This is a genomic window from Streptomyces sp. NPDC034086 (genome assembly GCF_055575515.1).
In genome coordinates this window covers 1-55,751 of sequence record NZ_JBVISM010000002.1, presented here as the reverse complement: position 1 = coordinate 55,751, position 55,751 = coordinate 1, and the positions used below count along the sequence as shown (strand labels likewise).

General features: G+C 68.5%; 62 protein-coding genes and 1 tRNA gene (1 of these 63 running past the window's edge). 7 read left to right on the top strand and 56 right to left on the bottom strand.

The window, feature by feature from the left end; translation table 11 throughout:
* Positions 1-768: the 3' portion of a type I pantothenate kinase gene (gene coaA / locus ACZ514_RS05645; RefSeq protein WP_388934800.1), read on the top strand. 252 nt of this gene lie to the left of the window's left edge; 768 of the gene's 1,020 nt are visible here — the last part of the coding sequence; the start codon falls outside the window, past its left edge; the stop codon is at positions 766-768.
* 15 nt (positions 769-783) lie between these two features.
* The gene (locus tag ACZ514_RS05640; RefSeq protein WP_468175694.1) at positions 784-1,752 is read left to right on the top strand and encodes a DUF389 domain-containing protein; all 969 of its coding nucleotides are present in this window, start codon (positions 784-786) and stop codon (positions 1,750-1,752) included.
* A 187-nt stretch (positions 1,753-1,939) separates the two neighbouring features.
* Here the strand turns inward: ACZ514_RS05640 and glmM are convergent, their stop codons facing one another.
* The 41 genes from glmM to rpsL all read right to left on the bottom strand — a co-directional run bounded on the left by glmM (position 1,940) and on the right by rpsL (position 30,925).
* Positions 1,940-3,298, bottom strand: coding sequence for a phosphoglucosamine mutase (glmM, locus tag ACZ514_RS05635; protein WP_468175691.1), 1,359 nt, complete (start codon positions 3,296-3,298; stop codon positions 1,940-1,942).
* A gap of 135 nt (positions 3,299-3,433) precedes the next feature.
* Positions 3,434-3,949: a 30S ribosomal protein S9 gene (gene rpsI / locus ACZ514_RS05630; RefSeq protein ID WP_045945298.1), complete on the bottom strand. Its 516-nt coding sequence runs from the start codon at positions 3,947-3,949 to the stop codon at positions 3,434-3,436.
* Positions 3,950-3,991: 42 nt separating this feature from the next.
* Positions 3,992-4,435 carry a 50S ribosomal protein L13 gene (rplM, locus tag ACZ514_RS05625; protein ID WP_388934808.1) on the bottom strand — a complete coding sequence of 148 codons (444 nt, stop codon included), beginning with the start codon at positions 4,433-4,435 and terminating at the stop codon, positions 3,992-3,994.
* A 233-nt stretch (positions 4,436-4,668) separates the two neighbouring features.
* Positions 4,669-5,925 carry a glycosyltransferase family 87 protein gene (locus ACZ514_RS05620; protein ID WP_469124472.1) on the bottom strand — a complete coding sequence of 419 codons (1,257 nt, stop codon included), beginning with the start codon at positions 5,923-5,925 and terminating at the stop codon, positions 4,669-4,671.
* A 64-nt stretch (positions 5,926-5,989) separates the two neighbouring features.
* Positions 5,990-7,618, bottom strand: coding sequence for an ABC-F family ATP-binding cassette domain-containing protein (locus ACZ514_RS05615; RefSeq protein ID WP_468175688.1), 1,629 nt, complete (start codon positions 7,616-7,618; stop codon positions 5,990-5,992).
* A gap of 45 nt (positions 7,619-7,663) precedes the next feature.
* Complete coding sequence (truA, locus tag ACZ514_RS05610; protein ID WP_468175685.1) at positions 7,664-8,515, bottom strand: tRNA pseudouridine(38-40) synthase TruA; 852 nt, start codon at positions 8,513-8,515, stop codon at positions 7,664-7,666.
* A gap of 101 nt (positions 8,516-8,616) precedes the next feature.
* On the bottom strand, positions 8,617-9,081 hold the full coding sequence (gene rplQ / locus ACZ514_RS05605) for a 50S ribosomal protein L17 (RefSeq protein ID WP_215023458.1): 465 nt from the start codon (positions 9,079-9,081) through the stop codon (positions 8,617-8,619).
* A 105-nt stretch (positions 9,082-9,186) separates the two neighbouring features.
* Complete coding sequence (locus ACZ514_RS05600) at positions 9,187-10,209, bottom strand: DNA-directed RNA polymerase subunit alpha (RefSeq protein WP_007265920.1); 1,023 nt, start codon at positions 10,207-10,209, stop codon at positions 9,187-9,189.
* A gap of 148 nt (positions 10,210-10,357) precedes the next feature.
* The gene (gene rpsK / locus ACZ514_RS05595) at positions 10,358-10,762 is read right to left on the bottom strand and encodes a 30S ribosomal protein S11 (protein WP_003956432.1); all 405 of its coding nucleotides are present in this window, start codon (positions 10,760-10,762) and stop codon (positions 10,358-10,360) included.
* Between the two features lie 54 nt (positions 10,763-10,816).
* Positions 10,817-11,197: a 30S ribosomal protein S13 gene (gene rpsM / locus ACZ514_RS05590; protein ID WP_007265919.1), complete on the bottom strand. Its 381-nt coding sequence runs from the start codon at positions 11,195-11,197 to the stop codon at positions 10,817-10,819.
* Positions 11,198-11,395: 198 nt separating this feature from the next.
* Positions 11,396-11,509: a 50S ribosomal protein L36 gene (gene rpmJ, locus ACZ514_RS05585; protein ID WP_003956441.1), complete on the bottom strand. Its 114-nt coding sequence runs from the start codon at positions 11,507-11,509 to the stop codon at positions 11,396-11,398.
* Between the two features lie 74 nt (positions 11,510-11,583).
* Positions 11,584-11,805: a translation initiation factor IF-1 gene (gene infA, locus ACZ514_RS05580; RefSeq protein ID WP_003956442.1), complete on the bottom strand. Its 222-nt coding sequence runs from the start codon at positions 11,803-11,805 to the stop codon at positions 11,584-11,586.
* A gap of 171 nt (positions 11,806-11,976) precedes the next feature.
* Positions 11,977-12,828: a type I methionyl aminopeptidase gene (gene map, locus ACZ514_RS05575; protein WP_468172782.1), complete on the bottom strand. Its 852-nt coding sequence runs from the start codon at positions 12,826-12,828 to the stop codon at positions 11,977-11,979.
* Between the two features lie 102 nt (positions 12,829-12,930).
* The gene (locus ACZ514_RS05570; RefSeq protein ID WP_468172779.1) at positions 12,931-13,578 is read right to left on the bottom strand and encodes an adenylate kinase; all 648 of its coding nucleotides are present in this window, start codon (positions 13,576-13,578) and stop codon (positions 12,931-12,933) included.
* On the bottom strand, positions 13,578-14,891 hold the full coding sequence (gene secY, locus ACZ514_RS05565; protein WP_468172776.1) for a preprotein translocase subunit SecY: 1,314 nt from the start codon (positions 14,889-14,891) through the stop codon (positions 13,578-13,580). The genes ACZ514_RS05570 and secY overlap by 1 nt, the downstream gene beginning before the upstream one ends.
* A gap of 188 nt (positions 14,892-15,079) precedes the next feature.
* Entirely contained in the window at positions 15,080-15,535 is a 456-nt protein-coding gene (rplO, locus tag ACZ514_RS05560) for a 50S ribosomal protein L15 (protein WP_468172773.1), read from the bottom strand.
* Positions 15,535-15,717, bottom strand: coding sequence for a 50S ribosomal protein L30 (rpmD, locus tag ACZ514_RS05555; protein WP_005313525.1), 183 nt, complete (start codon positions 15,715-15,717; stop codon positions 15,535-15,537). The genes rplO and rpmD overlap by 1 nt, the downstream gene beginning before the upstream one ends.
* A complete protein-coding gene (gene rpsE, locus ACZ514_RS05550; protein ID WP_467889137.1) occupies positions 15,717-16,319 on the bottom strand; it encodes a 30S ribosomal protein S5 in 603 nt (200 codons plus the stop codon). The genes rpmD and rpsE overlap by 1 nt, the downstream gene beginning before the upstream one ends.
* 45 nt (positions 16,320-16,364) lie before the next feature.
* Positions 16,365-16,748, bottom strand: a complete 384-nt coding sequence (gene rplR, locus ACZ514_RS05545) for a 50S ribosomal protein L18 (protein ID WP_356851287.1) — start codon at positions 16,746-16,748, stop codon at positions 16,365-16,367.
* A 2-nt stretch (positions 16,749-16,750) separates the two neighbouring features.
* Positions 16,751-17,290, bottom strand: coding sequence for a 50S ribosomal protein L6 (rplF, locus tag ACZ514_RS05540; RefSeq protein ID WP_388934829.1), 540 nt, complete (start codon positions 17,288-17,290; stop codon positions 16,751-16,753).
* Between the two features lie 20 nt (positions 17,291-17,310).
* On the bottom strand, positions 17,311-17,709 hold the full coding sequence (gene rpsH, locus ACZ514_RS05535; protein ID WP_007265911.1) for a 30S ribosomal protein S8: 399 nt from the start codon (positions 17,707-17,709) through the stop codon (positions 17,311-17,313).
* 223 nt (positions 17,710-17,932) lie between these two features.
* Complete coding sequence (locus ACZ514_RS05530) at positions 17,933-18,118, bottom strand: type Z 30S ribosomal protein S14 (RefSeq protein WP_003956452.1); 186 nt, start codon at positions 18,116-18,118, stop codon at positions 17,933-17,935.
* 5 nt (positions 18,119-18,123) lie between these two features.
* The gene (gene rplE / locus ACZ514_RS05525) at positions 18,124-18,675 is read right to left on the bottom strand and encodes a 50S ribosomal protein L5 (protein WP_030298216.1); all 552 of its coding nucleotides are present in this window, start codon (positions 18,673-18,675) and stop codon (positions 18,124-18,126) included.
* Positions 18,675-18,986 carry a 50S ribosomal protein L24 gene (gene rplX, locus ACZ514_RS05520; protein ID WP_388934833.1) on the bottom strand — a complete coding sequence of 104 codons (312 nt, stop codon included), beginning with the start codon at positions 18,984-18,986 and terminating at the stop codon, positions 18,675-18,677. Before rplX ends, rplE begins: the two co-directional genes overlap by 1 nt.
* Before the next feature lie 2 nt (positions 18,987-18,988).
* The gene (gene rplN / locus ACZ514_RS05515; protein ID WP_003956455.1) at positions 18,989-19,357 is read right to left on the bottom strand and encodes a 50S ribosomal protein L14; all 369 of its coding nucleotides are present in this window, start codon (positions 19,355-19,357) and stop codon (positions 18,989-18,991) included.
* Positions 19,358-19,455: 98 nt separating this feature from the next.
* A complete protein-coding gene (rpsQ, locus tag ACZ514_RS05510) occupies positions 19,456-19,737 on the bottom strand; it encodes a 30S ribosomal protein S17 (protein WP_007265908.1) in 282 nt (93 codons plus the stop codon).
* On the bottom strand, positions 19,734-19,958 hold the full coding sequence (rpmC, locus tag ACZ514_RS05505) for a 50S ribosomal protein L29 (protein ID WP_007265907.1): 225 nt from the start codon (positions 19,956-19,958) through the stop codon (positions 19,734-19,736). Before rpmC ends, rpsQ begins: the two co-directional genes overlap by 4 nt.
* On the bottom strand, positions 19,958-20,377 hold the full coding sequence (gene rplP, locus ACZ514_RS05500; protein WP_007265906.1) for a 50S ribosomal protein L16: 420 nt from the start codon (positions 20,375-20,377) through the stop codon (positions 19,958-19,960). The genes rpmC and rplP overlap by 1 nt, the downstream gene beginning before the upstream one ends.
* A 5-nt stretch (positions 20,378-20,382) precedes the next feature.
* Positions 20,383-21,222 (bottom strand): 30S ribosomal protein S3, encoded by an 840-nt coding sequence (rpsC, locus tag ACZ514_RS05495; RefSeq protein ID WP_007265905.1) that lies wholly within the window; start codon positions 21,220-21,222, stop codon positions 20,383-20,385.
* Positions 21,222-21,569, bottom strand: a complete 348-nt coding sequence (gene rplV, locus ACZ514_RS05490) for a 50S ribosomal protein L22 (RefSeq protein ID WP_007265904.1) — start codon at positions 21,567-21,569, stop codon at positions 21,222-21,224. The genes rpsC and rplV overlap by 1 nt, the downstream gene beginning before the upstream one ends.
* A 42-nt stretch (positions 21,570-21,611) precedes the next feature.
* Positions 21,612-21,893, bottom strand: coding sequence for a 30S ribosomal protein S19 (gene rpsS / locus ACZ514_RS05485; protein WP_007265903.1), 282 nt, complete (start codon positions 21,891-21,893; stop codon positions 21,612-21,614).
* Positions 21,894-21,905: 12 nt separating this feature from the next.
* Positions 21,906-22,742 (bottom strand): 50S ribosomal protein L2, encoded by an 837-nt coding sequence (gene rplB, locus ACZ514_RS05480; RefSeq protein ID WP_125822122.1) that lies wholly within the window; start codon positions 22,740-22,742, stop codon positions 21,906-21,908.
* A gap of 39 nt (positions 22,743-22,781) precedes the next feature.
* Positions 22,782-23,105 carry a 50S ribosomal protein L23 gene (gene rplW / locus ACZ514_RS05475; protein ID WP_007265901.1) on the bottom strand — a complete coding sequence of 108 codons (324 nt, stop codon included), beginning with the start codon at positions 23,103-23,105 and terminating at the stop codon, positions 22,782-22,784.
* Complete coding sequence (gene rplD / locus ACZ514_RS05470; protein WP_467889147.1) at positions 23,105-23,755, bottom strand: 50S ribosomal protein L4; 651 nt, start codon at positions 23,753-23,755, stop codon at positions 23,105-23,107. The genes rplW and rplD overlap by 1 nt, the downstream gene beginning before the upstream one ends.
* A 4-nt stretch (positions 23,756-23,759) precedes the next feature.
* Complete coding sequence (gene rplC / locus ACZ514_RS05465; protein ID WP_125594709.1) at positions 23,760-24,404, bottom strand: 50S ribosomal protein L3; 645 nt, start codon at positions 24,402-24,404, stop codon at positions 23,760-23,762.
* Positions 24,405-24,418: 14 nt separating this feature from the next.
* Entirely contained in the window at positions 24,419-24,727 is a 309-nt protein-coding gene (gene rpsJ / locus ACZ514_RS05460; RefSeq protein WP_003948644.1) for a 30S ribosomal protein S10, read from the bottom strand.
* Positions 24,728-25,193: 466 nt separating this feature from the next.
* Entirely contained in the window at positions 25,194-26,390 is a 1,197-nt protein-coding gene (locus ACZ514_RS05455; RefSeq protein WP_469124201.1) for a hypothetical protein, read from the bottom strand.
* 174 nt (positions 26,391-26,564) lie between these two features.
* Positions 26,565-27,758, bottom strand: coding sequence for an elongation factor Tu (gene tuf / locus ACZ514_RS05450; RefSeq protein ID WP_125603751.1), 1,194 nt, complete (start codon positions 27,756-27,758; stop codon positions 26,565-26,567).
* Between the two features lie 150 nt (positions 27,759-27,908).
* A complete protein-coding gene (gene fusA, locus ACZ514_RS05445) occupies positions 27,909-30,041 on the bottom strand; it encodes an elongation factor G (RefSeq protein WP_388934856.1) in 2,133 nt (710 codons plus the stop codon).
* Positions 30,042-30,080: 39 nt separating this feature from the next.
* On the bottom strand, positions 30,081-30,551 hold the full coding sequence (gene rpsG / locus ACZ514_RS05440; protein ID WP_007265894.1) for a 30S ribosomal protein S7: 471 nt from the start codon (positions 30,549-30,551) through the stop codon (positions 30,081-30,083).
* A gap of 2 nt (positions 30,552-30,553) precedes the next feature.
* Positions 30,554-30,925: a 30S ribosomal protein S12 gene (rpsL, locus tag ACZ514_RS05435; protein ID WP_007265893.1), complete on the bottom strand. Its 372-nt coding sequence runs from the start codon at positions 30,923-30,925 to the stop codon at positions 30,554-30,556.
* A 400-nt stretch (positions 30,926-31,325) separates the two neighbouring features.
* On the opposite strand from rpsL, the gene ACZ514_RS05430 reads away from it, so the two are divergent.
* The 3 genes from ACZ514_RS05430 to ACZ514_RS05420 all read left to right on the top strand — a co-directional run bounded on the left by ACZ514_RS05430 (position 31,326) and on the right by ACZ514_RS05420 (position 35,420).
* Positions 31,326-33,809 (top strand): YfhO family protein, encoded by a 2,484-nt coding sequence (locus ACZ514_RS05430; RefSeq protein WP_469124200.1) that lies wholly within the window; start codon positions 31,326-31,328, stop codon positions 33,807-33,809.
* A gap of 103 nt (positions 33,810-33,912) precedes the next feature.
* The gene (locus ACZ514_RS05425) at positions 33,913-34,365 is read left to right on the top strand and encodes a hypothetical protein (protein ID WP_469124199.1); all 453 of its coding nucleotides are present in this window, start codon (positions 33,913-33,915) and stop codon (positions 34,363-34,365) included.
* On the top strand, positions 34,362-35,420 hold the full coding sequence (locus ACZ514_RS05420; protein ID WP_469124198.1) for a tetrahydrofolate dehydrogenase/cyclohydrolase catalytic domain-containing protein: 1,059 nt from the start codon (positions 34,362-34,364) through the stop codon (positions 35,418-35,420). The genes ACZ514_RS05425 and ACZ514_RS05420 overlap by 4 nt, the downstream gene beginning before the upstream one ends.
* A gap of 72 nt (positions 35,421-35,492) precedes the next feature.
* Here the strand turns inward: ACZ514_RS05420 and ACZ514_RS05415 are convergent, their stop codons facing one another.
* The 10 genes from ACZ514_RS05415 to ACZ514_RS05370 all read right to left on the bottom strand — a co-directional run bounded on the left by ACZ514_RS05415 (position 35,493) and on the right by ACZ514_RS05370 (position 48,795).
* A complete protein-coding gene (locus ACZ514_RS05415) occupies positions 35,493-39,392 on the bottom strand; it encodes a DNA-directed RNA polymerase subunit beta' (RefSeq protein ID WP_468172764.1) in 3,900 nt (1,299 codons plus the stop codon).
* Between the two features lie 98 nt (positions 39,393-39,490).
* Positions 39,491-42,973 (bottom strand): DNA-directed RNA polymerase subunit beta, encoded by a 3,483-nt coding sequence (gene rpoB, locus ACZ514_RS05410; protein WP_388934864.1) that lies wholly within the window; start codon positions 42,971-42,973, stop codon positions 39,491-39,493.
* A gap of 562 nt (positions 42,974-43,535) precedes the next feature.
* Positions 43,536-43,919, bottom strand: a complete 384-nt coding sequence (gene rplL / locus ACZ514_RS05405; RefSeq protein ID WP_468698773.1) for a 50S ribosomal protein L7/L12 — start codon at positions 43,917-43,919, stop codon at positions 43,536-43,538.
* A gap of 110 nt (positions 43,920-44,029) precedes the next feature.
* Positions 44,030-44,560, bottom strand: a complete 531-nt coding sequence (gene rplJ, locus ACZ514_RS05400; protein WP_468172761.1) for a 50S ribosomal protein L10 — start codon at positions 44,558-44,560, stop codon at positions 44,030-44,032.
* Positions 44,561-44,840: 280 nt separating this feature from the next.
* Entirely contained in the window at positions 44,841-45,746 is a 906-nt protein-coding gene (locus ACZ514_RS05395) for an SCO4651 family lipoprotein (RefSeq protein WP_468172758.1), read from the bottom strand.
* Between the two features lie 176 nt (positions 45,747-45,922).
* Positions 45,923-46,651, bottom strand: coding sequence for a 50S ribosomal protein L1 (gene rplA, locus ACZ514_RS05390; protein WP_468172755.1), 729 nt, complete (start codon positions 46,649-46,651; stop codon positions 45,923-45,925).
* 87 nt (positions 46,652-46,738) lie between these two features.
* On the bottom strand, positions 46,739-47,173 hold the full coding sequence (gene rplK, locus ACZ514_RS05385; protein WP_125597062.1) for a 50S ribosomal protein L11: 435 nt from the start codon (positions 47,171-47,173) through the stop codon (positions 46,739-46,741).
* Positions 47,174-47,339: 166 nt separating this feature from the next.
* A complete protein-coding gene (gene nusG / locus ACZ514_RS05380; RefSeq protein ID WP_468172752.1) occupies positions 47,340-48,251 on the bottom strand; it encodes a transcription termination/antitermination protein NusG in 912 nt (303 codons plus the stop codon).
* A gap of 84 nt (positions 48,252-48,335) precedes the next feature.
* Positions 48,336-48,617: a preprotein translocase subunit SecE gene (gene secE, locus ACZ514_RS05375; RefSeq protein WP_468172749.1), complete on the bottom strand. Its 282-nt coding sequence runs from the start codon at positions 48,615-48,617 to the stop codon at positions 48,336-48,338.
* Between the two features lie 105 nt (positions 48,618-48,722).
* Positions 48,723-48,795, bottom strand: a tRNA-Trp gene (locus ACZ514_RS05370).
* Positions 48,796-48,990: 195 nt separating this feature from the next.
* Between ACZ514_RS05370 and ACZ514_RS05365 the strand changes: the two genes are divergently transcribed.
* Both ACZ514_RS05365 and ACZ514_RS05360 read left to right on the top strand, forming a co-directional pair.
* Positions 48,991-50,217 carry a pyridoxal phosphate-dependent aminotransferase gene (locus tag ACZ514_RS05365; protein WP_468698767.1) on the top strand — a complete coding sequence of 409 codons (1,227 nt, stop codon included), beginning with the start codon at positions 48,991-48,993 and terminating at the stop codon, positions 50,215-50,217.
* A gap of 164 nt (positions 50,218-50,381) precedes the next feature.
* Positions 50,382-51,401, top strand: a complete 1,020-nt coding sequence (locus ACZ514_RS05360) for an adenosine deaminase (protein ID WP_388934886.1) — start codon at positions 50,382-50,384, stop codon at positions 51,399-51,401.
* On the opposite strand, the gene ACZ514_RS05355 is transcribed toward ACZ514_RS05360, so the two are convergent.
* The 5 genes from ACZ514_RS05355 to ACZ514_RS05335 all read right to left on the bottom strand — a co-directional run bounded on the left by ACZ514_RS05355 (position 51,391) and on the right by ACZ514_RS05335 (position 55,487).
* Positions 51,391-51,807 carry a hypothetical protein gene (locus tag ACZ514_RS05355; RefSeq protein WP_468172742.1) on the bottom strand — a complete coding sequence of 139 codons (417 nt, stop codon included), beginning with the start codon at positions 51,805-51,807 and terminating at the stop codon, positions 51,391-51,393. The genes ACZ514_RS05360 and ACZ514_RS05355 overlap by 11 nt on opposite strands.
* A gap of 1 nt (position 51,808) precedes the next feature.
* Positions 51,809-52,909 carry a UDP-N-acetylmuramate dehydrogenase gene (locus ACZ514_RS05350; RefSeq protein ID WP_388934892.1) on the bottom strand — a complete coding sequence of 367 codons (1,101 nt, stop codon included), beginning with the start codon at positions 52,907-52,909 and terminating at the stop codon, positions 51,809-51,811.
* Positions 52,910-53,308 (bottom strand): DUF3291 domain-containing protein, encoded by a 399-nt coding sequence (locus ACZ514_RS05345; protein ID WP_468172739.1) that lies wholly within the window; start codon positions 53,306-53,308, stop codon positions 52,910-52,912. It abuts the gene before it with no gap.
* Between the two features lie 22 nt (positions 53,309-53,330).
* Positions 53,331-54,788 carry a DHA2 family efflux MFS transporter permease subunit gene (locus ACZ514_RS05340; protein ID WP_468172736.1) on the bottom strand — a complete coding sequence of 486 codons (1,458 nt, stop codon included), beginning with the start codon at positions 54,786-54,788 and terminating at the stop codon, positions 53,331-53,333.
* A gap of 81 nt (positions 54,789-54,869) precedes the next feature.
* A complete protein-coding gene (locus ACZ514_RS05335) occupies positions 54,870-55,487 on the bottom strand; it encodes a TetR/AcrR family transcriptional regulator (protein ID WP_469124197.1) in 618 nt (205 codons plus the stop codon).
* Between the last annotated feature and the right edge of the window lie 264 nt (positions 55,488-55,751).

Here is a 55,751-nt window from a genome sequence, read left to right as displayed (position 1 = left end):
ACCAGCAACCTCCGCGGCACCCTGAACACCTTCCTCGGTGACGCCGGCAACGGCCACGGCGCCCAGCAGGGCACCCCCTTCGTCATAGGCGTCGCCGGTTCCGTCGCCGTCGGCAAGTCCACCGTGGCGCGCCTGCTCCAGGCCCTCCTGGCCCGCTGGCCCGAGCACCCCCGGGTCGAGCTGGTCACCACGGACGGCTTCCTGTACCCGATGAAGGAGCTCCAGCGCCGCGGCCTGACCTCCCGCAAGGGCTTCCCCGAGTCCTACGACCGCCGGGCGCTGACCCGTTTCGTCGCCGACATCAAGGCGGGCAAGGACGAGGTCAGGGCGCCGGTCTACTCGCACCTGATCTACGACATCGTGCCGGGCGAGCAGCTCGTGGTGCGCCGGCCGGACATCCTCATCGTCGAGGGGCTCAACGTCCTGCAGCCCGCCCTGCCCGGCAAGGACGGCCGCACCCGCGTCGGCCTCGCCGACTACTTCGACTTCAGCGTGTACGTGGACGCGCGCCCCGAGGACATCGAGCGCTGGTACCTCAACCGGTTCCGCAAGCTGCGCGAGACGGCGTTCCAGAACCCGTTCTCCTACTTCCGCAAGTACACGCAGGTCTCCGAGGAGGAGGCCCTGGAGTACGCGCAGACGATGTGGCGGACCATCAACAAGCCCAACCTGCTGGAGAACGTGGCCCCCACGCGCGGCCGCGCCACCCTCGTCGTGCGCAAGGGCCCCGACCACAAGGTGCAGAAACTGAGCCTGCGCAAGCTCTAGCACTAGGGTGCGGCCATGCTGCATCTGAGGATGATCACCCCGCACCACCTCACCGAGCAGGTGGTGGAACTGGTCGGGCAGACGGTCGGGACCACCCATCTGGTCGTGCTGAAGGACGCCGCCCGCGATCCCGAGGGCGACCTGGTGCTCTGCGACGTGGCGCGCGAGTCGGCCGACGGGCTGCTCCGGGACATGCGCTCCCTCGGCGTCGACCGGACCGGGTCCATCGCCGTCGAGAACGTCGACCTCTCCCTGTCCCGGCGCGCCGACCAGGCGGAGGAGGAGGCCCCGGGCGAGGGCGCGGACGCGGTGATCTGGGAGCAGCTCTCCGAGTCCACCCACGAGGAGTCGACCCTCACGATCACCTACGTCGCCTTCCTGGTCGTCGCCACGATGATCGCCGCCTGCGGCGTGGTCCTGGACAACGCGATCCTGATCGTCGGCGCGATGGCCGTCGGCCCCGAGTTCGGGCCGCTCGCGGGCATCTGCACGGGCCTCGTGCGGCGCGACCCGAAGGCCGCCTCGCGCTCGCTGGTGGCCCTGCTGGTCGGCTTCGCCTCCGCGATCGTGGCGACGACCCTGTTCAGCCTGGCCATGAACGCGCTCGGACTGTTCCACCCGGGGATACTCGACAGGCCGCGGCCCAACACCAGCTTCATCTGGCAGCCCGACCCGTTCTCCTTCGTCGTGGCGGTGCTCGCCGGCGTGGCCGGGATGCTGTCGCTGACGTCGGCGAAATCGGGGGCGCTGGTGGGCGTGGCCATCTCGGTGACCACGGTGCCGGCCGCCGCGAACGCGGCCGTGGCGCTCGGCTACGGGGAGTTCGCCCAGATGTGGGGCTCGGCCGAGCAGCTGCTGCTGAACCTGCTCGGCATCATCGTCGCCGGCTCCCTGACCCTGATCGGCTGGAAACTGCTGCGGCGCACCCAGCACGCGCGGATGATCCGCCGGCCGGGTGCGCCGAAGGGCGGCGCGAGGGCGTAGTCCGTCTCTTCCGGATCCTGCCCGGCCCGGGCTGCCCGGCGCGATCCGGATGAGACGACCTAGTGACCTGAGTCGGAACTTCTTCGCTAGATACGGTGTTCGAACCAAGCCGCCATGCCCATTGACAGGGAGGCTCCCCTCGACACGGGCGCCCGGAGATCTACCAGCAGATCTCCGACTCAGGTCACTAGCCCAGCGCCGACTTCACCACGTCGGCGAGGCGCCCGGCGACGGTGCGGGCCTGCTCGATGTCGGCGGCCTCCACCATCACCCGTACGAGCGGCTCCGTACCGGAGGAGCGCAGCAGCACCCGGCCGGTGGAACCCAGCTCGCGCTCGGCGTCGGCGACGGCCGCGGCCAGCTCGCCGGAGGTGGCGACCCGGGACTTGTCCACGTCCGGGACGTTGATCAGGATCTGCGGCAGCCGCCGCATGACCCCGGCCAGGTCGGCCAGCGTGCGCCCGGTGGCCGTGACGCGCGCCGCCAGCATCAGGCCGGTCAGCGTGCCGTCGCCGGTCGTCGCGTGGTCGAGGATGATCACGTGGCCGGACTGCTCGCCGCCCAGCGCGTAACCGTGCTCCTTCATGGCCTCCAGCACGTACCGGTCGCCGACGCCGGTCTGCACGACCTGGATGCCCTCGGCCTCCATGGCGAGCTTGAAGCCCAGGTTGGACATGACGGTGCCGACCACGGTGTTCCCGCGCAGCTGCCCGGCCTCGCGCATGGCCAGCGCCAGTACCGCGAGGATCTGGTCGCCGTCGACCTCGGCGCCGGTGCCGTCGACCGCGAGGCAGCGGTCCGCGTCGCCGTCGTGCGCGATGCCGAGGTCGGCGCCGTGCTCGACCACGGCCTGCTTCAGCAGGTCCAGGTGGGTGGAGCCGCAGCCGTCGTTGATGTTCAGGCCGTCGGGCTCGGCGCCGATCGTGACGACCTCCGCGCCGGCCCGGGCGAAGGCCTCGGGCGAGACGTACGCGGCCGCGCCGTGGGCCTCGTCCAGGACGACCTTGAGGCCGTCGAGGCGGTTGGGGAGGACCGCGACGAGGTGGGCGACGTACTTGTCGAAGCCCTCGTCGTAGTCGGAGACGCGGCCGACGCCGGAGCCGGTGGGGCGCTGCCAGGGCGCGCCCGTGCGGTGCTCCTCGTACACGGACTCGATGCGGTCCTCGAGCTCGTCGGCGAGCTTGTGGCCGCCGCGCGCGAAGAACTTGATGCCGTTGTCGGGCATGGCGTTGTGGCTCGCGGAGAGCATCACGCCGAGGTCGGCGCCCAGCGCACCGGTGAGATACGCCACCGCCGGGGTGGGCAGCACACCGACGCGCAGGACGTCCACGCCGGCGCTGGCGAGGCCCGCGACGACCGCGGCCTCCAGGAACTCGCCCGACGCGCGGGGGTCGCGGCCGACCACCGCCGTGGGCCGGTGCCCCTCGAAGGTTCCGGCCTCGGCCAGTACGTGCGCGGCCGCCACGGAGAGGCCGAGCGCGAGCTCAGCCGTCAGATCCGCGTTGGCGACGCCTCGTACACCGTCCGTCCCGAAGAGTCGTCCCACTGTTGTCCTCCCGAGTTCACGCTTCGCTTGTGACCGCTAGTGACAGGTGTTTGCCGCTTATGGCGGTAAACGAACCGCCCCGGCAGCACGGAGAGTGCTGCCGGGGCGGTTTCGTTGCAGAACAGCAGGCGAAGATTAACGCTTGCTGTACTGCGGAGCCTTACGGGCCTTCTTCAGACCGGCCTTCTTGCGCTCGACCGCACGGTCGTCGCGGGAGAGGAAGCCGGCCTTCTTCAGCGCCGGGCGGTTGTTGTCCACGTCCGCCTCGTTCAGCGCGCGGGCCACGCCGAGGCGCAGGGCGCCGGCCTGACCGGAGACGCCGCCACCCGAGATGCGGGCGATGACGTCGTAGCGGCCGTCAAGCTCGAGGAGCTTGAAGGGCTCGTTGACTTCCTGCTGGTGCACCTTGTTGGGGAAGTAGTCCTCAAGGGTGCGACCGTTGATCTTCCACTTGCCGGTGCCCGGAACGATCCGGACGCGGGCGATGGCGTTCTTGCGACGGCCCAGGCCGGCGGCCGGCTGGGGGTCACCGAAGCGACCGGCAAGCGACTCGGAGGTGTAGTCGCCCTCGACGACGACGTCCGACTCGGTGGTGTACTCCTCGACGCCCTCGAACTCGTCGACGGGGGTCTCGGCGGTGGTCTCGGCCACGATGCTCCTCAGAATTCTCTACGTCTTAGGGGGTGGCCGGAACTACTGCGCGACCTGGGTGATCTCGAACGGCACCGGCTGCTGGGCAGCGTGGGGGTGCTGGTCGCCCGAGTAGACCTTCAGCTTCGAGAGCATCTGACGGCCCAGGGTGTTCTTGGGGAGCATGCCCTTGACGGCCTTCTCGACGGCCTTCTCCGGGTTGTTCGCCAGGAGGTCGTCGTAACGCACCGCACGCAGACCGCCCGGGAAACCGGAGTGGCGGTACGCCATCTTCTGCGAGGCCTTGTTGCCGGACAGGTGAACCTTGTCGGCGTTGATGATGATGACGAAGTCGCCCATGTCCATGTGGGGGGCGTAAGTCGGCTTGTGCTTGCCCTTGAGGAGGGCAGCGGCCTGGGTCGCCAGACGGCCGAGGACGACGTCCTGGGCGTCAATGACGAGCCACTGGCGCGAGATGTCGCCGGGCTTGGGGCTGAACGTACGCACGCGTATGCCTTCGCTTCTTCAGTGGTGGGTCATCCCATAGGGCGCGAGCCCTGCGGGAAGGGTCCTGACAGGGTCACCACGGACGATCACGACAGCCCTCGTTCACATCAGGGACGCAACCCGTGTGAACCGCTGGTCATCGGCCCGGTGGACCGGCGTAAGGCCCTCACGTGAGAATGAGCAAGCCAATACGCATAACAAACCAGCAGAGTACCCAAGAGGACCCGTACGGGTCAAAACGCGGTCCGCGATGCCGATGCTGCTGGCGTCGCGGCGCACTCCGGTTCGGTCCTGGGTGGGGACCCCGCAGTTGTTACGGGTTCCAGAGTAACCCGACTGGAGCGCCCCGCACGACGCGCCAGCAGAATCGCGAGCCCGCACAGGGTGGCGCAGTCCTTGAACGCGCGCCTCTTGTGGGCCAGCTCCGACGGCCACGGCACCAGGACCATCTGCGGGGTCAGCGCCAGCCAGAACCAGGGCGAACGCGGCATCGAACCCTCCCGCGCGCCCGTCGCCAGCAGCAGCGGGAGCACCACCAGGAGGTAGTGGTCGAAGGACGGCCGGGACACCAGGAATGCGGCGAGCATCACCATGCACGCCGTCTCCGCGAGCCTCGGCCCGTCCCCCTCGCCCTCCGCGTCCGGCCGCCGCCACCGCGTCCGCGCCGCCCAGAGACCCGCCAGCGCGGCCGCGCCCGCCAGCGCCACCGCCGCCGGCCCGGGCACCCCCAGCCGCGGCAGCACCGCGACCGGCGAGGCGTCCCACGGCAGCGCGTACGCGTCCTGCCCCTGGAACAGGAAGGGCAGGGTCTTGGTGAAGAACAGCGTCGGGCTCGGCATCAGCAGCGCCCCCGCCAGCGACATCCCCACCGGCACCAGCACCGCCACGGCCAGCCCCCGCCACTGCCGGGCGAGGACGAACAGCAGCCCGAGCGGCACCAGCATCGGCTTGCAGGCGATCGCCAGCCCCACCACCAGCCCCGCCGCGGCCCACCGCCGCCGGTGCGCCAGCAGCAGGGCCAGCGGCAGGGCGGCCGCCGAGACCGCCGTCCAGTTGCCGAGCATCACCAGGTTCGCGTACGGCTTGTACACCAGCGCCAGCAGCGCGAGGCCGCCCACCGCCATCCGCGAGCGCAGCGGCACCGAGAGCAGCCGCAGCGAGGCCCACCACCCGGCGGCCAGCAGCCCCGTCATCCCGGCCGGCAACAGCCACCGCAGCACCGCGCGCGGCACCATCGCCTCCGGCACCGCCATGATCACGGCGCTCGGCAGGTACAGGAACCGCTTGTCCTCGTACGGCGAGACCCCGGCCAGCAGCGCGTCGGCCGCCTTGACGACGAAGGCGTTGTCCGAGCCCCACTTCGGGTGCAGCCCCGCGGACACGGCGACCACCACCAGGATCCCCGCGGAGACCGCCCACCACGGCCGCGCGGCCGGAGCGAGCAGCCAGCCGGTCACCCGGCCCGCCGCGGACGGCCGGTCCCCTCGCATGAGCCAGATGCCAGGCCGCAGCCCCACAGCAGTCCTCCTCGCCCCGCCGAGGAGGACCTCGCCCTCAGCGTTTGCGCTCGACCCTACGTTCGTCCCACACCGGCTCCTGAGTTTCGCGCACCACACCGTCGGAACCGAAGACCAGATAGCGGTCGAAGGTCCGGGCGAACCACCGGTCGTGCGTCACGCACAGCACGGTCCCCTCGTACGACTCCAGGCCGTCCTGCAGGGCCTCCGCCGACTCCAGGTCGAGGTTGTCCGTCGGCTCGTCCAGCAGCAGCGCCGTGGTCCCGGCCAGCTCCAGCAGCAGGATCTGAAAACGCGCCTGCTGGCCGCCCGAGAGCTTCTCGAACTTCTGCTCGCCCTGGCGCTCCAGCTCGTAGCGGCGCAGGACGGCCATGGCGGCCCCGAGCGGCTTGGCGGCCTCCGTCCACAGGATGTCGACGAGCGTGCGCCCGAACAGCTCCGGATGGGCGTGCGTCTGCGCGAAATGGCCGGGGAGCACCCGTGCGCCCAGCTTCCAGGTACCCGTGTGCGCGACGTCCTCGCCGGCCAGCAGCCGCAGGAAGTGCGACTTCCCGGAGCCGTTCGAGCCGAGCACCGCGACCCGCTCCCCGTAGAACACCTCCAGCGAGAAGGGCTTCATCAGGCCGGTCAGCTCCAGGTTCTCCACGGTCAGCGCGCGCACCCCCGTCCGGCCGCCCTTGAGCCGCATCCGGATCTCCTGCTCGCGCGGCGGCTCCGGCGGCGGACCGGCCTCCTCGAACTTCTGGAAGCGGGTCTGCATCGCCCGGTACCGCGAGGCCATGTCCGGGCTGCTCGCGGCCTGGTTGCGCAGCCGCAGCACCAGGGCCTTCAGCCGGGCGTGCTCCTCGTCCCAGCGGCGCTTGAGCTCCTCGAAGCGCGCGAAGCGCTCCTTGCGGGCCTGGTGGTAGGTGTCGAAGCCCGCGCCGTGCACCCAGACGTCCGTGCCCGTCGGGCTCGGCTCCAGGCTGATGATCTTCTCGGCGGCCCGCGACAGCAGCTCCCGGTCGTGCGACACGAAGAGCACCGTCTTGCGGGTGGCCTTCAGCTGCTCCTCCAGCCACCGCTTCCCGGGGACGTCGAGGTAGTTGTCCGGCTCGTCGAGCAGCAGCACCTCGTCCGGCCCGCGCAGCAGCGCCTCCAGGACCAGCCGCTTCTGCTCACCGCCCGACAGCGTGCGCACCTCGCGGTACTGGGCCCGGTCGAACGGGATGTCCAGCGCGGCCGTGGTGCAGACGTCCCACAGCGTCTCCGCCTCGTAGCCCTGCACGTCGGCCCAGTCACTGAGGGCCTGCGCGTACGCCATCTGCGCGGCCTCGTCGTCCACCGTGAGGATCAGGTGCTCGGCGCGGTCCACGGCCCTCGCGGCGTCCCGGATCCGCGGCTGCGCCACCGAGACCAGCAGGTCCCGTACGGTCGTCTCGTCCCGGACCGAGCCCACGAACTGCGACATCACCCCCAGGCCGCCGCTGATGGAGACCCCGCCGCCGTGCGGCTGGAGCTCACCGGAGACCAGCTTCAGCAGGGTGGTCTTGCCGGCGCCGTTCGCCCCCACCAGGGCCACCACCGACCCCTCCCCCACGCGGAAGGAGACGTCGGGGAGCAGGACCCGCCCGTCGGGAAGGTAGTACTCCAGATGGCTGGCTTCGAGATGTCCCATGCCGGGCATTGTCCCGGCCCGGCGGCGATCCGCCCAAACCGGTGAGCGGGCCGGTCAGCAGCAGCCCTTGCCGGGGAGGGTGCGCAGGTTCCGCGCCTCCTTGCTGCGGGCGGCCAGCAGCTCGTCGGCCGGGTAGCCGACCTCCTCCAGGGTGAGCCCGTGCGGCTTGACCACGTGCACCGAGGAATCCCGTACGGCGGCGGCCAGCACCTGCCCGGGCCACTCGACCGGCCGGTGCCCGTCGCCGACGTGCAGGAGCGCCCCGACCAGCGACCGGACCATGTTGTGGCAGAACGCGTCCGCCCGGACGGTGGCCGTGACGATCCCGTCCTCGGCCCGCTCCCAGCTGAGCTCCTGCAGGGTACGGATGGTCGTGGCGCCCTCGCGCTTCTTGCAGTACGCGGCGAAGTCGTGCTCGCCCACCAGCGCGGCGGAGGCCTCGTTCATGGCGTCCACGTCCAGCGGCCACTGGTGCCACAGCACGTGCCCGCGGCGCAGCGGGTCCACGCCGGCCGGGTGGTCGCCGACGCGGTAGGCGTAGCGGCGCCAGACGGCCGAGAACCGGGCGTTGAAGCCCTGGGGGGCCTCGGCGGCCCGCCACACCCGCACGTCGTGCGGCAGCCGGCCCGCGAGGCGGCGCAGCAGCTTGTCGTGGTGCTCGGCCCACACCTCCTCGGCCAGGTCGAACTGGGCCACCTGCCCGCGCGCGTGCACCCCGGCGTCGGTGCGCCCGGCCACGGTCAGCTCGACCGGTTCCCTGAGCCGCATCACGGTCCGCAGGGCGCTCTCCAGCTCCCCCTGCACGGTCCGCAGCGTGCGCTGCTTCGCCCAGCCGGAGAAGTCCTTCCCGTCGTACGACAGGTCCAGCCGTACCCGGACGTGCCCGGGCTCCACCTCGTCACTCACGTGACAGATCCTCTCAGACGTGCGGACATGCAGAACGGGCCCGCCCCGGAAGGGGGCGGGCCCGTTCAGAGCCGATCAAGCGGGCTCGATCCCCGGAGGGATCAGGCCTCCTTGGTCTCCTCGGCCGCGGGCGCCTCGGCGGCCTCGGCCTCCTTCACCGCACGCTTGGTGGCGGCCTCGGCCTCACCGGTGGCCTGCTGGGCCACGGTCAGGGCCTCGACCAGCTCGATGACCGCCATCGGGGCGTTGTCGCCACGACGGTTGCCGATCTTGGTGATGCGCGTGTAACCACCGGGGCGGTTCTCGTAGCGCGGGGCGATCTCGGTGAACAGCGTGTGCACGATGCTCTTGTCCGTGATCGTCTGCAGCACCAGGCGACGGTTGTGGATGTCGCCCTTCTTGGCCTTGGTGACCAGACGCTCGGCGTAGGGACGCAGGCGACGGGCCTTGGCCTCGGTGGTGGTGATGCGGCCGTGCTCGAAGAGCGCCTTCGCGAGGTTCGCGAGGAGGTGCTTCTCGTGCGCGGCGGAGCCGCCCAGGCGGGCACCCTTTGCGGGACGCGGCATTGTTACTCCTTCAAATCTGCACCGGCCGTGTCAGGTACCGGAGTCAGTTCCCTCAAGCGGTCGCGAGAGGGGGGTGTGGGGGGCGCGGGCCCCCCACAAGCTCTTCTAGTACTGCTCGGTCTCGACGAAGCCGGCGTCCGCGTCGTCGTCGGCGCCGAAGGCGTCGGCGGCGGCCGTCGGGTCGAATCCGGGCGGGCTGTCCTTGAGGGCCAGGCCCATGCCGGCCAGCTTCGCCTTGACCTCGTCGATCGACTTCGCACCGAAGTTGCGGATGTCGAGCAGGTCGGCCTCGGAGCGGGCGACGAGCTCACCCACGGAGTGGATGCCCTCGCGCTTGAGGCAGTTGTACGAGCGGACCGTGAGCTCGAGCTCCTCGATCGGCAGCGCCAGGTCGGCGGCCAGGGCGGCGTCCGTCGGGGACGGGCCCATGTCGATGCCCTCGGCGTCGATGTTGAGCTCGCGCGCCAGACCGAACAGCTCGACCAGGGTCTTTCCGGCGGACGCCATGGCGTCGCGCGGGCGCATGGCCTGCTTGGTCTCGACGTCGACGATCAGCTTGTCGAAGTCGGTGCGCTGCTCGACTCGGGTCGCCTCGACCTTGTAGGTGACCTTGAGGACCGGGCTGTAGATGGAGTCGACCGGGATGCGGCCGATCTCCTGGCCCAGCTGCTTGTTCTGGACGGCGGAGACGTAGCCGCGACCGCGCTCGACGGTCAGCTCCATCTCCAGCTTGCCCTTGCCGTTGAGCGTGGCGAGGACGAGGTCCGGGTTGTGCACCTCGACACCGGCCGGGGGCGCGATGTCGGCGGCGGTGACCAGGCCGGGACCCTGCTTGCGCAGGTACATCACGACCGGCTCGTCGTGCTCCGAGGAGACGACCAGCTGCTTGATGTTCAGGATGATGTCCGTGACGTCTTCCTTGACGCCCGGCACGGTGGTGAACTCGTGCAGGACGCCGTCCACGCGGATGCTGGTGACAGCGGCACCCGGGATGGAGGACAGGAGGGTACGGCGCAGGGAGTTGCCGAGGGTGTAACCGAAGCCCGGCTCCAGCGGCTCGATCACGAACCGCGAGCGGTACTCGTCGACGACCTCTTCGGTCAGCGAAGGACGCTGAGCGATAAGCATGTCTTTTCCTTCATTCGTGGACGCCCACTATTTGACGCCCGACGGATGCCGTACCGGAGGTACGGCTACTGCAAGGGTACGGGCGGCACGGCCCCCGAAGGGGTCGTACCGCCCGGACACTCAAGAACGCACAGGTGCGTCCGCTGCGTCAGACGCGGCGGCGCTTCGGCGGGCGGCAGCCGTTGTGCGGGGTGGGGGTGACGTCCTGGATCGAGCCGACCTCGAGGCCGGTGGCCTGGAGGGAGCGGATCGCGGTCTCGCGGCCGGAGCCCGGACCCTTCACGAAGACGTCGACCTTGCGCATGCCGTGCTCCTGCGCGCGGCGGGCGGCCGACTCGGCGGCCATCTGCGCGGCGAAGGGGGTGGACTTGCGCGAGCCCTTGAAGCCGACGTGGCCGGCGGAGGCCCAGGAGATCACGTTGCCCGAGGGGTCGGTGATCGAAACGATGGTGTTGTTGAACGTGCTCTTGATGTGGGCGTGCCCGTGAGCGACGTTCTTCTTTTCCTTGCGGCGCACCTTCTTGGCAGCGCCCTGACGACCCTTGGGGGGCATCTAAATCTCCTACGGGAGGTGGTCGGTCCTACAGCGCAAGACCGCTGAACAGGACTACTTCTTGCCCGGCTTCTTCTTACCGGCGATCGCGCGACGCGGGCCCTTGCGGGTACGCGCGTTCGTGCTGGTGCGCTGACCGTGCACCGGCAGGCCACGACGGTGGCGGATGCCCTGGTAGCACTGGATCTCGATCTTGCGGCGAATGTCGCCCTGGATCTCGCGGCGGAGGTCACCCTCGGTACGGAGGTTGGCGTCCACGTACTCGCGGATCTTGACGAGGTCCTCTTCGGCCAGGTCACGAACGCGGGTGTTCGGGTTCACGCCGGTGGAGGCGAGGATCTCCTTGGACCGGGTGCGCCCGATACCGAAGACGTAGGTGAGTGCGATCTCCACACGCTTTTCGCGCGGGATGTCAACACCGGAAACGCGTGCCATTCAATGGCTCCTGTGTGTTCGGGGGTCTTCCGCAGAACCACTCCCGACCGCCGACCACCCTGCTGGGCAGTGGTACGTCCGGGTCCCCGGCCCCCGCCGGAGGTACCGCCGGCCCTGGACCGGGCTGGGCGGGTTCTGCGTATGTACGTTTTCTTACGTCGCGCGAAGAACTGCGGAAGGCAGGTCGGTCGGCGTGCGTCAGCCCTGGCGCTGCTTGTGGCGCAGGTTGTCGCAGATGACCATGACCCGACCGTGGCGGCGGATCACCTTGCACTTGTCGCAGATCTTCTTGACGCTCGGCTTGACCTTCATGTTGGTGAGGTTCTCCGGGTCAGTGCCACCACCCGCACCGGGACAAGACGCCCAGGCAGGAGTGAGGACAAGATCTACTTGTATCGGTAGACGATCCGGCCACGCGTCAGGTCGTACGGAGACAGCTCCACGACAACCCGGTCATCAGGGAGGATGCGGATGTAGTGCATGCGCATCTTGCCGCTGATGTGCGCGAGGACCTTGTGACCGTTCTGGAGTTCCACCTTGAACATGGCGTTCGGGAGGGACTCGATCACGGTGCCCTCGATCTCGATGGCACCTTGCTTCTTGGCCACGCTTCGCCTTTCGAATCGGCTACCTTGATCGGCTCACAGGCATGGAAATGCACGCGAGCCGACGAGTCAGTCTACGTCAGGGCACCCAGAAAGACGAATCCGGAAAGTTTGCCCATGAGTCTAGATCATTAACCGGCGCCGGCCCGAGGGGGCCGGGGCCGCCGGACCGGCTCAGCCCAGCGGGTCGGGGGCCGTCGTGACCCCGTACTCCGCCAGCTTCGCCTTGCCGCAGTCCGGACTGGTCAGGACGATCGGCCCGGCCTCCGTCAGGGCGACCGAGTGCTCCCAGTGCGAGGACCAGGTGCCGTCGGTCGTGATGACCGTCCAGTCGTCCGCCAGGACCTCCGTCTGGGCCGTGCCCAGCGAGACCATCGGCTCGATCGCCAGGCACAGGCCCGGGACGAGCTTGATGCCCTTGCCGCGCTTGCGCGAGACGTAGTTCAGCAGGTGCGGGTCCATGTGCATCTCGGAGCCGATGCCGTGGCCGCCGTAGTCCTCGATGATCCCGAACTTGCCCAGGCTGTGCTCGCCGGTCGCGGGCCGCGGCTGGCGCTTGATGTAGCCCTCGATCGCCTTCGAGATGTCCACCAGGCGGTTGCCGGACCTCATGGCCGCGATGCCGGCCCACATCGACTCCTCGGTCACCCGGGACAGCTCCACCAGCTCCGGCGCGTGACCGGTGCCCACGAAGGCCGTGTAGGCCGCGTCACCGTGCCAGCCGTCCACGATCGCGCCCGCGTCGATGGAGATGATGTCGCCGTCCTTGAGGACCGTCTTGTCGTCCGGGATGCCGTGGACGACGACCTCGTTCACCGAGGTGCAGATGGTCGCGGGGAAGCCCCCGTACCCGAGGAAGTTCGACTTGGCCCCGGCGTCGGCGATCACCTTCCGGGCCACCATGTCCAGGTCCCGCGTCGTGGAGCCCGGCACGGCCGCCTCACGGGTCGCCGCGTGGATCGCGGCGACGACCAGCCCTGCCTCCCGCATCTTCGCGATCTGCTCGGGGGTCTTCAGCTGAACCATGAACGGGGACCTTCCACCTTCGAAAGAACGGGTCTTCTCAACAGTAAGGCCGCGATGCCCGAGGGACACCGCGGCCGTACTGACGGTCACGAACGGAACTGACTACTTCTTCAGGGCGTCCATCGCCCGCTTGGTGATCTCGTGCACCTCGCCGAGGGCGGAGATGGTCACCAGCAGGCCCTGGGACTTGTAGTAGTCGATGATCGGCTCGGTCTGCGTGTGGTAGACCTCCAGCCGGTTGCGCACCGTGGCCTCGGAGTCGTCGGCGCGCTGGTACAGCTCGCCGCCGCAGTGGTCGCAGACCCCCTCGGCCTTCGGAGCCGCGTAGATCACGTGGAAGACGTGCGCGGAGTCCTCGCGGCAGATCCGCCGGCCGGCGATCCGCTTGACGACCTCGTCCTCCTCGACCTCCAGGTCCAGCACGGCGTCGAGCTTCATGCCGGCTTCCCGGAGCATGGCGTCGAGCGCCTCCGCCTGCGAGACGTTCCGCGGGAAGCCGTCGAGCAGGAAACCGCCCGCGGCGTCCGGCTGCTGCATGCGGTCCTTCGCCATGCCGACGGTGATCTCGTCGGGGACGAGGTCGCCCTTGTCCATGAACGCCTTGGCACGCCGGCCCAGCTCGGTGTTCTGGCTGATGTTGGCGCGGAACAGGTCGCCCGTGGAGATGTGCGGGATCGACAGGTTCTTGGCGAGGAACGCGGCCTGCGTTCCCTTGCCCGCCCCGGGGGGTCCGACGAGGACGATTCGCATCAGCGGAGGAACCCTTCGTAGTTGCGCTGCTGGAGCTGGCTCTCGATCTGCTTCACGGTTTCCAGACCCACACCCACGATGATGAGGATGCTCGTCCCGCCGAACGGGAAGTTCTGGTTCGCTCCGAAGCCGGCCAACGCCATTGTCGGCACGAGAGCGATCAGACCCAGGTACAGCGACCCCGGCCAGGTGATGCGGTTGAGTACGTAGCTCAGGTACTCGGCGGTAGGCCGGCCGGCGCGGATGCCCGGGATGAACCCACCATACTTCTTCATGTTGTCGGCAACTTCCTCGGGGTTGAACGAGATCGCCACGTAGAAGAACGCGAAGAACACGATCAGGAGGAAGTAGACGGCGATGTAGTACGGGTGGTCGCCCTTGACGAAGTGCTTCTGGATCCAGGTGGCCCAGCCGGCCGTCGAGCCGCTGAACTGGACGATCAGGGCCGGGATGTACAGCAGCGACGAGGCGAAGATGACCGGGATGACACCGGCCTGGTTCACCTTGAGCGGGATGTAGGTGGACGTACCGCCGTAGGCACGGCGGCCGATCATGCGCTTCGCGTACTGGACCGGGATCCGGCGCTGCGCCTGCTCGACGAAGACCACCAGGGCCACCATCGCGAGGCCCACCAGGATGACGACGGCGAACTCCACCCAGCCATCAGCGATCTTGCCCTGGAGCTTGATCGTCCAGAGGGAGCCGACGAAGCCGGCCGCGATGGAGATGAACATCAGGATGGACATGCCGTTGCCGATGCCGCGGTCGGTGACGAGCTCACCGAGCCACATCACGACACAGGTGCCGGCGGTCATGGTGACCACCATGACGATCGTGGTGAAGATCGAGTGGTTGGGGACGATCTCACGAGCCACCGGGCAGGTGCCGAACAGGGCGCCCGTCCGCGCGGTGGCGACCAGGCCGGTGCCCTGGAGGATCGCGAGTGCGACCGTCAGATAGCGCGTGTACTGAGTGATCTTCGCGGTGCCGGACTGACCCTCTTTCTTGAGGTTCTCCAGCTTCGGGATGACCACGGTCAGCAGCTGCAGGATGATGCTCGCCGTGATGTAGGGCATGATGCCGAGCGCGAAGATCGTGATCTGCAGCAGCGCACCGCCGCTGAACATGTTGACCAGACCGAAGAGACTGTTGCTGCTCCCCATCTGGTCCACACAGATCTGGACGTTCTTGTAGCTCACGCCGGGTACCGGGATGTGGGACCCGAGCCTGTACAGCACGATGATGCCGAGCGTGAAGAGCAGCTTCTTGCGCAGGTCGGGCGTCTTGAACGCCCGGGCGAACGCGGTGAGCACGGTGCCTCCTGCGACCCCCGCGCTACTGCGTCAGAGGTGACGGTCTGAGGGATCGACGAATACGTACGAGCAAAGGTGCAGGCCACCTTACCGGCGACTGCGCCCCCCGTGGAACGACCGACCGGGGATGCCCCATATGTGAGGCATCCCCGGTCGGGTTTTACTCGCTATTCGTCACAAAGTTCGTCTTAGACGAGCTCGGTGACGGAGCCGCCGGCGGCGGCAATCTTCTCCTTGGCGGAGGCGGAGACGGCGTCAACCGCAACCGTCAGCGCCACGGAGATCTCGCCCTGGCCCAGGACCTTGACGAGGCTGTTCTTGCGAACCGCGCCCTTGGCGACCAGGTCGGCCACCGTGACCTCTCCACCCTCGGGGTAGAGGGCACCGAGCTTGTCCAGGTTGACGACCTGGAACTCGGTGCGGAACGGGTTCTTGAAGCCCTTCAGCTTCGGCAGGCGCATGTGGAGGGGCATCTGCCCACCCTCGAAGCGCTGCGGAACCTGGTAGCGGGCCTTCGTGCCCTTGGTACCACGACCGGCCGTCTTACCCTTCGACGCCTCACCACGACCGACACGGGTCTTCGCGGTCTTGGCACCGGGGGCGGGACGGAGGTTGTGGGCCTTCAGCGGGTTGGTCTCAGCCATTAGTCAACCTCCTCTACCGTCACGAGGTGGCGGACGGTGTGCACCATGCCGCGGAACTCGGGGCGGTCCTCCTTGACGACGACGTCGTTCAGGCGCTTGAGCCCGAGCGAACGCAGCGTGTCGCGGTGGTTCTGCTTGCTGCCGATGTACGACTTCGTCTGCGTGATCTTGAGGCGGGCCATCAGACACCCGCCCCAGCACGCGCACGGAGCAGAGCCGCGGGAGCGACGTCCTCGAGCGGCAGACCACGGCGAGCCGCGATCTCCTCGGGACGCTGCAGGCCCTTCAGGGCCTCCACGGTCGCGTGCACGATGTTGATCGCGTTCGAAGAGCCGAGCGACTTCGACAGGATGTCGTGGACGCCCGCGCACTCCAGCACGGCACGCACCGGACCACCGGCGATGACGCCGGTACCCGGGGAAGCCGGCTTGAGCATGACGACGCCCGCAGCCTTCTCGCCCTGGATCGGGTGAGGGATGGTGCCCTGGATGCGGGGAACCTTGAAGAAGTTCTTCTTGGCTTCCTCGACGCCCTTGGCGATGGCCGCGGGAACTTCCTTGGCCTTGCCGTAACCGACACCTACGGTGCCGTCACCGTCGCCCACCACGACCAGCGCGGTGAAGCTGAAGCGGCGACCACCCTTGACAACCTTGGCGACGCGGTTGATCGCGACAACGCGCTCAACGTAAGCGGTCTTCTCGGCGGCAGCGCCACCGTCGCGACCCTTCCGGTCCCGCCGCTCGCCGCCACCGGCACCGCTTCCGCGGCGCTGGGGTCCAGCCATTGGATTACCTCTCTCTGTTACGTCCGTGAGTCCCGGAACCGGGGCTTAGAACTTCAGCCCGGCTTCGCGGGCGGCGTCAGCCAGAGCGGCAATGCGCCCGGCGTATCGGTTGCCACCGCGGTCGAACACGACGGTCTCGACACCCGCGGCCTTGGCGCGCTCGGCGACGAGCGCGCCGACAGCCTGGGCCTGGGCGCTCTTGTCGCCTTCGCCACCGCGGATCGAAGCGTCCAGGGTCGACGCCGACGCAAGGGTGTGACCCTTGAGGTCGTCGATGACCTGGGCAACGATGTTGCGGTTCGAACGCGTCACGACGAGGCGCGGACGCTCCGCCGTACCCGAGACGTTCTTGCGGATGCGGATGTGGCGGCGAGCCTTGGCAGCGCGCTTGTACGCGTCGCCCTTGGCGATCTTCACACCGTATGCCATGGCTACTTACCAGCCTTTCCGACCTTGCGGCGGATGACTTCGCCGGCGTACTTGACACCCTTGGCCTTGTACGGGTCGGGCTTCCGCAGCTTGCGGATGTTGGCGGCGACCTCGCCGACCTTCTGCTTGTCGATGCCCTCGACCGAGAACTTGGTCGGCGACTCGACCTTGAACGAGATGCCCGCGGGCGCCTCGACCAGGATCGGGTGGCTGTAGCCGAGCTGGAACTCCAGGTCGGAGCCCTTCGCGGCAACGCGGTAACCGACACCGCTGATCTCGAGAGCCTTGACGTAACCCTGGGTCACACCGGTGATCATGTTCGCCACCAGCGTGCGGGACAGGCCGTGCAGGGCCTTGTTCTGACGCTCGTCGTTCGGACGGGTGACGTTCAGAACGCCGTCCTCACCCTTGACGATCTCGATCGGCGCGGCGACGGTGTGGGTGAGCAGACCCTTGGGGCCCTTCACCGCAACCGTGCGGCCATCGATGGTGACGTCCACACCGGCGGGAACCTGGATGGGGAGCTTGCCGATTCGCGACATTGCTTTTCCTCCGTTCCCGACTACCAGACGTAGGCGAGGACTTCCCCACCTACGCCCTTCTTGCCTGCCTGCTGGCCGGTCAGGAGACCGTGCGACGTGGAGATGATCGCCACGCCCAGGCCGCCCAGGACCTTCGGCAGGTTGGTGGACTTCGCGTACACGCGCAGACCGGGCTTCGAGATCCGCTTGATGCCCGCGATGGAGCGCTCACGGTTCGGCCCGAACTTCAGCTCGAGGACGAGGTTCTTGCCGACCTCGGCGTCCTCGACCTTCCAGCCGGTGATGAAACCCTCCTGCTTGAGGATCTCCGCGATGTGCGACTTGATCTTGCTGTGCGGCATCACGACGGTGTCGTGGTACGCCGAGTTAGCGTTACGCAGACGCGTGAGCATGTCTGCGATCGGGTCAGTCATGGTCATGAAGTGGCCTTCGGCCTCTCTCGCCGGGGTTTCCTGTATGCGCCATCCCTCTCCCCGCTCAGAGGCGGGACGGGTGCGGTGCGGGGACCTACGGCGTAGTAAGTCGTTATGGGCGGCGGACGCCCAACCACACAAGCCTAAGGCATGCGCGGCCGGGCATCCGCCGACCAGATGCTTACCGAGAGTCTCTGGAACTTCCCAAGTCCTTACGGACGGAAGGGAATTACCAGGAGCTCTTGGTCACGCCCGGCAGCTCGCCACGGTGAGCCATCTCACGAAGGCAGACGCGGCACAGGCCGAACTTGCGGTACACGGAGTGGGGGCGACCGCAGCGCTGGCAGCGGGTGTACGCACGCACACCGAACTTGGGCTTGCGGGCAGCCTTCGCGATGAGAGCCTTCTTCGCCATCTCGCTTACGCCTCCTTGAAGGGGAAGCCGAGGTGACGAAGGAGGGCGCGGCCCTCGTCGTCGTTGGTCGCCGTGGTGACCACGGTGATGTCCATACCCCGGGTACGGTCGATCTTGTCCTGGTCGATCTCGTGGAACATGACCTGCTCCGTGAGACCGAAGGTGTAGTTGCCACGGCCGTCGAACTGCTTCGGCGACAGACCACGGAAGTCACGGATACGCGGCAGCGCGAGCGACAGCGTACGGTCCAGGAACTCCCACATGCGGTCACCACGGAGGGTGACGTGGCAGCCGATCGGCTGACCCTCGCGCAGCTTGAACTGCGCGATGGACTTGCGGGCCTTCGTGACGGCCGGCTTCTGACCGGTGATCGTCGTCAGGTCGCGGATGGCACCGTCGATCAGCTTCGAGTCACGGGCGGCGTCGCCGACACCCATGTTCACGACGATCTTGACGAGGCCGGGGATCTGCATGACGTTCTCGTAGGAGAACTCCTCACGCAGCTTGCCCGCGATGTCCTCGCGGTACTTCGTCTTCAGACGCGGAGTGGTAGCCATCAGATGTCCTCGCCCGTGCGCTTGGCAACGCGGATCTTGTTGCCCTCGTCGTCGAAGCGGAAACCGACGCGGGTGACGACCTTCTTGCCGTCCTTCTCCACGACCAGCTGAACGTTGCTGACGTGGACCGGGGCCTCGGTGATCACGATGCCACCGGCCTGGTTCTGGCCGGCCTTGGTGTGCTTCTTGACCCGGTTGACACCCTCGACCAGGACGCGGTTCTCGCTGGGCATGGCCGCGATGACCTTGCCCTGCTTGCCCTTGTCCTTACCGGTGATGACCTGGACCAGGTCGCCCTTCTTGATCTTCATGCTTACAGCACCTCCGGCGCGAGCGAGATGATCTTCATGAACTTCTTCTCGCGCAGCTCACGGCCGACGGGGCCGAAGATACGGGTGCCGCGAGGGTCGCCGTCGTTCTTCAGAATGACGGCGGCGTTCTCGTCGAAGCGGATGTACGAGCCGTCCTGGCGGCGGCGCTCCTTGACGGTGCGAACGATGACCGCCTTGACGACGTCACCCTTCTTCACGTTGCCACCGGGGATCGCATCCTTGACGGTGGCGACGATGACGTCACCGATGCCCGCGTAGCGGCGACCGGAGCCACCGAGAACACGGATGCAAAGGATCTCCTTGGCACCAGTGTTGTCGGCGACACGCAGTCGCGACTCCTGCTGGATCACGTCTATCTCCTGTTTGTCTGCCGGTTCCCGGCCGGGGCTTCAACGAAGCCCCGGCCGAGCCTGGCGGAACGAACCTGAAGGGTTACCCCTTCAAGCGATTACTTGGCCTTCTCGAGGATCTCGACGATGCGCCAGCGCTTGGTCGCCGACAGCGGACGCGTCTCCATGATGAGGACGCGGTCGCCGACGCCGGCAGCGTTCTGCTCGTCGTGCGCCTTGAGCTTGTTCGTACGGCGGATGACCTTGCCGTACAGCGCGTGCTTGACGCGGTCCTCGACGGCGACGACGACGGTCTTGTCCATCTTGTCGCTGACGACCAGACCCTCACGGGTCTTGCGGAAACCGCGCTCGGTCTTCTCAGTCACGTTGTTCTCGCTCATGCGTTCTCCACCGTCTCGATACCGAGCTCACGCTCGTGCATCAGGGTGTAGATGCGAGCGATGTCCTTACGGACGGACTTGAGCCGGCCGTTGTTCTCCAGCTGGCCGGTGGCCGCCTGGAAACGGAGCTTGAACAGCTCCTCCTTGGCCTCGCGCAGCTTGGCAACGAGCTCCTCGTTGCCGAGCTCGCGGAGCTCGGACGCCTTGGTTCCCGTCGCCATCACGACTCACCTGCCTCGCGCTTGACGATCCGGCACTTCATCGGCAGCTTGTGGGCCGCACGGGTCAGAGCCTCACGCGCAATCTTTTCGTTCGGGTAGGACAGCTCGAACATGACCCGGCCCGGGTGCACGTTCGCGATCCACCACTCGGGGGAACCCTTACCGGAACCCATGCGGGTCTCGGCAGGCTTCTTCGTCAGCGGGCGGTCCGGGTAGATGTTGATCCAGACCTTGCCGCCACGCTTGATGTGGCGGGTCATCGCGATACGAGCCGCCTCGATCTGGCGGTTCGTCACGTAGGCGGGGGTGAGCGCCTGGATGCCGTACTCGCCGAACGAGACCTCAGTACCGCCCTTGGCCATACCGCTGCGCTTCGGGTGGTGCTGCTTGCGGTGCTTGACCCTACGAGGGATCAGCATGTCGGTCAGGCCTCCGTTCCGGTGCTCTCGGCCGGAGCGGCGGCGGGAGCGTCGGCCTTGGGGGCCTCGGCACCAGCAGCCTGCTGCGGCTTGCGGCCACCACGGCCGCCGCGCTCGCCACCACGGCCACCACGGCCGGCGGGACGGTCGCCAGCGCCGGCGCCACGGGCCGGGCGGTTACCCGCACGGGCCGCAGCGTTCTCGGCGCGAACCTCGGCGATGTTCTTGACGTCGCCCTTGTAGATCCAGACCTTCACGCCGATACGGCCGAAGGTGGTCTTGGCCTCGAAGAAGCCGTAGTCCACGTTCGCGCGCAGCGTGTGCAGCGGCACACGACCCTCGCGGTAGAACTCGGAGCGGGACATCTCGGCGCCGCCGAGACGGCCACCGCACTGGATCTTGATGCCCTTGGCGCCGGCCTTCATGGTGCCCTGCATGCTCTTGCGCATGGCACGACGGAAGGAGACGCGGGAGGAGAGCTGCTCGGCAACGGCCTGGGCAACGAGCTGAGCGTCGAGCTCGGGGTTCTTGACCTCGAGGATGTTCAGCTGGACCTGCTTGCCCGTGAGCTTCTCGAGGTCACCGCGGATGCGGTCGGCCTCGGCGCCACGGCGGCCGATGACGATGCCGGGACGGGCGGTGTGGATGTCCACACGCACGCGGTCACGGGTGCGCTCGATCTCAACCTTCGAGATGCCGGCGCGCTCCATGCCGGACGTCATCATCCGACGGATGGCGACGTCTTCCTTGACGTAGTCCTTGTACAGCTTGTCGGCGTACCAACGCGACTTGAAGTCCGTGGTGATGCCGAGTCGGAACCCGTGCGGGTTTACCTTCTGGCCCATTACCGGGAACCTTCCTTGCTGCTGACGACCACGGTGATGTGGCTGGTCCGCTTGCGGATCCGGTAGGCACGGCCCTGGGCACGCGGACGGAACCGCTTCAGGGTCGGGCCCTCGTCCACGTACGCCTCGCTGATGACCAGCGTGGAGGCGTCCGGGTGGTTGTAGTTGTGTGCGGCGTTGGCAATGGCGCTGTCCAGCACCTTGCCGACCGGCACGCTCGCGGCCTGCGGGGCGAAACGCAGGACCGCCTGAGCCTCCGTGGCATCCATGCCACGGATGAGGTCCACCACTCGGCGGGCCTTCATGGGCGTGACGCGGATGTACCGCGCCTGGGCCCTGGCTTCCATGGTTGTCCCTTCGGTGTTAGTCATAGTCGTAACCACCCCGCGTTAGCGGCGCTTCGACTTCCGGTCGTCCTTGACGTGGCCGCGGAAGGTGCGAGTCGGCGAGAACTCGCCGAGCTTGTGGCCGACCATCGACTCGGTGACGAACACCGGGACGTGGGTCTTGCCGTTGTGCACCGCGATCGTGTGACCCAGCATGCTGGGGATGATCATCGAGCGACGGGACCAGGTCTTGATGACGTTCTTGGTGCCGGCTTCGTTCTGGGCGTCCACCTTCTTTACGAGGTGGTCGTCGACGAAGGGCCCCTTCTTGAGACTGCGCGGCATCTAAACCCGCTCCTAGCGCTTCTTGTTCGTCTTGCGGCGGCGGACGATGTACTTGCTCGAAGCCTTCTTCGGCGAGCGAGTACGACCCTCCTTCTGACCCCACGGGGAGACCGGGTGGCGACCACCGCTGGTCTTGCCCTCACCACCACCGTGCGGGTGGTCAACCGGGTTCATCGCGACACCGCGGACGGTCGGGCGGACGCCCTTCCAGCGCATGCGGCCGGCCTTGCCCCAGTTGATGTTCGACTGCTCGGCGTTGCCGACCTCGCCGACCGTGGCGCGGCAGCGCGCGTCGACGAGACGGATCTCGCCCGACGGCATGCGGAGGTGGGCCATGACGCCCTCCTTCGCGAGCAGCTGCACGGAGGCGCCGGCGGAGCGGGCGAACTTCGCGCCGCCACCGGGACGGAGCTCGATCGCGTGGATCGTGGTACCGACCGGGATGTTGCGGAGCGCGAGGTTGTTACCGGGCTTGATGTCGGCCGTGGGGCCGTTCTCGATCCGGTCACCCTGCTGCAGACCGCGCGGCGCGATGATGTAGCGCTTCTCGCCGTCGGCGTAGTGCAGCAGCGCGATGCGCGCGGTGCGGTTGGGGTCGTACTCGATGTGCGCGACCTTGGCCGGCACGCCGTCCTTGTCGTGACGACGGAAGTCGATCACGCGGTAGGCGCGCTTGTGTCCGCCACCCTGGTGGCGAACGGTGATCCGGCCGGTGTTGTTACGGCCGCCCTTGCTGTGCAGAGGGCGAACCAGCGACTTCTCCGGCGTGGACCGCGTGATCTCGACAAAGTCGGCGACGCTGGAGCCACGACGGCCCGGGGTCGTCGGCTTGTACTTGCGGATACCCATTTCTCAGTCCTCGTCCGATTCCGGACGACTAGACCTCCGTTAGGAGGCCTGGCCGCCGAAGATGTCGATACGGTTGCCCTCGGCAAGGGTCACGATGGCGCGCTTGGTGTTGGCGCGCTTGCCGAAACCGGTCTTGGTGCGCTTGCGCTTACCCTGACGGTTGATCGTGTTGACCCCGGTGACCTTGACCGAGAAGACCGCCTCGACGGCCTGCTTGATCTGGGTCTTGTTGGCGCCGGGCGCGACGATGAACGTGTACTTGTTCTCGTCCAGCAGCGCGTAGCTCTTCTCCGAGACGACCGGCTTGATCAGCAGGTCGCGCGGGTCGGTGAAGGTCTTGCTGGTAACGGTCGCCTCAGACATCAGGCCTCGTTCCCTTCGGTCTCATCGGCCTTGGGGCCAGACACGAAGGACTCGAGCGCGGCCTGGGTGAAGACCACGTCGTCAGAGACGATCACGTCGTACGTGTTCAGCTGGCCCGGCTCCAGGATGTGAACCTGGGGCAGGTTGCGGGCGGACAGCCACGCCAGCTCGTCAGAGCGCTCGGCGACCAGGAGCAGGTTCTTGCGCTCCGAGATCTTGCCGAACAGCGTCTTGGCGGCCTTCGTGGAGGCGGCACCCTCGACCACGCCGGTGACGACGTGGATGCGGGAGTGACGCGCACGGTCCGAGAGGGCACCGCGGAGGGCGGCGGCCTTCATCTTCTTGGGGGTCCGCTGCGAGTAGTCACGCGGCTGCGGGCCGTGGACGACGCCACCGCCGGCGAACTGCGGAGCGCGGGTCGAACCCTGACGGGCGCGGCCGGTGCCCTTCTGGCGGTAAGGCTTCTTGCCACCACCACGGACTTCGCCACGGGTCTTGGTCTTGTGCGTGCCCTGACGGGCAGCGGCCAGCTGGGCGACGACGACCTGGTGGATCAGCGGAACGCTGGTCTTCGCGTCGAAGATCTCCGAGGGGAGCTCGACGGTACCGGCCTTGTCGCCTGCCGGCGAAAGGATGTCAATGGTGCTCATTACCTCAAGCCCCCTTGGCCGCGGTACGGACCAGGACGAGGCCGCCGTTCGGACCGGGGACCGCGCCCTTGATGAGGAGCAGACCCTTCTCCGCGTCAACCGCGTGGATGGTCAGGTTCTGGGTGGTGACGCGCTCGTTACCCATGCGACCGGCCATGCGCATGCCCTTGAAGACACGCCCAGGGGTGGCACAGCCACCGATCGAGCCGGGGGAGCGGTGCTTGCGCTGCACACCGTGACCGGCGCCGAGGCCCCGGAAGTTGTGCCGCTTCATGACACCGGCGAAGCCCTTGCCCTTGCTGTTGCCCGTGACGTCAACCTTGACGCCGGACTCGAAGATCTCAGCGGTGATCTCCTGGCCGAGCGTGTACTCGCTGGCGTCGGAGGTGCGGAGCTCCACCAGGTGGCGGCGGGGGGTCACGTCGGCCTTGGCGAAGTGGCCCTTGAGGGGCTTGTTCACCTTGCGCGGGTCGATCTCGCCGAAGGCGATCTGGACCGACTCGTAGCCGTCGGTGTCGTTGGTACGGACCTGGGTCACGACGCAGGGTCCGGCCTTGACGACGGTCACCGGGACGACACGGTTGTTCTCGTCCCAGACCTGGGTCATGCCGAGCTTCTCGCCCAGGACGCCCTTGATCTGCTTTGCCATCTTCTCGACGCCTCTCAGAGCTTGATCTCGATGTCAACGCCGGCCGGAAGGTCCAGGCGCATCAGCGAGTCAACGGTCTTGGGCGTCGGGTCGAGGATGTCGATCAGGCGCTTGTGCGTGCGCATCTCGAAGTGCTCGCGCGAGTCCTTGTACTTGTGCGGCGACTTGATGACGCAGTACACGTTCTTCTCAGTGGGCAGCGGCACCGGGCCCGCGACCGACGCACCAGTGCGCGTCACCGTCTCGACGATCTTCTTCGCCGAGGAGTCGATGACCTCGTGGTCGTAGGCCTTGAGCCGGATGCGGATCTTCTGTCCCGCCATGGCTACTCCGTAGTCCTGTCTGTGTGTGGAACGCTCTGGCTCCCGGTGGGCCGCGGGAGGGACTCCCGCTGCCTTTCCTCCGACCCACGCGGTCGGGCGTGTCGCACTCCCTCTACAGAAAATTCCCATACGGAAATTCCCTCGTCCAAGGGGGTGCGGTCCCTGGGACCGCGCATCGGGGGAAGGACACCCGCCGAGTGCCTGGTGGGCACCGTGCTGACACTTCCCAGAAGATTCCCGTACGTCCGCCCTCATTGCTGCCCCGAAAGGCAGATTAAGGACGACGAGTACTGTGGGACTCGCTTCCGGTCCTCCCGGCGGGAGGCGCACAGCATCGGCACTCAACCGAGCAACTTGAGTAGTCTGCCATACGAGGCACGTACCTGGCCAATCGGGCCGAAGAGAATACCCCGCCGCGCGAACACGTCAAACCGCGGCGCGCGTTTTCGCGGGGGTTCCTCCCAGGTCAGGAGCGGGATGCCGTCGTGCACTCCGCCGGCAGCCCGGCCATGGGCGCGCTCCGGTCGTAGGGGTCGACGACCGGTCCCGACGGGCCCGGCCCGGCCGCCGCGAGCTCGCTGTCGAACCGGGGGTGCAGGAAGCCGGTGCCGTCCCGCGAGCAGTCGTCGTTGCCGGCGCTCTCGAACCACTCCAGGACCTGGAGCCTGCCCGGGGTCGCGACCACCTTGCGGGGGTCGGACAGGGCCACGGTCAGCGTGCGCCGCACCACCGTGCGGGCCACCTCGTCCGAGCCCGGCCGCGCCCGCACCACGGGGTAGACGAAGGTGTAGTCGGCGTGCACCCTCACCTCGCCGTCCCGGCCGCTGTCGAAGCTCATCCGGCCGCGGGTCTTGACCACGTCGCCGTGCACCCTGACCTCCGCCGGGTCGAACCGGCTGAACAGCCACAGCGGGTCCCGGTCCACCGAGGGGCTCGTCAGCGCCCGCTCCATGAGGCCCTTGCCGTCGGCCTGGAGGGGGTCCAGCAGGTCCAGCGCCGCCCCGGGGCGTTCGCCCCGCAGGGTGGCGGGGTCCAGGTTCGACGCGATCAGCAGCTGCTTCGTCATGGCCAGCGCGTCGGCGACCTGCTGCTTCGACAGGCCGCCGGCGGCGGCGGGCTCCGGGGTCTCGATACCGGCCGCGCCATCGGCCCACTGCACGGCCGGCGAGCCCCGGAAGGGCTCCTCGAGCGTGGGGCGGTCCGGGGGAACGGCCCCCGGGGCCGCCGTCGGGCGTACGGACTCCGCGGGCAGCGGACCGGCCGCGCGGGCGGCGTCACGGGCGGCGGCCTCGCCCGTCAGGCGGTCGATGAGCAGCCCGGGCCGCAGGACGACCAGCGCCAGCGCCGCGATGCCCACGACCGCCGCGGCGGCCTTCAGGCCCCGGCGGCGCCGGTGCCCCCGCGTCTCCTGCCAGGCGGGCCCGGTGCGCCAGCCCGGCGGGTCGTGCGGTACCGGCGCGCCCCGGCGCCCGAACGGCCCGCGCCGGCCGGCGGCCCGGGCCCGTTCCTCGTCCTCGCGCCGCAGCCGCTCGGTGACCATCCGTGCCCGCGCCGACGGCTCCTTCGGCGCGTCCGTGCCCACGCCCTCCCGCGCGATCCGTTCGCCGAACCGGGCCCACTCCTCGTCGGAGATCCCCGGCCCGTCGGCCTCCTGCCGTCCCACACTTCCCCCGAACGTCGTGTACATGATGCAAATGCGGAGCCTCTCACAGCTCCGCACGGGCCCCTGCCGGGGGGTACGACGAAGGGCCCCTCCCCCACCGCCGGAGCGGTGGGGAAGGGGCCCTCACGTCGAACAGGGTGCCCGCTGCAGCGAGCTACCGGGTCAGAACACGAATTACTTCGTGATCTTGGTGACCTGGCCGGCGCCCACGGTACGACCACCCTCACGGATGGCGAACTTCAGGCCCTCCTCCATGGCGACCGGCTGGATCAGCTGGACGGACATGTCGGTGTTGTCGCCCGGCATGACCATCTCGGTGCCCTCGGGGAGGGTAACGACGCCGGTCACGTCCGTGGTACGGAAGTAGAACTGCGGGCGGTAGTTGTTGAAGAACGGGGTGTGACGGCCACCCTCGTCCTTCGACAGGATGTACGCGGCGGCCTCGAACTCGGTGTGCGGCGTGACCGAACCGGGCTTGATGATGACCTGGCCGCGCTCGACGTCCTCGCGCTTGATGCCACGGAGGAGCAGACCGACGTTCTCGCCGGCCTGGCCCTCGTCGAGCAGCTTGCGGAACATCTCGATGCCGGTGACCGTGGTGGTGGTCTTCTCGGTCTTGATGCCGATGATGTCGACGGTCTCGTTGACCTTCAGGACACCACGCTCGATACGACCGGTGACGACGGTGCCACGACCGGTGATCGTGAAGACGTCCTCGACGGGCATGAGGAACGGCTTGTCGGTGTCACGCGGCGGGGTCGGGATCGACTCGTCGACGGCCTTCATGAGGCCGAGGAGCTTCTCGCCCCACTCCTTGTCGCCCTCGAGCGCCTTCAGCGCGGAGACCTGGACGACCGGCAGGTCGTCGCCCGGGAAGTCGTACTCGGAGAGCAGCTCACGGACCTCGAGCTCGACGAGCTCCAGGATCTCCTCGTCGTCCACCATGTCGGCCTTGTTCAGGGCGACGACGATGTAGGGAACGCCGACCTGGCGGGCCAGGAGCACGTGCTCCTTGGTCTGCGGCATCGGGCCGTCGGTGGCGGCGACCACGAGGATGGCGCCGTCCATCTGCGCGGCACCGGTGATCATGTTCTTGATGTAGTCCGCGTGACCCGGGCAGTCGACGTGGGCGTAGTGACGCGCCTCGGTCTGGTACTCGACGTGCGCGATGGAGATGGTGATACCGCGCTGGCGCTCCTCAGGAGCCTTGTCGATCTGGTCGAAGGCCGAGGCCTCGTTCAGGTCCGGGTACGCGTCGTGCAGCACCTTGGTAATGGCGGCCGTGAGGGTCGTCTTACCGTGGTCAATGTGACCGATGGTGCCGATGTTGACGTGCGGCTTAGTCCGCTCGAACTTCGCCTTCGCCACGGGGGTCCTCCTGGAGAGTGGTTCTGTACGCCTTACAGATCGGCGCCAGGTGATCTTTGCTGGAAAGCCGGGTTCCCCGGGGCAACGGGAGTTTTGTTCCTGTTGCCCCAGAGGCTCCGGTGACAAGCCTAAAGCGTGTACTCGGAAGAGTTACTCGCCCTTGGCCTTCGCGATGATCTCCTCGGCGACGTTCCGGGGAACCTCGGCGTAGGAGTCGAACTGCATCGAGTAGCTGGCGCGACCCGAGGTCTTGCTGCGGAGGTCTCCGACGTAGCCGAACATCTCCGAAAGCGGCACGAGGCCCTTGACGATCTTGGCTCCGTGACGGTCCTCCATGGCCTGGATCTGGCCACGGCGGGAGTTGATGTCACCGATGACGTCGCCCATGGACTCCTCCGGCGTGGTGACCTCGACGGCCATCATCGGCTCGAGGAGCACGGGAGAAGCCTTGCGCGCGGCCTCCTTGAAGGCCTGCGAACCGGCGATCTTGAAGGCGAGCTCGGAGGAGTCGACCTCGTGGTAGCCACCGTCGAGAAGCGTGACGCGGACGCCCGTCATCTCGTAGCCGGCCAGGATGCCGAACTGCATGGCCTCCTGCGCACCGGCGTCGACCGAAGGGATGTACTCCTTCGGCACGCGGCCACCGGTGACCTTGTTGACGAACTCGTACGCCGGACCATCGGCGTCCGTGATCGGCTCGATCGCGATCTGCACCTTGGCGAACTGACCGGTACCACCGGTCTGCTTCTTGTGGGTGTAGTCGTGACGCTCGACGGCCTTGCGGATCGTCTCACGGTACGCGACCTGCGGCTTACCGACGTTGGCCTCGACCTTGAACTCGCGCTTCATACGGTCGACCAGCACCTCGAGGTGCAGCTCGCCCATACCGCCGAGGATGGTCTGGCCCGTCTCCTCGTCCGAGTGGACGTGGAACGAGGGGTCCTCTTCCGCGAGACGCTGGATGGCGACACCCAGCTTCTCCTGGTCGCCCTTGGACTTGGGCTCGATGGCGACCTGGATGACCGGAGCCGGGAAGTCCATGGACTCCAGGATCACGGGCAGCTTGTCGTCGCACAGCGTCTCACCGGTGGTGGTCTGCTTCAGGCCCATGACGGCGACGATGTCACCGGCGCCCACCGACTCGATCTCCTCACGCTTGTTCGCGTGCATGCGGTAGATCTTGCCGATGCGCTCCTTCTTGCCCTTGACGGAGTTCAGCACCGCGGTGCCGGCCTCCAGGCGGCCCGAGTAAACCCGGACGAAGGTGAGCTTGCCGAGGTGCGGGTCGCTCATGATCTTGAACGCGAGCGCGGCGAGGGGCTCCTCGTCGGACGGCTTGCGCTTCACGACGACCTCGGCGTCACGGACGTCGTGGCCCTCGATGGCCTCGATGTCCAGCGGCGACGGGAGGTAGCGCACGACGGCGTCGAGCAGGGGCTGGACGCCCTTGTTCTTGAACGCCGTACCGCAGAACACCGCGGTGATCGTGGGCTCGCCCTTGCCCTTGCCGGAGCCGAGGATGATGCGGCGCACGGCCGCGTGCAGCTGCTCCTCGGTGGGCTCGGTGCCCTCGAGGAAGAGCTCCATCATCTCTTCGTCGTTCTCGGCGACCTGCTCGACGAGGGTGGCGCGCCACTCCTCGGCCAGCTCGGTGTGCGTGGCCGGGATGTCGACGACGTCGTACATCTCGCCCTTGGTGGCCTCGGCGGACCACACGAGAGCCTTCATGCGGACGAGGTCGACGACGCCCTTGAAGTCCGCCTCGGCACCGATCGGGAGCTGCATGACGATCGGAACCGCACCGAGGCGGTCCTTGATCATGTCGACGCAGCGCATGAACTCGGCGCCGGTACGGTCCAGCTTGTTGACGAAGCAGATGCGCGGGACGCCGTAGCGGTCCGCCTGACGCCAAACGGTCTCGGACTGCGGCTCCACACCGGCGACACCGTCGAACACGGTGACGGCACCGTCGAGGACGCGGAGCGAACGCTCCACCTCGACCGTGAAGTCAACGTGACCCGGGGTGTCGATGATGTTGATGGTGTGGTCGACGTCCTCGAGCGGCCAGTGGCAGGTCGTCGCGGCGGACGTGATCGTGATGCCGCGCTCCTGCTCCTGCTCCATCCAGTCCATCGTGGCAGCGCCGTCGTGGACTTCACCGATCTTGTAAGACACACCGGTGTAGAACAGGATGCGCTCGGTGGTGGTCGTCTTGCCCGCGTCGATGTGGGCCATGATGCCGATGTTGCGCACCTTGGCCAGGTCAAGCGAAGTGGTAGCCATATCGGCTCAGTCTTCTCTCGGTCTCGATGTGGGTTGGGACTACCAGCGGTAGTGCGCGAAGGCCTTGTTGGACTCGGCCATCTTGTGCGTGTCCTCGCGCTTCTTGACAGCAGCGCCAAGACCGTTGGAGGCGTCGAGCAGCTCGTTCATGAGGCGCTCGGTCATGGTCTTCTCGCGACGGGCGCGGGAGTAACCCACGAGCCAGCGGAGGGCCAGGGTCGACTGGCGACCCGGCTTGACCTCGACGGGGACCTGGTAGGTCGCGCCACCGACACGGCGGGACTTGACCTCGAGGGACGGCTTGACGTTCTCCAGCGCGCGCTTCAGCGTGATGACCGGGTCGTTGCCGGTCTTCTCGCGGAGGCCTTCCATGGCGCCGTAGACGATGCGCTCGGCGGTGGAGCGCTTGCCGTTCAGCAGGATCTTGTTGATGAGCGAGGTCACCAGAGGAGATGCGTAGACCGGGTCGATGATGACCGGGCGCTTCGGGGCGGGGCCCTTACGAGGCATTCTTACTTCTCCTTCTTGGCGCCGTAGCGGCTGCGGGCCTGCTTGCGGTTCTTGACAGCCTGGGTGTCAAGCGCACCGCGGATGATCTTGTAACGAACACCCGGCAGGTCCTTCACACGGCCACCACGCACGAGCACGATCGAGTGCTCCTGCAGGTTGTGTCCCTCACCCGGAATGTAAGCGGTGACCTCGATGCCGGAGGTCAGACGCACACGCGCGACCTTACGGAGCGCCGAGTTCGGCTTCTTCGGGGTGGTCGTGAACACACGCGTGCAGACGCCACGACGCTGGGGCGAAGCCTCGAGCGCGGGGGTCTTTGTCTTCTCGACCTTGTCCTGCCGGCCCTTACGGACCAGCTGCTGGATCGTAGGCACTACTTCTCCGGTTTCTGTGTGCCGTGTAGTGAAGCTAACCTGGAACTTTGCCGACCCACGCGGTCGGGTGTGTCGGATCCGGCGGACCCCTCCGCAAGGCGGAAGAACGCATGGATCGCGGTGGCCGTCGACGCTCTCGTGCGGTTGATGGACACGCACGGGAGCCCAGGCACACCCCAGGCACAAGGTCTGAGCGTACCTACCGCATCCACTCCGGTCAAAACATGGGCCTCCCCGCCCCCGCCTCGGCGAGCGCACAGGTCAGGCGCCGCACGGGCGGCGGGGCCCCGGGCCGGGGCGGCCGCGCGGAACGCGGACCGGCGTGGTAGGGAGGGCGAACTACACTGCCCACCGAATCCCGCGAGTCAGTCCAAAACGTACGAGCGCCAGGAGCAGGACATTGGGGACGGTCACACCGGAGCCGGCGACGGCGGAAATCCCGCCCCCAGACGGCGGCCGAACCCCCTCGTCACGGCGGCGCGCCGCGCTCCCGCGGCTGTACGGGCCCCTGCTGGCCTTCCTCGTCACCTCGGGCGCCTTCTGCGCCGCCTGGGTGGGCCGGGGCTCCTTCCCCTTCGGTGACCGGGGCCGGGCCATCAACGACCAGGCCAACCAGTACGTGCCCTTCCACCGCGCCCTGTGGGACCTGGTCCACGGCCACGCCGCCGGCGACCTGCTGTTCACCTGGCGGGGAGGCTTCGGACAGCAGTTCCTGTCCGACTACTACACCTACCTCGGCAATCCGTTCTCCTGGCTCGCCGTACTGGTCCCGCGCGAGCACGTCGACCTCGCCGTCTTCGTGATCACCCCGGTCACCATGGGCACCGCCGCCGCCGTGATGGCCGTCTACCTCGGCAAGCTGCACCCCGGTCCGTGGTGGCAGCGCGGGGTGCTCGGGGCCACGTACGGGCTGTGCGGGTGGGCGCTGAGCGACGCCTCGTACATCCCCATGTGGCTGTGGGGCCTGGTGGCCCTGCCGCTGCTCGGCATCGCCGTCGAGTGGTGCCTGGAGGGGCGCCGCTGGCCGGGGGTGGCGCTGCTGGTCGCCCTGGCCTGGTTCGGGAACTTCTACACGGCGATGATGGCCACGATGGCCGCCTGCGTCCTGCTCGGCATCCGCCTGCTCACCCTCGACATGACCGGCGCCCAGCGCCTGCGCGCCGTGGGGCGGGCGGCCTCCGCGGCCGCGGTGGGCATCCTGCTGACGCTCCCCCTCCTCCTGCCGTCGTTCCTGTCCAGCGGTGCGGCGCAGCCCACCAGGGCCGGCGCCTTCGACCCCGTCCGGATCGAGGTCTTCCTCTCCGGCATGCTCCCGGCGACCCACCTGTGGGGCGGCCGCCCGCGCCTGTACGTGGCCTCCCTGGGGCTGATCCTCGCGGGCTCCTTCCTGCTCAACAGCCGCATCGCGGCGCGCACCCGCCTGGTGTGGGCGGCGGCCACGCTGCTGGTCCTGGTCTCCTTCCAGTTCCCGCCGACGCAGTACGTCTGGCACGGCCTGGCGGTGCCGAACGGCAACCCGTACCGCGAGGCCTTCGTGTTCAGCGGGATGGTCGTCATCCTGGCCTGGCTCGCCCTGGCCCACCGCCCGCGCCCCCTCCACCTCGCCCTGTCGGCGGCCCTCCTCGTGCTGGCCGCCTTCGTGCTGCGCCGCACCGACGACTTCGGCGGCTGGACCTGGCCGGCCGTCCTGGGCGGCGGCGCCGCCTCCCTGCTGGCCCTCACCGTGCTGGCCCTGGGCGCGAAGCGCCGGGTGCTGGTGCCGCTCGCGGCCGTCCTGATGATCGGCGTGGTCTTCGCCGAATCGACGGTCGCGGCGGCCAACGCCGACGCCCGCCGCTCCCGCGAACGCTGGGCGCACCCGGCGGCCACCTCGAACCGCTCGATCACGAACCACTTCGAAGCCGTCCGCGGCGTGGACGGCTGGCCCGCCTACCGGACGGACTCGGGCGCGCCGCAGACCTCGTACAACGACGCCCTCGCCCTGCGGGCGGAGGGCCCGCAGTACTACAGCAGCTACCTCCCCGAGGTCACGTACCGGGCCCTGGAACCCCTCGGCTACGGCTTCAAGAACGACGGCCGGACCTTCTTCGGCGCCGACAACCCGGTGCTCGACGCGATCTTCTCGATCGGCGCCCGGGTCCGTCCCGGGAAGGAACCGGGCAGCTGGACGGCGACGAGGTCCCCCGCCCCGCCCCTGGTCACGCTCCGCACGGCCCCGTACACCTCCCCGAACCCCGCCGGCTCGGTCTACGCCCACCAGGAGACCGTCCTGGGCGCCACCGTCTACGAGGTCCCCCCGGTAACCCGCGGCGGAACGGCCACCGCACAGACGTATGCCGCCCGGTGCGCGCCCGGCTCCGAGGCCTACTGGTACTCCCCCGCCCTGTACGGCACCCTGCGCACCGCCGGCTCCGCCCGCGCCCTGGAGGACCGCATGACCGGCGTCGTCCCCCTGGGCCCCGTCCCGGCCTCGGGCACGGTCACCGCGACGGTGGAGACCCGCACGGAGAACGCCGACGCGGGCTCCCACCCGATCGGCTGCCTGAACCGCGCGGCCCTGGCCTCGGCGGTCGGCCACCTCACCACCACGGGCGCCACCTCGGTGCGCGTCGGCGGCCACACCCTCGAAGCCACCCTCCCCCCGAACGCCACCGGCACCGCGGTCCTCGCCGTCACCAACGTCCCGGGCTGGCAGTGCTCGGCCCCGGTCGGCGACTTCCACGGCCTGCTCTCCCTCCCGGTCACCCCGGACACCCGCCGCCTCTCCTGCACCTTCACCCCGAAGGGCCTCACCCCGGGCCTCGCGGCGGCCACCCTGGCCCTCCTCACCCTCGCCTCGGTCACCACGGCCACCCACCTGAAACGCCGCCGCGAACGCACCTGACGCCCGCCGGCTCCCGCGCCCGGACGCGGCCCTCTTCGCCCCGGCGGGCCCGAGGGAGAGACTGTTCACTTCAAGATCAGTCGAAGCAGCCCGAGGAGTGCGCATGGAGATGCACGACCGGCGGCGGTACCAGGCCGTCGTCCACTGGCACCACCGCCGCGCCGGCGAGGCCCACGCCCTGCTGCGGGCGTCGTACGATCCCGCCACCCGGCACGCCGTGGCCGTCGTCTCCGAGCTCGCCGGCAATCCGGACGACCGCGGCATCACCGACGACTTCGCGAGCGTCGCCGACGCCTCGTTCCCGCTGCTGCGCGCGGGCCTCTCCCCCGACATCGCCTCGGTCACCTGGATCGCGCACTTCGGTGACTTCTCCTACGCCGACCCCGCCGGCCCGGAAACCTTCGTCTCCCTGGCTCTCACCGCCACCGCCGAGGGGTACCAGGACAGCCTCCAGGGCGACCGCCCCCTCACGGCCGAGCAGGTGGCCGCGTTCTTCGGCGGAACGCCGCTCGCGCCGGTCCCCGACGTCCTGGCGGCCCTCGGACACGGTCGGTGACCCAGCCCGTACACGGCCACGACGTCCTGAGGCAGGCACGCGAGCTCTACGGGCACTACCGGGAGATCGTCCGGCCCACGGAGCACAAGGTCGCGATCATCAGGTTCTCCCCGGCCGCGACCGATCCCCCGGACTGGCGCGCCCGGCTGGAGGCCTCACGGGTGTCCGCCGAGCAGAAGGTGAAGGCGTTCGAACACGTCGGCTTCCGTGCCGACCACGTGGTCCTGCCCCCCGGAGTCGACCGTGCCCGCTTCGCCGCCGTCCTGGACCACTACAGCCAGGACCCTGCCACCCGCTCGGTCATCGTGCAGTTCCCGCCGCCCGGTCACCTCCGCCCGCTCGTGCAGCGCATGGACCCGGCGAAGGACATCGATGCCCTGCTCAAGGGGCGCTCCCCCTACCCGGCCTGCGCCACCGCCGAGGGCATCTACCGCGTCACCGAGCCCTTCGCCCGGGACAAGCCCTCCATCGCCGTGGTCGGCGGCAACGGCTTCGTGGGCCAGGGCGTCGTCGGGCTGCTCCGGGACAACGGACACGACCCGGTCACCCTGGAGTACGGCGACGACCTGCGCCGCGTCCGACAGGCCGACATCGTCATCTCCGTGACGGGCAACCCCGGCATCCTCGGCCCCGACCACATCCGGCCCCATCACCGCCTGGTCATCGACTCCGGCTTTGTCCCTCGGGCCGACGGCGGCGTGCGCGGCGACGTACACCCCGAGGCAGCGGTGATCCCGCAGCACATCACTCCCGTCCCCGGGGGCATCGGGCCGGTGGAGATGGCCACGCTCATGGAACGGGTGGTCCGCCAGGAGGTGGACGCGAACGCCACTCCCTGGACGGTGGCCCCGGGCCCGTACCTGGACCGCGCCGCCTTCTCCGCGGCGGCGCCCGCCGCCGCCCCTTCCACGGAGCGGTCTTCCGTCGCCGCCGTCGCCCGCCTGCGCAGCGGCACCAGAAACCCATCGGCGGCACCGACGGTCCCGGCCACGGCCCCTGTGACGGGGCGGCCGCATACGGCACCGGAACAGCGGGGCCGCGGACGTACACGCTGACCCGCAGGGCCGGGGAACGCCGCAGGGCGGTCACCCTCTCGGGTGACCGCCCTGCGGTTGGTGCGTGCCGACTCAGCCGTTGTACGGGCCGTAGTCGTAGTCCTCCAGCGGGACAGCCTGGCCGGAGCCGGTGCCGAAGGGCGAGTAGTCGATGTCGTCGTAGCCGACGGCCGAGTACATCGCGGCCTTCGCCTCCTCGGTCGGCTCCACCCGGATGTTGCGGTAGCGGGACAGACCCGTACCGGCCGGGATGAGCTTACCGATGATGACGTTCTCCTTGAGGCCGATGAGGCTGTCGGACTTGGCGTTGATCGCCGCGTCCGTCAGGACTCGGGTCGTCTCCTGGAAGGAGGCGGCCGACAGCCAGGATTCCGTCGCCAGCGAGGCCTTGGTGATACCCATCAGCTGCGGACGGCCGGAGGCGGGGTGACCGCCCTCGGTGACCACACGACGGTTCTCGGTCTCGAACTTCGAGCGCTCGACGAGCTCGCCCGGCAGGAGCTCCGCGTCGCCGGACTCGATGATCGTCACGCGGCGCAGCATCTGCCGGATGATGATCTCGATGTGCTTGTCGTGGATCGACACGCCCTGCGAGTTGTAGACCTTCTGGACTTCGCCGACCAGGTGGACCTGGACGGCACGCTGGCCGAGGATGCGCAGCACGTCGTGCGGGTTGGTGGCACCCATGGTGAGCTTCTGGCCCACCTCGACGTGGTCGCCCTCGTGCACGATGACCTTGGCGCGCTTGGAGATCGGGAAGGCCGTCTCCTCGCTGCCGTCGTCGGGCGTGATGACGATCTTCTTCGTCTTCTCGGTCTCCTCGATCCGCACGCGGCCGGCGGCCTCGGAGATCGGGGCGACACCCTTCGGGGTACGGGCCTCGAAGAGCTCGACGACACGCGGCAGACCCTGCGTGATGTCGTCACCGGCCACACCACCGGTGTGGAAGGTACGCATCGTCAGCTGGGTACCGGGCTCACCGATGGACTGGGCGGCGATGATGCCGACCGCCTCGCCGATGTCGACGAGCTTGCCGGTGGCCAGCGAGCGGCCGTAGCAGAAGGCACAGGTGCCGACCGCGGACTCGCAGGTCAGGACCGAGCGGGTCTTGACCTCCTCGACGCCGTTCGCGATGAGGGCGTCGATGAGCACGTCACCGAGGTCCACGTTGGCCGGCGCGATGACCTTGCCGTCGATGACGACGTCCTCGGCCAGCATGCGGGCGTACACGGAGGTCTCGACGTCGTCCGCCTTGCGGAGGACACCGGTCTCGTCCTTGACACCGATCTTGAGCTTGAGGCCGCGCTCGGTGCCGCAGTCCTCCTCGCGGATGATGACGTCCTGCGAGACGTCCACCAGACGACGGGTGAGGTAACCCGAGTCGGCGGTACGCAGGGCGGTGTCCGCCAGACCCTTACGGGCACCGTGCGTGGAGATGAAGTACTCCAGAACGGTGAGGCCCTCACGGAAGGACGCCTTGATCGGACGCGGGATGGTCTCGTTCTTCGCGTTCGACACCAGACCACGCATACCGGCGATCTGTCGCATCTGCATCATGTTTCCTCGGGCACCCGAGTCAACCATCATGAAGATGGGGTTCGTCTTGGGGAAGTTCGCGTTCATCGCCTCGGCGACCTCGTTGGTCGCCTTGGTCCAGATCGCGATGAGCTCCTGCGTGCGCTCGTCCTTGGTGATCAGACCGCGCTCGTACTGCTTCTGGACCTTCTCGTCCTGCGCCTCGTAGCCCGCGACGATGGCCTTCTTGGCCTCGGGCACGACGACGTCGGAGATGGCCACGGTGACGCCCGAACGGGTCGCCCAGTGGAAGCCGGCCGCCTTCAGGTTGTCGAGCGTCGCCGCCACGATGACCTTGGGGTAGCGCTCCGCCAGGTCGTTGACGATCTCGGAGAGCTGCTTCTTGCCCACCGAGTAGTCGACGAACGGGTAGTCCTCGGGCAGCAGCTCGTTGAAGAGCGCGCGGCCCAGGGTGGTCCTCAGACGGAAGCTGTCGCCCGGCTGGAACTCCTGCTCGCCCTCCTCGGCGACCGGCGGCACCCAGCCGCGCGGCGGGATGGTGCCCACCGGGAAGCGGATGTCGACGGGCGACTGCAGCGCGAGCTCGCCGGCGTCGAACGCCATGATCGCCTCGGCGGTCGAGCCGAACGCACGGCCCTCGCCCTTGGTGTCACGGAGCTCACCGTCGGTGGTCAGGAAGAACAGACCCAGGACCATGTCCTGCGTCGGCATCGTGACCGGACGGCCGTCGGCCGGCTTGAGGATGTTGTTCGAGGACAGCATCAGGATGCGGGCCTCGGCCTGCGCCTCCGCGGAGAGCGGCAGGTGGACGGCCATCTGGTCACCGTCGAAGTCCGCGTTGAACGCGGTGCAGACGAGCGGGTGGATCTGGATGGCCTTGCCCTCGACCAGCTGCGGCTCGAAGGCCTGGATGCCGAGGCGGTGCAGCGTGGGCGCACGGTTCAGCAGCACCGGGTGCTCGGCGATGACCTCTTCGAGCACGTCGTACACGACCGTGCGGCCGCGCTCGACCATGCGCTTGGCGCTCTTGATGTTCTGCGCGTGGTTCAGGTCGACCAGGCGCTTCATCACGAACGGCTTGAAGAGCTCCAGCGCCATGGCCTTGGGCAGGCCGCACTGGTGCAGCTTCAGCTGCGGACCGACGACGATCACGGAACGCGCGGAGTAGTCCACGCGCTTGCCGAGGAGGTTCTGACGGAATCGACCCTGCTTGCCCTTCAGCATGTCGCTGAGGGACTTCAGCGGACGGTTGCCGGGGCCCGTCACCGGGCGGCCGCGACGGCCGTTGTCGAAGAGGGCGTCGACCGCCTCCTGGAGCATGCGCTTCTCGTTGTTCACGATGATCTCGGGGGCACCGAGGTCGAGAAGGCGCTTCAGGCGGTTGTTGCGGTTGATCACGCGGCGGTACAGGTCGTTCAGGTCGGAGGTCGCGAAGCGGCCACCGTCCAGCTGCACCATCGGACGCAGGTCCGGCGGGATGACCGGGACGCAGTCCAGCACCATGCCCTTGGGGCTGTTGCTGGTCTGCAGGAACGCGGAGACGACCTTGAGGCGCTTGAGCGCGCGGGTCTTCTTCTGGCCCTTGCCGGTACGGATGATCTCGCGGAGGCGCTCGGCCTCCTCCTCCAGGTCGAAGGACTCCAGGCGCTTCTGCAGCGCCGCGGCACCCATCGAACCGTCGAAGTACGTACCGAAGCGGTCGCGCAGCTCGCGGTAGAGCAGCTCGTCGCCCTCGAGGTCCTGGACCTTGAGGTTCTTGAAGCGGTTCCACACCTCGTCGAGGCGGTCGATCTCGCGCTGGGCGCGGTCGCGGAGCTGCTTCATCTCGCGCTCGGCGCCTTCGCGCACCTTGCGGCGCACGTCGGCCTTGGCGCCCTCGGCCTCGAGCTCGCCCAGGTCGCTCTCGAGCTTCTTGGCGCGGCCTTCGAGGTCCGCGTCACGGCGGTTCTCGATCTGCTGGCGCTCGACGGAGACGTGGGCCTCCAGCGACGGCAGGTCGCGCTGGCGGCGCTCGTCGTCGACGAACGTGATCATGTACGCGGCGAAGTAGATGACCTTCTCGAGGTCCTTCGGCGCGAGGTCCAGCAGGTAGCCGAGGCGCGACGGGACGCCCTTGAAGTACCAGATGTGGGTGACGGGAGCGGCGAGCTCGATGTGGCCCATCCGCTCACGGCGCACCTTGGCGCGCGTGACCTCGACGCCACAGCGCTCACAGATGATGCCCTTGAAGCGGACACGCTTGTACTTGCCGCAGTAGCACTCCCAGTCCCGGGTGGGGCCGAAGATCTTCTCGCAGAAGAGTCCGTCCTTCTCGGGCTTGAGGGTGCGGTAGTTGATGGTCTCCGGCTTCTTGACCTCGCCGTGCGACCAGGTTCGGATGTCGTCCGCGGTGGCAAGGCCGATCCGCAGCTCGTCGAAGAAGTTGACGTCGAGCACTGTGCGTCAATCCCTCTTTCGGGGTCGAGTCTCAATCATGGTCTGAACGGTCCCGGGGGCGGCCGGGGGATCGTGGTGCGATCCCCCGGCCAGGCCCGTCAGACCTCTTCGACGCTGCTCGGCTCGCGCCGGGACAGGTCGATACCGAGCTCCTCCGCCGCGCGGAAGACGTCCTCGTCGGTGTCGCGCATCTCGATGGACATGCCGTCCGAGGACAGCACCTCCACGTTGAGGCAGAGCGACTGCATTTCCTTGATGAGCACCTTGAAGGACTCGGGAATGCCCGGCTCGGGGATGTTCTCGCCCTTGACGATGGCCTCGTAGACCTTCACGCGGCCGGTCACGTCGTCGGACTTGATCGTCAGGAGTTCCTGGAGGGCGTAAGCGGCGCCGTACGCCTCGAGCGCCCACACCTCCATCTCACCGAATCGCTGACCACCGAACTGCGCCTTACCACCCAGCGGCTGCTGCGTGATCATCGAGTACGGACCGGTCGAACGGGCGTGGAGCTTGTCGTCGACCAGGTGGTGCAGCTTGAGGATGTACATGTACCCGACCGAGATCGGGTCCGGGAACGGCTCGCCGGAGCGGCCGTCGAACAGGCGCGCCTTACCGGTCGGGAGCACCATGCGCTCGCCGTCGCGGTTCGGGATGGTGTGCTGGAGCAGACCGGCCAGCTCGTCCTCGCGGGCGCCGTCGAACACCGGGGTGGCGACGTTGGTGCCGGGGGCGACCTGGTCGGCGCCGATCGCCTGGAGGCGCTGCGCCCACTCGTCCGCGAGGCCGGAGACGTCCCAGCCGCGGCTGGCGAGCCAGCCGAGGTGGATCTCCAGGACCTGTCCCGGGTTCATTCGGGACGGGACACCCAGCGGGTTCAGGATGATGTCGACCGGAGTTCCGTCCTCGAGGAACGGCATGTCCTCGATCGGAAGGATCTTCGAGATAACACCCTTGTTGCCGTGGCGGCCGGCGAGCTTGTCACCGTCGGTGATCTTGCGCTTCTGGGCGACGTAGACGCGGACCAGCTGGTTCACGCCCGGAGGGAGCTCGTCGCCCTCCTCGCGGTCGAAGACGCGGACACCGATGACCTTGCCGATCTCACCGTGGGGGACCTTGAGCGAGGTGTCACGCACCTCGCGGGCCTTCTCACCGAAGATCGCGCGGAGCAGGCGCTCCTCGGGGGTCAGCTCGGTCTCGCCCTTGGGCGTGACCTTGCCGACGAGGATGTCGCCGGCGACGACGTCCGCACCGATGCGGATGATGCCGCGCTCGTCGAGGTCGGCGAGGACCTCCTCGGAGACGTTCGGGATGTCCCGGGTGATCTCCTCGGGGCCCAGCTTGGTGTCACGGGCGTCGACCTCGTGCTCCTCGATGTGGATCGAGGAGAGGACGTCGTCCTGCACGAGGCGCTGCGACAGGATGATCGCGTCCTCGTAGTTGTGGCCTTCCCACGGCATGAACGCGACGAGCAGGTTCTTGCCGAGGGCCATCTCGCCCTCTTCGGTGGCCGGGCCGTCGGCGAGGACCTGGGCCTCGACGATCCGGTCGCCCTCGTTAACGATCACCTTCTGGTTGACCGAGGTGCCCTGGTTCGAGCGGGAGAACTTGGCGACGCGGTACGTGGTGTACGTGCCGTCGTCGTTGGCGACGGTGATGTAGTCGGCCGAGACCTCCTGGACGACACCGTCCTTCTCCGCCTTGATCGAGTCGCCGGCGTCGACCGCGCAGCGGTACTCCATGCCGGTGCCGACGAGCGGGGCCTCCGCCTTGATGAGCGGAACGGCCTGGCGCATCATGTTCGCGCCCATGAGGGCACGGTTGGCGTCGTCGTGCTCGAGGAAGGGGATCATCGCGGTGGCGACGGACACCATCTGGCGCGGCGAGACGTCCATGTAGTCCACGTCGGACGGCTCGACGTAGTCGACCTCGCCGCCACGCTTGCGGACCAGGACGCGGTTCTCGGTGAAGCGCAGCTCGTCGTCCAGGCGGGCGTTCGCCTGGGCGATGACGAAGCGGTCCTCCTCGTCGGCGGTGACGTAGTCGACCTCGTCGGTGACGGCGCCGTCGACGACCTTGCGGTACGGGGTCTCGATGAAACCGAACGCGTTGACGCGGCCGTAGGAGGCGAGCGAGCCGATCAGACCGATGTTCGGGCCTTCAGGGGTCTCGATCGGGCACATGCGGCCGTAGTGGGACGGGTGCACGTCGCGGACCTCGAAGCCGGCCCGCTCACGGGAGAGACCGCCGGGACCCAGCGCCGAGAGACGACGCTTGTGCGTCAGACCCGACAGCGGGTTGTTCTGGTCCATGAACTGCGACAGCTGGCTGGTGCCGAAGAACTCCTTGATGGAGGCGACGACCGGCCGGATGTTGATCAGGGTCTGCGGCGTGATCGCCTCGACGTCCTGGGTGGTCATGCGCTCGCGCACGACGCGCTCCATACGAGCCAGACCCGTGCGGACCTGGTTCTGGATGAGCTCGCCGACGTTGCGCAGACGACGGTTGCCGAAGTGGTCGATGTCGTCGGTCTCGACGACGATCGAACGGCCCGACTCGCCGATGGTCTCGGTCTCGCCCGCGTGGAGCTTCACGAGGTACTTGATCGTGGCGATGATGTCGTCGGTGGTGAGCACACCGGCGTCGAGCGGCTCGTCGGCGCCGAGCTTCTTGTTCACCTTGTAGCGGCCGACCTTCGCGAGGTCGTAGCGCTTCGGGTTGAAGTAGAGGTTCTCGAGCAGCGTCTGAGCGGCCTCGCGGGTCGGCGGCTCGCCCGGGCGGAGCTTGCGGTAGATGTCGAGCAGCGCGTCGTCCTGGCCCTGGGTGTGGTCCTTCTCCAGGGTGGCGCGCATGGACTCGTACTCGCCGAACTCCTCGAGGATCTGCTCGGTGGTCCAGCCGAGGGCCTTCAGGAGGACGGTGACGGACTGCTTGCGCTTGCGGTCGATGCGGACGCCGACCATGTCGCGCTTGTCGACCTCCATCTCCAGCCAGGCACCCCGGGACGGGATGATCTTGGCGGAGAAGATGTCCTTGTCGGAGGTCTTGTCGATGGAGGAATCGAAGTAGACACCCGGGGAACGGACGAGCTGCGACACGACGACGCGCTCGGTGCCGTTGATGACGAAGGTGCCCTTGTTGGTCATGAGCGGGAAGTCGCCCATGAAGACCGTCTGAGACTTGATCTCACCGGTCTCGTTGTTCGTGAACTCGGCGGTGACGAAGAGCGGCGCCGCGTACGTGAAGTCGCGCTCCTTGCACTCGTCGACAGAGTTCTTCGCCGGCTCGAACCGGTGGTCGCGGAACGTCAGCGACATCGACCCGGAGAAGTCCTCGATCGGCGAGATCTCCTCGAAGATCTCTTCCAGACCGGACTTGGTGGGGACGTCCTGTCCACTCTCAAGCGCCGACTCGACGCGGGACTTCCAGGCGGCGTTGCCGAGCAGCCAGTCAAAGCTCTCGGTCTGCAGCGCCAGGAGGTTCGGAACCTCGAGGGGCTCCTTGATCTTTGCAAAGGAGATGCGCAGCGGGGCGGTGCTGGCACCGTTGTTCGTATTGGTCGAGGCGTTGCGCGAGGCGGCCAAGAGGGGGTCCTTCCGAGGGCTCGGACTCACTACGCGCGTACCGGTCCCAGCCGACACAGAAGACAAGATGCTTCCGATCTGGCTAAAAGGCCAGGTCAGAGGCGGTCAGTCAGATGTGCTCTAGCGTGGGCATGCCCCTGGCGACGGGCAGGGGGCAGCTAACAGGCAGCGCAAAGGGTCAGTGTAGCCACTCGGCTCACTGATGTCCAGACCAGGTTTCCGGAAACCGGCAACAGGCCCTTCCCTACTCGTTCAACCAACACGCCGCGTCCCTGCGTACACAGAGCGCGTATGAGTACTGCCCTCTTCGTAGTCGATCCATGCCTCGGATCTCGGATCGAGCCGGCCGACCTCACGACGGGACTGAGAATTGCGCGCCGTCGGCCGTTCGTCAAGGCCCCGTGCTCCGAGCGGATCATCTCCGGACCCTGCGTCGGAACAACGAAGATCACCCTACTCCCCAACGAGACCAGGGCAAGTCAGGCACTGCGGATACGCCAAAGGGCGACCACCCTTACGGGTGATCGCCCTTTGCAGAGGCCGTCAGACGGCCTCAGAGGTGTTACTTGACCTCGACGCCCGCACCGGCGGCCTTGAGGGCCTCGGCGGCCTTGTCAGCGGCCTCCTTGTTGACCTTCTCGAGAACCGGCTTCGGGGTGCCGTCGACGAGGTCCTTGGCCTCCTTCAGACCCAGGGAGGTCAGCTCGCGCACGACCTTGATGACCTGGATCTTCTTGTCGCCGGCGCCGGTGAGGATGACGTCGAACTCGTCCTTCTCCTCGACGGCCTCGACCGGGGCGCCCGGGGCACCCGGGGCGGCGACGGCGACGGCCGCGGCGGCGGTGACGTCGAACTTCTCCTCGAAGGCCTTCACGAACTCGGAGAGCTCGATGAGGGTCATCTCCTCGAACTGGGCGAGGAGGTCGTCCTGAGAGAGCTTCGCCATGATGGGCGATCCTTCCACTAATTCGGCAGGTGCCGGATGTATAGAGAGGCGGGCGTAACGGCCCGCTACGACCCACGCACTAGGCGGCGTGGATCAGTGCGCGAGCCGAATTACTCGGCACCGCCCTGCTCGGCGAGCTTGGCGCGCAGCGCGTCCGCAGTGCGGACGAACTTCGACGGCAGCGCCTGGAAGAGCGAGGCAGCCTGGGACTGCTTGCCCTTGAACGCGCCGGCCAGCTTGCTGAGCAGAACCTCGCGGGACTCGAGGTCCGCGAGCTGCTTGATCTCATCGGCGGTCAGCGCCTTGCCGTCAAGGACACCGCCCTTGATGATGAGATTCGGGTTCTCCTTGGCGAAGTCACGAAGACCCTTGGCCGACTCCACCGGGTCACCGGTGATGAAGGCGGCACCCGTCGGACCAGTGAACTGGTCGTCGAGCGAGGTGATCCCGGCGTTGTTAGCCGCAATCTTGGTCAGCGTGTTCTTCACCACGGCGTACTGGGCGTTCTCACCGAGCGAACGACGCAGCGTCTTGAGCTGCGCGACGGTGAGACCCCGGTACTCGGTCAGCACAACGGCGTTCGAGCTGCGGAACTTGTCCTCAAGCTCGGCTACGTCGGCAGCCTTGTCGGGCCTTGCCATAGAGCGTCGGCCTCCTTCCGGGTGATGAGGACCGCTCAGAAGGGCCGTACATACAAAACGCCCCGGCGCAGGCGCCAGGGCGTAGCTCGACCGGATGAAATCCGGGAACATTCCACAGTCACCTGCGCGGGTCGTCCGCAGTAGCGGATCCTTCGGCCACCGCACCCTTCCGGGCACGGCAACGACCAGCGGTCTTTGGCTTCTGGTGAAGCGTACGCGAACCAGCCGTTGCAGAGCAAATCCGCCCGTACGGCGGATTCGCTCCACGCGTTCTGCCTGGTCAGCCCTGGTCGGTCCCGGGGCCGGTGCCCGAGTCCTTCGCCATCTCGGCGAGGTCCACGACCTGGTCGGCCGGCGGGGCGGTGACGTCGACCGGCTTGTTGTAGTCCACGAACGTGATCGTGATGTCCATCGGACCCCGGGCGCCCTGACCGCGGGTGCGGACCCGCTTCGTGTGGTCGCTCTCATCGATCCACATGTCCACGTCCAGGCTCTTGATGCCCTCGTCCTCCAGCTTCCGGACGGACTTCTCCCGGCGCTCCCTGGCCTCGGGCGCCTCGGACCCGAGCGAGGCCCGCATCTGCTCCGTGGTGACGGTCCCGCGGACGTGCTTGGTCTTCACGCCCTCGACGGTCTCGTCGCCGACGGTCTGGAGGTCCTTGGCCGCCAGCAGCTGGTCGGCCCGGTCCCCCGGGTTCTCGCCGGATTCGCTCACCCCGCCGCCCGCGCCCCCCAGCTTCTTGGCGGTGGCCGGGTCCATGGCCTTCATGTCGAACTTCAGGTACCTGCCCTCGGAGCCGATGAACACGGCCCCGTCGACCATCCGCAGGTCCATCGACCCGCTCTCGGCACCCTGCGTGGTCATCTTCATCGACATGGCCACGGACGGCTTCATCCGCATGGAGACCTCGCCGGAGAGCTGCTGTCCGGCCGTGGTCCCGGTCATGGTGTAGCGGACGGAGGTGAGTTCCTCGGACTTCTTCTTCGCCTTCTCCAGGTACGCGGCCGGGGTCGCGTCCGCCGCCCCCCGGGCCGCCGGGCCGGACGGGGAGGCCTGCGCGGCCGGCGTGGCCGCGGCCTTGCCGCCGTCCGCCTTCTTGCCGTCCTCGCAGGCCGTCGTGGCCCCGCCCACGAGCAGTACGGCGGCCAGCGCGGCCCCTGCGGTCTTCTTGCGGTACGTCAGCATGGAGTCCCCACCCCTGGTGTGATCGATAACCGTATGACCATACGGCCTCCATGCCGTGGACGCTCCTGGATATGGGGCGTCCGGCCGCTACCGGTCCCGTGGCAGACGGAAACGGGCCCTCCGCTCCCCGGAAGGGAGCGGAGGGCCCGTTCAGCCACTCAGGCGAGCCGTGAGGCTCAGACAGCAGCCGGGTCTTCCTCGACGAGGAGGTTCCGGGTGCGGTTGGAGTCCAGCTGGATGCCGGGGCCCATCGTGGTGCTGAGGGCGGCCTTCTTGATGTAGCGGCCCTTGGCGGCGGACGGCTTCAGACGGATGATCTCGTCCAGAGCGGCGCCGTAGTTCTCGACCAGCTGCTCATCGGTGAAGGAGACCTTGCCGATGATGAAGTGCAGGTTCGAGTGCTTGTCGACGCGGAACTCGATCTTGCCACCCTTGATGTCGGTGACGGCCTTGGCGACGTCCATGGTGACGGTGCCGGTCTTCGGGTTCGGCATGAGACCACGCGGACCGAGCACGCGGCCGAGGCGGCCGACCTTGCCCATGAGGTCCGGGGTCGCCACGACGGCGTCGAACTCGTTGAGGCGGTTGCCCTTGGCGATCTCGTTGATCAGCTCGTCGTCGCCGACGATGTCGGCGCCGGCGGCTTCCGCGGCCGCAGCACGGTCACCGGTCGCGAAGACCAGGACCCGGGCGGTCTTACCGGTGCCGTGCGGGAGGTTCACGGTGCCGCGGACCATCTGGTCGGCCTTGCGCGGGTCGACACCCAGGCGGAAGGCAACCTCGACGGTGGCGTCGAACTTGGTGGTGCTGGTGTCCTTGGCGAGACGGACGGCCTCGAGGGGAGCGTAGAGCTTCTCCCGGTCGACCTTGGCGTCCGCAGCGCGGAGAGTCTTGCTGCGCTTCACTTCTGCTCCTGTGTAAGTGCTTCAGGCATGGAGTCGTGGTTCGGGCCAGCGCTTGGCCCTACCACTGGGGAACTGCGAGGGGCTGGATCAGCCCTCGATCGTGATACCCATCGAACGGGCGGTGCCGGCGATGATCTTCTCGGCGGCGTCGATGTCGTTCGCGTTGAGGTCGGGCATCTTGATCGTGGCGATCTCACGGACCTGGTCACGCGTGAGCTTCGCGACCTTGGTCTTGTGCGGCTCGCCGGAGCCCTTCTCGATGCCGGCGCTCTTCAGGATGAGGCGCGCGGCCGGCGGGGTCTTGGTGATGAAGGTGAAGGAACGGTCCTCGTAGACCGTGATCTCCACCGGCACGACCATGCCACGCTGCGACTCGGTCGCGGCGTTGTAGGCCTTGCAGAACTCCATGATGTTGACGCCGTGCTGACCGAGCGCGGGGCCGACCGGCGGAGCCGGGTTGGCCGCACCGGCCTTGATCTGGAGCTTGATAAGCCCCGTGACCTTCTTCTTCTTGGGAGGCATTGCTCTCTCCGGGTCCTAGTGAGAGTTTTCAGCCGTCCTTCCGGTCATCCGGATGGAGGCATACCGCACCACGATAACGGGTATCAGTGCGGGGCTAAAAACCGAGCAGGTCAGACCGCCCTTCAGGGGCTGGTCTGACCTGTTTCGGAAGCGTTGAATCCGAAGATCAGTTCTTCTGGATCTGGTCGAAGCTCAGCTCGACCGGGGTCTCGCGGCCGAAGATCTCGACGAGGCCCTTGACCTTCTTCGAGTCCGGGTTGATCTCGTTGATCGTCGCCTGGAGCGTGGCGAACGGGCCGTCGGTGACGGTGACCGAGTCGCCGACCTCGAAGTCCAGGACCTCGATGGTGCGCTTGACGGCGGGCGCGGGCAGACCGGCCTCTTCGGCGGCCTGCTTGGCGGCCTTCTCCTGCGCCTCGGGGGCGAGCATCTTGACGATCTCGTCGAGGGTCAGCGGGTACGGGTCGTACGCGTTGCCGACGAAGCCGGTGACGCCCGGGGTGTTGCGGACGACGCCCCAGGACTCGTTCGTCAGATCCATGCGGACGAGAACGTAACCGGGCAGCTTGTTCTGCCGGACGTTCTTGCGCTCGCCGTTCTTGATCTGGACGATCTCTTCCTCGGGCACCTCGGCCTGGTAGATGAACTCCTCGACGTTCAGCGAGACGGCGCGCTGCTCGAGGTTCGCCTTCACGCGCTTCTCGTAGCCCGCGTAGGTGTGGATCACGTACCACTCGCCGGGCAGCAGGCGCAGCTCCTCGCGGAGGGCCTGGATGGGGTCGACGGGCTCGGCGGGCTCCGCCGGAGCGGCGTCCTCGGCCTCGGTCCCGGCCTCTGCGTCGCCCTCGTCCTCGGCGTCTTCGTCGGTCGCGGCGTCTTCGTCGGCCTCGTCGGTGTCGGCTTCGGCGTCGACCTCGTCCTCGACGTGCAGCGCGGCTTCCTCGGCGGCGATGCCGGCCTCGGCATCGGCGAGCTCGACCTCGTCGGGGTCCACAGCGTCCGCCGCCTCGACGATGTCGAGCTCGTCCTCGACGGACTCGACGGAGTCGTGGCTCACGTTCAGGTTCGGGTCAGACACGGTGGCTGCTTCTTCCTGGATACAAAAGGTGGTCGAACATGCGAAAACGGGCGGCACCCATCAAGGCGCCGCCCTCCGCGGGGATCAGCCGAAGACGAACTTGATGGCTTCCTGGAACCCATAGTCAATCACGGTCACCAGACCGATCATGATGACGACGAAGACAATCACCACGGTGGTGTACGTCGAGAGCTGGTTACGGGTGGGCCAGACGACCTTGCGGAGCTCCGCGACGATCTGGCGGTAGAACAGCCCGAGGCGCCCGAGGGGGCCCTTCTTTCCGCGCTTGCCGCCCTTGCGGGCCTTCTTCTCGCGAGAGTCGCTGTCGGCGTCAGGCATGTCGATGGAGCCCAGGGCGTCCGTCACGTCTCTCACCTGAATCCGGGTCGTGGCCGTTGCCGCGCCCGGTTGCGCCGCACGGCGTTGCATCGAAGTACGTACCTGCGCACACATCCGAGAAGGAGTGTGAAGCAGGGCCGGAGGGACTCGAACCCCCAACCGCTGGTTTTGGAGACCAGTGCTCTACCAATTGAGCTACGACCCTTTGTTGCGTGCCCCAACCTACCGCATCCGGGCGAGTGCACGGAGTGCTCACGCTCTGGGGCGGCTGGTGAGGACCAACGACAGGTGAGTGTACGTGGTCCGGGCCCTGACGTCGAACAGAAGACATCCGGATCTGCTCCGTCCGGTGACTGAAACGGTGTGCCGCCCCTCTCGCACGTCTGGGACGATTGGCCCCATGACCTCTGCAACGCCTTCCTCCGAGCGCCGGGTCTCCGCCCGTATCGGCGCCATTTCCGAGTCCGCCACCCTCGCCGTCGACGCCAAGGCCAAGGCCCTCAAGGCCGCCGGCCGCCCGGTGATCGGCTTCGGCGCGGGCGAGCCCGACTTCCCGACGCCGGACTACATCGTCGAGGCGGCTGTCGAGGCCTGCCGCGACCCCAAGTTCCACCGCTACACCCCGGCCGGCGGCCTGCCCGAGCTGAAGAAGGCCATCGCCGCCAAGACGCTGCGCGACTCCGGTTACGAGGTCGACGCCTCCCAGGTCCTCGTCACCAACGGCGGCAAGCAGGCCATCTACGAGGCCTTCGCCGCGATCCTCGACCCGGGCGACGAGGTCATCGTCCCGGCCCCGTACTGGACCACCTACCCGGAGTCGATCCGCCTCGCCGGCGGTGTCCCGGTCGAGGTCGTCGCCGACGAGACCACCGGCTACCGCGTCTCCGTCGAGCAGCTCGAGGCCGCGCGCACCGAGCGCACCAAGGTCGTCCTGTTCGTCTCCCCCTCCAACCCGACCGGGGCGGTCTACAGCGAGGAGGACGCCCGCGCGATCGGCGAGTGGGCCGCCGAGCACGGCCTTTGGGTGCTGACCGACGAGATCTACGAGCACCTCGTGTACGGCGACGCGAAGTTCACCTCGCTGCCCGTGCTGGTGCCGGCGCTGCGGGACAAGTGCATCATCGTCAACGGCGTCGCCAAGACGTACGCCATGACCGGCTGGCGCGTGGGCTGGGTGATCGCCCCGCAGGACGTCATCAAGGCCGCGACCAACCTCCAGTCGCACGCCACCTCCAACGTCTCCAACGTGGCCCAGATCGCCGCGCTGGCCGCCGTCTCGGGGAACCTGGACGCCGTCGCCGAGATGCGCAAGGCCTTCGACCGCCGCCGCCAGACGATGGTGCGGATGCTCAACGAGATCGACGGCGTCTTCTGCCCGACCCCCGAGGGCGCGTTCTACGCGTACCCGTCGGTCAAGGAGCTGCTCGGCAAGGAGATCCGCGGCAAGCGCCCGCAGACCTCCGTCGAGCTGGCCGCGCTGATCCTCGACGAGGCCGAGGTCGCGGTCGTCCCGGGCGAGGCCTTCGGCACCCCCGGCTACCTGCGCCTGTCGTACGCCCTGGGCGACGAGGACCTGGTCGAGGGCGTTTCCCGCGTCCAGAAGCTCCTCGCGGAGGCCAAGGCCTAGGACCGGCGGCGATTCCGCGGCCAGGCCCCGAGCGGCGGCTCCCCCGGCAGGGGGGCCGCCGCTCGGCGTTTCCGCCGCACCGGGGCCCCGTTCTCGCGTTCGGGCAAGCCCCCGAAAGGTAAAACCCCCTCCCGCCGGGCGCCGCGGTGCGGCAGGATCACCGGATGGAGCACGTACGCGACCTCACGCTTCTGCCGAAGGCCCACCTCCACCTGCACTTCACGGGCTCGATGCGTCCGTCGACCCTGCTGGAGCTCGCCGACAAGTACGGCGTCCGTCTTCCCGACGCCCTGACGGCCGGGGAGCCGCCGAAGCTGCGGGCCACCGACGAACGCGGCTGGTTCCGTTTCCAGCGGCTCTACGACGCCGCCCGCAGCTGCCTGCGCGAGCCCGAGGACATCCAGCGGCTGGTCCGCGAAGCGGCCGAGGAGGACGTACGGGACGGCAGCGGCTGGCTGGAGATCCAGGTGGACCCCACCTCCTACGCGCCCCTCCTCGGCGGGATGATCCCGGCCGTCGAGATCATCCTCGACGCCGTCGACCGCGCCTCCCGCGAGACCGGTCTCGGCATGCGGGTCCTCATCGCCGCCAACCGCATGAAGCACCCCCTCGACGCCCGCACCCTCGCCCGCCTCGCCGTCCGCTACGCCGACCGCGGCATCGTCGGCTTCGGGCTCTCCAACGACGAGCGCCGCGGCATGGCCCGCGACTTCGACCGGGCCTTCGCCATCGCCCGCGACGGCGGCCTGCTCGCGGCCCCGCACGGCGGCGAGCTGACCGGCCCGGCCTCCGTCCGCGACTGCCTCGACGACCTGCACGCCTCCCGCATCGGGCACGGCGTCCGCGCCGCCGAGGACCCCCGGCTGCTCAAGCGGCTCGCCGACCGGCAGGTCACCTGCGAGGTCTGCCCCGCCTCCAACGTGGCGCTCGGGGTCTACGAACGGCCCGAGGACGTGCCGCTGCGCACCCTCTTCGAGGCCGGGGTGCCGATGGCGCTGGGCGCGGACGACCCGCTGCTCTTCGGGTCCCGGCTGGCGGCCCAGTACGAGATCGCCCGCCGCCACCACGCCTTCACGGACGCGGAGCTCGCCGAGCTGGCCCGCCAGTCGGTGCGCGGGTCGGCCGCGCCGGAGGAGGTCAAGAACAAGCTGCTGGACGGGATCGGGCACTGGCTCAACGGGTGAGCCGCAGGTCCCCTTCGTGACAGTCGGCCCGTACGCGGTGGCCGTCGGGGAAGCCGATCTCCAGGTGGGTGCGCCCCTGCTCGGGCAGCGCGAACTCGGCGACCGATTCGACGGTCTGGCCGAGGTGGCGCAGGAAGGGGTGCTCGCCGAGGTCCTCGCCGACCTCGACGCGGCCCCATTCGCCCAGGTCGTACGGCTCGTGGGGCTCCGCGCACTCGACGATGAGGCACTGGTCGGACCCGGTGGTGATGCGGGTGCACTCGCCGGCGCTGTCGATCAGCCAGACGTCGAGCGGAGCCTCGGAGCGCTCTCCCTCGCAGATGTGCCAGGACGCGACGACCCGGCGGATCTCGCGCCCCACCAGGCGTGTGGGGTCCGTACCGGCCCCGTGCTGGGGGCAGCGCATGTCAGATGCTGACGCCGACCGTCACCGGCTCGTTGACGAGGGTGACGCCGAAGGCCGCGTGGACGCCGGCGACGACCTCGCGGGCGAGGGTCAGCAGGTCCTCGGTGGTGGCTCCGCCCCGGTTGGTGAGGGCGAGGGTGTGCTTGGTCGAGATGCGGGCGGGGCCGCTGCCGTAGCCCTTGGTGAAGCCGGCCTTGTCGATCAGCCAGGCCGCGCTGGTCTTCGTACGGCCCTCGCCGGCCGGGTAGGCGGGCGGGGCGGTGTCGGCGCCGAGGCGGTCCTGGACGCGGGCCAGGAAGGCGGCGTAGGCCTCGTCGGTCAGGATCGGGTTGTGGAAGAAGGAGCCGGCGGACCAGGTGTCGTGGTCGGCGGGGTCCAGGACCATGCCCTTGCCCGCGCGCAGGCGCAGGACGGTCTCGCGGGCGCGGGCGGCCGGGACGCGGTCGCCGGCCTCGACGCCGAGGGCGCGGGCCGTCTCGGGGTACTTGATCGGCGCGGAGAGGCCGCCGGCGTCCTCCAGCGCGAACCGCACGCGCAGTACGACGTAGCGGTCGGGCTGGTCCTTGAAGGTGCTGTTGCGGTACCGGAAGGCGCACTCGGCGGCGCTGAGGGTGACGGTCTCACCGGTGGTGCGGTCGTAGGCGACGACCTCGGTGATGGTGTCGCAGACCTCCTGGCCGTAGGCGCCGACGTTCTGGATCGGGGTGGCGCCGGCCGAGCCGGGGATCCCGGCGAGGCACTCGATGCCGGCGAGCCCGGCCTCGACGGTGCGGGCGACGGCGTCGCTCCAGTTCTCGCCGGCCGCCAGTTCGAGGGTGCTGCCCTCGAGGGTGAAGCCGGTGGTGGCGATGCGCAGGGCCGTTCCGGCGAAGCCCTGGTCGCCGATGACCAGGTTGCTGCCGCCGCCGATGACCAGGAGCGGGGTGCCGCTCTCGTCCGCGGCACGGACGGTTTCGATCACCTCGGCGTCGGTGGTCGCGGTGACCAGCCGGGCCGCGGGGCCGCCGAGGCGGAAGGTGGTCAGCGGGGCGAGGGGGGCGTCGTGGAGTTCCTGCACGTGGACAAGAGTACGGTCCGTCCCCCTCGCGTTCCGGCGGGGCACTCAGTGGCCCTGCTCCCGCTCCGCCAGACGGCGCTCGGCCTCGGCCCAGGTGACGGGCAGTTCCGAGGCGGGGACGGTCCAGAAGGTGAAGGCCGATTCCTTCATGTACGCGCTGGCCGCGCGGGCACTGGAGCGGTGCGGCTCGCTGCCGGCGAAGCGGTACAGGGCGTCCCGGCCCTCCCAGGCGGAAAGGGTGAGGAAGGTCCGGCCGAGGACGCGGGCACGGAGGGCCACGCCGTGGGCGCCGGGGGCCTTGCGGATCTGGCGGACGATGCCGGGCGACTTGAGGAAGAACCTGAGGGCGCCGGAGAGGGTGGCCGTCTCGAACCGGGAGGCCATGACGTAGACCTCGGCGTCGGGGGCCGCCGGGGTGGGCGTGGACCAGGGGATGTCGGGCATGACGGGGACTCCTTCGCGCGGTTCAGCCGGCCGAGGCCCGGACGGGGGCCGGTGCGGGGACGGTGACGGTCGCCGGGCCGGCGGCGGGGGCGGCCTTCGCGCGGCGCGGCAGCAGCAGGGCGAGCACGGCGGCCAGGGCGACCGCGGTGGCGCCGATCCACAGGGCGGGGACGGTGCCGTCGGTGAAGGCCTGCGGGGTCTCGTAACCGCCACGGGCGGCGAAGACGGAGGCCAGCACCGCCACTCCGAGGGCGCCGCCGACCTCGCGCAGGGCGCTGTTGGCGCCGGAGGCCCTGCCCTGGTCGGCGGGGGCGACGGTGGACATGAGCACGTGGCCGGCGGGGGCGAAGTACAGCGCCATGCCGATGCCGCTCAGGACGAGCGCCGGGAGCTGGGCGGCGTACGAGACGTCCGTGCTCAGGATCACCGCGAACCAGCCGAGCCCGAGCGCCTGCAGGGCCAGCCCGGCCACGACGACGGGCCGGCCGCCGAGCCGGTCGGACAGCATCCCCGCGATCGGCGCGACGACGACCGCCATCCCGGTCCAGGGGAGCATGCGCAGGCCGGCCTGGGTGGGCGAGTAGCCGGCGACGCCCTGGAGGAACTGGCTGAGCAGGAAGATCGACCCGAACATGCCCAGGTACATCAGCAGGCCGGCGAAGTTGATGCCGAAGAAACCGCGGTCGCGGAAGAGCCGCATGGGGAGGACGGGGTCCGCGCTCCGGAAGCCGTGCCAGACGAAGCCGGCGAGGAGGACGCCGCCCGCGATCAGGGCGGTCAGGACGGGGGCGCTGGTCCAGCCGTGGGCGTTGGCGTTGACCAGGCCGTAGACGATGCCGAAGAGCCCGCCGCTGATCAGGAGGGTGCCCGGGAGGTCGAGGCGGGCGTGCGGGACGGAGGACTCGGCCAGGCGCAGCCGGGCGAGCGGGATCAGGGCGAGGCCGATGGGGACGTTGAGCCAGAAGATCCACTGCCAGGAGATGTGCTCGGTGAGGCTGCCTCCGACGAGGGGACCGCCGGCGACGGCCAGCCCGCTCACGGCTCCGTAGATCCCCAGGGCCATGCCCCGCCGCGCGGCCGGGACGGCGGCGGTGAGCAGGGTGAGGCTGAGCGGCATCATCACCGCCGCTCCCACGCCCTGGACGGCGCGGGCGGCGATGAGCTGGTCGATCCCGGGCGAGAGGGCGGCCGCGGCGGAGGCGCCGGTGAAGACCACGAGTCCGGCGATGAACAGCCGCCGCCGGCCGAAGCGGTCGCCGAGGGCGGAGCCGAACATCAGCAGGACGGCGAAGGTGAGCGTGTAGGCGTTCACCGTCCACTCCAGGTCCTCCAGCCCGCCGCCGAGGTCGGCGCGGATCGCGGGGAGGGCGGTGGTGACGACGAGGTTGTCGAGGGCGGCCATGAAGCTGGCGGCCCCGGTGAGCACGAGGGCCCAGACGGCGGGCCCGCGTAGCTTCGTCTCGGCGGCTTGCTGGGTCACGGTTCCCCCTGAGGTTGTTGTTAGTTATTGCTGACTAACTTTCATGGGCAGAAAGAGACGCCCGAGCCGCGAGGAGCGGCACTACGCCTCGGCGCGGGCCTCGGGCCGCCCGTCGGGCCGCCCGTCGGCGTGCCCGTCGGGGTGGCCTTCGGGGTGGTCGCAGGAGCGGAGCCCCTCCCAGATGCGATGACCGGGCGGGAAGCCCATCGCGGTGAGGGTGTTGATGAGCATTCCGTAGGCCATGAAGCTGGTCGTCTCCTTGACGTCCCCGCCGAGCGGCACCCGCACGGTGTCCCACAGCTCCAGCCAGCCGGCCCGTACGAGCTCCCCGAACTCCCGGTCGCCGGCCGCCTCGGCGGCGGCGACGGTGACGTACATCTGGAGCTGCATCTGAACGACCTGCGGGTCTTCGGTGATGTGCCGCTGATAGGCGTCGGCCATGGCCTGCAACGCCTCGGCACCCCCGAGCCCCTCCGCCGCCCGGGCGAAGATCTCCCGGGTCCGCTCCATGCAGCGGGCGGCCGCTGCGAGGAAGATGGCCTGCTTCCCGGGGAAGAGCCGGAAGAGGTACGGCTGCGACACCCCGACCCGCTTGGCGATCGCCTCGGTGGAGGTCCCGTAGTAACCACCGCGCGCGAACTCGTGGATCGCCGCGCGAATGACGCTCTCACGCCGCTCGTCCGCACTCATCCTGGCCATGGCAATAAGTTAGTACTCAATCACTAACTAGGTCAAGGGGGCGGGGGTGGGGGTGGGGCCGAGCGGGCGGGTGACGTATGGACGGGCGGGGGTTCGGGGGGCGGGGTTTCTGCTGGGCGGTGTCACAGTCGGTTTGGGGGTTTCCCGTCAGTCCCATCGTCCTTCCGGTTCGGGCCGGTCCCTCAAGGGCGCTCCTTCGTCGCGTCGCTACGCGATGGCCTTCGGCCACCCTTGACCGACCGTCCCGCCCCGGAAAGACAAGGA

Coding starts and splice junctions, on each gene's coding strand:
- ACZ514_RS05640 (WP_468175694.1), top strand. CDS start 784: ATGCTGCATCTGAGGATGATCACCCCGCACCACCTCACCGAGCAGGTG.
- ACZ514_RS05620 (WP_469124472.1), bottom strand. CDS start 5,925: ATGCGAGGGGACCGGCCGTCCGCGGCGGGCCGGGTGACCGGCTGGCTG.
- ACZ514_RS05615 (WP_468175688.1), bottom strand. CDS start 7,618: ATGCCCGGCATGGGACATCTCGAAGCCAGCCATCTGGAGTACTACCTT.
- rplQ (WP_215023458.1), bottom strand. CDS start 9,081: ATGCCGCGTCCCGCAAAGGGTGCCCGCCTGGGCGGCTCCGCCGCGCAC.
- ACZ514_RS05600 (WP_007265920.1), bottom strand. CDS start 10,209: ATGCTTATCGCTCAGCGTCCTTCGCTGACCGAAGAGGTCGTCGACGAG.
- rpsK (WP_003956432.1), bottom strand. CDS start 10,762: ATGCCCCCCAAGGGTCGTCAGGGCGCTGCCAAGAAGGTGCGCCGCAAG.
- rpsM (WP_007265919.1), bottom strand. CDS start 11,197: ATGGCACGCGTTTCCGGTGTTGACATCCCGCGCGAAAAGCGTGTGGAG.
- rpmJ (WP_003956441.1), bottom strand. CDS start 11,509: ATGAAGGTCAAGCCGAGCGTCAAGAAGATCTGCGACAAGTGCAAGGTG.
- map (WP_468172782.1), bottom strand. CDS start 12,828: ATGGTTCAGCTGAAGACCCCCGAGCAGATCGCGAAGATGCGGGAGGCA.
- ACZ514_RS05570 (WP_468172779.1), bottom strand. CDS start 13,578: ATGCGAATCGTCCTCGTCGGACCCCCCGGGGCGGGCAAGGGAACGCAG.
- rplO (WP_468172773.1), bottom strand. CDS start 15,535: ATGGCTGAGACCAACCCGCTGAAGGCCCACAACCTCCGTCCCGCCCCC.
- rpmD (WP_005313525.1), bottom strand. CDS start 15,717: ATGGCCCGCCTCAAGATCACGCAGACGAAGTCGTACATCGGCAGCAAG.
- rpsE (WP_467889137.1), bottom strand. CDS start 16,319: ATGGCTGGACCCCAGCGCCGCGGAAGCGGTGCCGGTGGCGGCGAGCGG.
- rplR (WP_356851287.1), bottom strand. CDS start 16,748: ATGGCATACGGTGTGAAGATCGCCAAGGGCGACGCGTACAAGCGCGCT.
- rplF (WP_388934829.1), bottom strand. CDS start 17,290: ATGTCGCGAATCGGCAAGCTCCCCATCCAGGTTCCCGCCGGTGTGGAC.
- rpsH (WP_007265911.1), bottom strand. CDS start 17,709: ATGACCATGACTGACCCGATCGCAGACATGCTCACGCGTCTGCGTAAC.
- ACZ514_RS05530 (WP_003956452.1), bottom strand. CDS start 18,118: ATGGCGAAGAAGGCTCTCATCGCGAAGGCTGCCCGCAAGCCCAAGTTC.
- rplE (WP_030298216.1), bottom strand. CDS start 18,675: ATGGCTACCACTCCGCGTCTGAAGACGAAGTACCGCGAGGACATCGCG.
- rplX (WP_388934833.1), bottom strand. CDS start 18,986: ATGAAGATCAAGAAGGGCGACCTGGTCCAGGTCATCACCGGTAAGGAC.
- rpsQ (WP_007265908.1), bottom strand. CDS start 19,737: ATGAGCGAGAACAACGTGACTGAGAAGACCGAGCGCGGTTTCCGCAAG.
- rpmC (WP_007265907.1), bottom strand. CDS start 19,958: ATGGCGACGGGAACCAAGGCGTCCGAGCTCCGCGAGCTCGGCAACGAG.
- rplP (WP_007265906.1), bottom strand. CDS start 20,377: ATGCTGATCCCTCGTAGGGTCAAGCACCGCAAGCAGCACCACCCGAAG.
- rpsC (WP_007265905.1), bottom strand. CDS start 21,222: ATGGGCCAGAAGGTAAACCCGCACGGGTTCCGACTCGGCATCACCACG.
- rplV (WP_007265904.1), bottom strand. CDS start 21,569: ATGGAAGCCAGGGCCCAGGCGCGGTACATCCGCGTCACGCCCATGAAG.
- rpsS (WP_007265903.1), bottom strand. CDS start 21,893: ATGCCGCGCAGTCTCAAGAAGGGGCCCTTCGTCGACGACCACCTCGTA.
- rplB (WP_125822122.1), bottom strand. CDS start 22,742: ATGGGTATCCGCAAGTACAAGCCGACGACCCCGGGCCGTCGTGGCTCC.
- rplW (WP_007265901.1), bottom strand. CDS start 23,105: ATGTCTGAGGCGACCGTTACCAGCAAGACCTTCACCGACCCGCGCGAC.
- rplD (WP_467889147.1), bottom strand. CDS start 23,755: ATGAGCACCATTGACATCCTTTCGCCGGCAGGCGACAAGGCCGGTACC.
- rplC (WP_125594709.1), bottom strand. CDS start 24,404: ATGGCAAAGCAGATCAAGGGCGTCCTGGGCGAGAAGCTCGGCATGACC.
- rpsJ (WP_003948644.1), bottom strand. CDS start 24,727: ATGGCGGGACAGAAGATCCGCATCCGGCTCAAGGCCTACGACCACGAG.
- fusA (WP_388934856.1), bottom strand. CDS start 30,041: ATGGCTACCACTTCGCTTGACCTGGCCAAGGTGCGCAACATCGGCATC.
- rpsG (WP_007265894.1), bottom strand. CDS start 30,551: ATGCCTCGTAAGGGCCCCGCCCCGAAGCGCCCGGTCATCATCGACCCG.
- ACZ514_RS05425 (WP_469124199.1), top strand. CDS start 33,913: ATGGAGATGCACGACCGGCGGCGGTACCAGGCCGTCGTCCACTGGCAC.
- rplL (WP_468698773.1), bottom strand. CDS start 43,919: ATGGCGAAGCTCTCTCAGGACGACCTCCTCGCCCAGTTCGAGGAGATG.
- rplJ (WP_468172761.1), bottom strand. CDS start 44,560: ATGGCAAGGCCCGACAAGGCTGCCGACGTAGCCGAGCTTGAGGACAAG.
- ACZ514_RS05395 (WP_468172758.1), bottom strand. CDS start 45,746: ATGCTGACGTACCGCAAGAAGACCGCAGGGGCCGCGCTGGCCGCCGTA.
- rplK (WP_125597062.1), bottom strand. CDS start 47,173: ATGCCTCCCAAGAAGAAGAAGGTCACGGGGCTTATCAAGCTCCAGATC.
- ACZ514_RS05365 (WP_468698767.1), top strand. CDS start 48,991: ATGACCTCTGCAACGCCTTCCTCCGAGCGCCGGGTCTCCGCCCGTATC.
- ACZ514_RS05360 (WP_388934886.1), top strand. CDS start 50,382: ATGGAGCACGTACGCGACCTCACGCTTCTGCCGAAGGCCCACCTCCAC.
- ACZ514_RS05355 (WP_468172742.1), bottom strand. CDS start 51,807: ATGCGCTGCCCCCAGCACGGGGCCGGTACGGACCCCACACGCCTGGTG.
- ACZ514_RS05345 (WP_468172739.1), bottom strand. CDS start 53,308: ATGCCCGACATCCCCTGGTCCACGCCCACCCCGGCGGCCCCCGACGCC.
- ACZ514_RS05335 (WP_469124197.1), bottom strand. CDS start 55,487: ATGGCCAGGATGAGTGCGGACGAGCGGCGTGAGAGCGTCATTCGCGCG.